Source organism: Flavobacterium alvei, assembly GCF_002920895.1.
Lineage (GTDB): Bacteria > Bacteroidota > Bacteroidia > Flavobacteriales > Flavobacteriaceae > Flavobacterium > Flavobacterium alvei.
The window spans coordinates 1-57671 of the sequence record NZ_PQVG01000009.1 but is presented as its reverse complement, the minus strand read 5'-3'; the positions used below and the strand labels follow the sequence as shown (position 1 = coordinate 57671).

Here is a 57671-nt window from a genome sequence, read left to right as displayed (position 1 = left end):
TGCAACCGATATTGTTTCCACTAATGCAGCCATCAAAAAAACTGCTTTAGGAGAAGGTTATTTCTTGAGAGCTTATAATTATTTAAAACTCAATAGTCAATATGGTGGTGTTCCCTTAAAATTAGATGTTAGTACCACTGTAGAATTAGAATTTAAAAGAGCAACTTCTCAAGAAGTTTTAAATCAAGTAATTGCTGATTTTACTCAAGCCTATAACTTATTAAGCAATACTGGAGGTCCAGGAAAAATCACTAAAGATGCTGCTGCGCACTACTTAGCAAAAGCTTATTTAGCTCGTGCGAGTGAAATCAACGACAGTTGGAACTCGGCCACAAAAACGGCTGATTTGCAACAAGTAGTTACATTAGCAGATCAAGTTATAGCAAACCATCCATTGGCAGCTAATTTTGCCGAATTATGGAATTTTACTGGTGCAGATGGTGCCAATGAAAAACTACCTGAATTAATCTTGTCAGCACAATTTAACTCAAATGTTTTAACTAGTGGAGGAAATCAACAACACTTGTATTTCCTTTCTACTTATGATCAATTACCTTTTATGCAACGTAGCTTGTCAGGAGGAAGACCATTTAGTCGTCTAGGGCCAACATATTATACTTTTGAAGTATTTGATAAAGTAAATGATTCCCGTTTTTGGAAAAGTTTTCAAACTAAGAGCGCTGTCAACAAACAATCAGGAAAATATGTAAATGGTGATTTAGGAATTATGTACATCATCAATAACGCTTCGGACACCCGCTTTGCAAAAACGGTAAATAACGACGATCCAAACATCCTTTACTCAAAAACTGGAAAAACAATTCCAAATGTTTTTGTAGCTTATGCCGCAGACAAAGTAGGCTTAATGGCAATAGCGCCAGGAAGATTTCCAAATATGAGTAAACATAAAGATGCTACTTATACCAATAACACAAAAGGTACACGTGATATGGTTTTAGCACGTTCGGCAGAAACCAATCTAATGGCAGCTGAAGCGAAGGTACGTTTGGCAAAAGCAGGAGTAGGTACTTATGCAGATGCATTACCTTACATCAACAAAGTTCGTACACGTGGTGCATACAAAGCGGGAGAGAATCGTGCTGCTTATGCTGATGGTTCAGCTTCATGGACAGTTGCATTAAATGCAGGTATTCCGAGTTCTTATATTGCTGAAAACTCATATTATGAGTCTAACAATATTGCTACTACAGTTAATACTGCAACTAGCTTAACTATTTCTAGCATTAGCACTTTACCTGCAGAGGATCAAGCAATAATTACAAAACTAGGTTACTCAACTGATTATGACAGAATGTTATGTTTAGTGTTAAACGAGAAAACTAGAGAACTTTGTGGAGAGTTTCACCGTTGGGAAGACCTAAGTAGAACTAAAACATTGGTAGCAAGAGCAAAAGCTTACAACCCTGATGCAGCGCCAAATATTCAAGATTATCACAGTTTGCGTGCTATTCCTCAAACTTTCTTAGATGCAATTTACACGGAAGGTCGTCCATTGACCGCTGCTGAGAAAAAAGCAATGCAAAACCCTGGATACAATTAATTATAACCATAACCAAAATAAACCAATCAAGTGCTATAGCAAACTGCTATAGCACTTTTTTTTTTGCAGGAAAGTACAGGATAGCTAAACAGTTAAATTCCTTTACCTTTAAACTCTTACTATCAAATTAAAACTAATAATGAATTGCACCAAAAAAGTTCTAGTCCTTCTACTTGTTCTAACAACAAATCTAGTAGCAATATCTCAAATCAAATTACCCTCTTTAGTAGGTAATAACATGGTTTTACAACAAAATTCAAAAGTGAATTTATGGGGTTGGGCAGCACCAAACGAAAAAATTAACATCCAATTAGGCTGGCTAAATTCAAAGTTAGAAATCACCGCAAAACCTGATGGAACATGGAAAACAACAGTAGAAACACCTAAAGCAAGCGAAAAACCATACATCATTGTTCTTGAAGCTTCTAATAAAATAGTTCTCAAAAACGTTCTTATTGGCGAAGTTTGGATTTGTTCAGGGCAATCCAATATGTATTTCCCAGTCGGAAAAGAAGATAAAACTTGGAAAACAGGTGTTGTGAATTACGAAGAAGAAATCAAAAACGCCAATTTTCCCAATATCAGACTATTTACCGTTTTAACCAAAGCTTCACCAAAACCATTAGATGATGTTACCGGAATTTGGGCAGAATGTTCCCCAGAAAGCATCAAAAATTTTTCGGCTGTAGCCTATTTTTATGGAAGAGATCTATACCAAAAATTAAACATCCCCATTGGATTAATTTCTTCTTCTTGGGGAGGAACAAAAGCCGAAGCTTGGACTGCACAAAATGTTTTAGAAGAAAATCCAGATTTTTTATCCATTCTTGAAAACGATGCTAAAAACGAAAAAACATACCAAGAGAAACTAGAAAAATACTATTCTGATTTTAAAACAGAACGAATCGCCAACAACAACGATTTGACTAAATCAGAAGTAAAAAAACCTAAAAAAGAGGACAATAAAACTTCCTATGTTTTGTATAATGCCATGTTATATCCTCTAACTAATTATACTATCAAAGGAGCCATCTGGTATCAAGGCGAGAGCAATGCCGAATCAGCCATTTTGTACCGAAGCCTATTTCCAGCAATGGTCAAAAATTGGAGAAACGTATGGAATCAAGGCGATTTTCCATTTTACTATGTTCAAATCGCTCCTCACAAAGGGCAAAATGCATTCATTAGAGAAGCACAATTGTTGTCCTTGAAAACCATCCCCAGTTCAGGAATGGTCGTAACTACCGATGTGGGTGACGCCAACAACATTCATCCAATAGACAAGCAAACTGTGGGACATCGATTGGCATTAATCGCTAGGGCTAAAACCTATAACGAAAATAAATTGGTTTACTCCGGTCCTATTTACAATCAAATGAAAATCAAAAAAGACCGTATCCAACTGTTTTTTGATTATGCCGATTCTGGACTGGTGAAAACTGGAGATGTGCTAAAAGAATTTGAAATTGCAGGTGATGACAAAAAGTTTTTCCCAGCCGATGCCAAAATTGACGGTAAAACCATTATCGTTTCGTCTAAAGAAGTTAAAAATCCAGTAGCCGTTCGTTTTGCTTGGAGAGCCGTACCAGAACCCAATTTATTCAATAAAGAAAACTTACCTGCTTCTCCTTTTAGAACCGACGATTGGGTGATTGAACCAACCAAAAAAGAATAAATCCATTAGCATACCCCCCTTTTTTTAACCAAAAAACATCAAGAAATAATGAAAAATAACACCATCCGAAATGCCTTCAAAATGAAACTAAAACCCGGTTTTGAAGTTGAATATAAAAAACGTCACGACGAAATTTGGCCGGAATTAGCCAGTTTGCTTTCAGAAACAGGAATCCAAGATTACAGCATTTTTCTGGATGAAGAAACCCTAATTCTTTTTGCTGTCCAAAAAATAAGTACCGATTTTGATTTCGATTTTCTACCCAATCACCCTATAGTCAAAAAATGGTGGGCCTATATGGCCGATATTATGGATACTAATCCTGATAATTCTCCTGTAGCCAAACCCCTAACAGAAGTTTTTCACGCCGATTAAATAATTTTTAGTACCTTTAAAAGTTAATCAAATCCTTAATTATGAGTTCTAAAAAACCTGCATTTTTTTCCACATTGCTACTTATTGCGTTTTCTTGTCTCTTTGCCCAAGAACGAACAACAATCGAACTAAATAAAGGATGGAAATTCTCCAAAGGCAACAACGAAAAAGCTTTCGAAAATAATTTTAATGATTCGAAATGGCAAGCTGTTAGCGTTCCGCACGATTGGGCTATTTACGGGCCTTTCGACAAAGAAATTGACAAGCAAGTAACCGCCATTGTTCAAAATGGAGAAAAAGTAGCCACCGAAAAAACGGGGCGAACCGGCGCTTTGCCCTACATTGGCGAAGCTTGGTACAGAAATCAATTTTCGGTTCCCAATTTGGATAAAAACAAGAAAGTAATCCTCCTTTTTGAAGGGGCTATGAGCGAGCCCAAAGTGTTTTTGAATGGCAAAAAAGTAGGCGAATGGAACTATGGTTACAATTATTTTTACTTCGACATCACCGATTTTTTGGTTGCTAAAGAGAAGAACAATTTGGCAGTTCATTTGTCTAATGTTGGTGAATCCTCACGTTGGTATCCCGGAGCAGGCTTGTACCGAAAAGTAAAATTGATTGTAAAAAACAAGGAAAGCATTGACCAATGGGGTACTTTCGTGACCACTCCAATCGTTACGGATGATTTGGCAAAAGTCAATATCAAAACCAAAGTTACTGGCGAAAATCTGCGCATCGTTACCAAAATTAAAGACGCTTCTGGAAATGAAGTAGCCAACAATAAATCGGAAGCTATTTTTGGCAACGAATTCGAACAAAATATTGCGGTAAAAAATCCAAAATTGTGGAGCCCGGAAACGCCATATCTCTACACGGCGGTTTCCCAAATTTATGTTGGCGATGAATTGAAAGACGAAACAACAACACGATTTGGCATTCGAACTATCAAATTCAAACCTAACAAAGGCTTTAGTTTAAATGGAAAAGTACGCAAATTCAAAGGCGTTTGTTTGCACCACGATTTGGGTCCAATTGGTACAGCTATTAACAAAGCCGCATTACGAAGACAGTTGACTATTTTGAAAGATATGGGTTGCGATGCCATTCGCAGTTCCCACAATATGCCGTCATTGGAGCAACTCGAATTGTGTGACGAAATGGGTTTTATGTTCCTAGCCGAAAGTTTTGACGAATGGGCAAAGCCAAAAGTAAAAAACGGCTACAATCGTTTTTTTACTACTGATGCCGAAAAAGACGTGGTCAATTTGATACACGCCACTCGCAACCATCCGTCTATCGTGATGTGGAGTTCAGGAAATGAAGTTCCAGACCAATGGGGAGCAGAAGGAGTAAAACGTGCCAAATGGTTGCAAGAAATCTTCCACCGTGAAGACCCAACTCGTCCCGTAACAGTGGGAATGGATCAAGTAAAAGCCACAATGGAATCGGGTTTTGGCGCCATAATGGATATTCCGGGGTTGAATTATCGTTTGCCTTTGTATGAAGAAGCATTCAAAAAATTTCCGCAAGGATTTATTTTAGGTTCCGAAACAGCTTCAACGGTAAGTTCTCGTGGAGTTTATAAATTTCCAGTTGTAAAAGGTGCTAATAAACAATATCCCGATTTTCAATCGTCTTCTTATGATTTGGAATATTGCAGTTGGTCGAATGTTCCCGATGACGATTTTGTGTTGCAAGACGACAAACCTTGGGTTATTGGCGAATTTGTTTGGACGGGATTTGATTATTTGGGCGAACCAACGCCGTATGACGAAATGTGGCCTTCCAGAAGTTCTTATTTTGGAATGTGCGATTTGGCTGGAATTCCAAAAGACAGATATTTTTTATATAAAAGCCGTTGGAACACGACTGACAAGACCTTACACATTTTGCCACATTGGAATTGGGAAGGTCGTGAAGGACAAACAACGCCTGTTTTTGTGTACACCAATTATGATAGTGCCGAACTTTTTGTCAACGGAAAAAGTATGGGAATCCAGAAAAAAAACAACGCCACGCCACAAAATCGCTACCGTTTGATGTGGATGGATGTCAAATACGAACCCGGAACAATCAAAGTCGTGGCTTTGGATAAAGACGGAAAAGCAGTGGCAGAAGAAAGCATTCACACCGCTGAAAAACCATACCAAATAAAACTCGAAACCGATAGAAGCACGCTCGAAGCCAATGGCGAAGATTTATCATACGTTACTGTTTCTGTGGTTGATAAAAACGGAAATCCGTGTCCAACTGCCACCCAACAATTGAATTTTAGTGTAAGCGGAAAAGGCACTTATCGTGCGGCTTGCAATGGCGATGCCACTTCATTGGAACAATTCCATTTGCCAACGATGAAATTATTCAGTGGTAAATTAGTGGTCTTGGTACAATCAACTGACGAAGCAGGGACAATGGAATTGACCGTAACCGGAAAAGGATTGAAAAGCGGAAAAATAGCTTTGAATTCAAAGTAAATTAAGGAATCGTTCCACTATTAAATGTATATTTTTGAAGTTTTAGAAAGATTTACAAATCATAAACCATTATGAATAAACCCTTTTCAAACCTATTTTTAGTCACCATTTTGCTGCTTTTTGGCACCTCCTCGGTATTGGCCCAAAAAGGAGTACAAATTATTGACATCACAAAATATGGTGCCAAAGGAGACGGAAAAACCTTGGACACAAAAGCCATTCAAGAAGCGATTGATGCTGCTGCAAAATTAGGAAATGGTTCAAAAGTAGTAGTTCCAACAAACCATCAATACCTCATCAGCACGCTTGTTTTAAAAAGCAATATAGAGTTTCATCTGGAAGGGAATGCGCAACTTTTGGTGAGCACAAAACAAGAAGATTATTCGGTTGAAGGTTCTTTGGTAGCCAATGATGTTCAAAATCTAAAAATATCTGGAACAGGAAGTATCAATGGTCGCGCTTTAGAATTTATGACCCATTATGATACAATTAAAGAAATTTGGATGCCCAAAACTTGGCGACCTAAATTGTTTATTCTGACCAAATGTAAAAGTTTGGAAATCAAAAACATTACTATTGAAAAAGCTCCTTCTTGGAGTTTGCATATGCTGGGTTGTGAAAATGTTTTGATAGATGGTGTGAAAATCAAGAACAATATCGACGTTCCCAACTGCGACGGAATTGACCCCGACCATTGCCGAAATGTAGAAATACGCAATTGTGAAATCAGTTGTGGCGATGATGCCATCGTGATAAAAGCCACTCAAGAAGGTATAGGTTACGGGCCTTCTGCCAATATTTGGGTACACGATTGCCAACTAGAAACTCAGGATTCGGGAGTGAAAATAGGAACCGAAACCACACAAGATATTTACAACATTGTTTTCGAACGCTGCGAAATTAAAACCAGTTGCCGCGGATTAACCATTCAATTGCGGGATGAAGGCAATGTGTATAACGTTATTTTCAGAGATATTAATTTTACTTCTCGTTATCATTCTAATCCTTGGTGGGGTCGTGGCGAAGCCATTTCTTTTACGGCCATACCTAGAAATCTAGACACCAAAATCGGAAAAATTCATACCGTTTTAGTCGAAAATGTAAAAGGAATCGCCGAAAACAGCATTCGCATCAACGGCACAAAAGAAAGCCGAATTTCGGATATTCGCTTTCAAAATGTAAATGTTTCTTTTAACCGATGGACAAAATATCCTGGAAATGTATTTGACAATAAGCCCACAAAAGCCTATGAACCCATTGAAAAACACGATACTCCCGGAATCTCGATTCGATACAGTGATCGTGTCCTTATAGAAAATTGCAGCATTGCTTGGGGAAATACGATTCCAGATTATTTTACCAATGCCGTTCAAGCCACAGAATCAACAGGAATTGAACTCGTTAATTTCAAAGGAGATGCAGCAAACCCTGCAAAATACAAGGCAATAGACATTCTTAAATTGTAATATGAAAACGTATAAAAAAATAGTTTTAGCTTTGACGATGCTGCTGTCTTTTGCCACAAACGGTTGGTCACAAGACACCAGAACGTTTAAGGTTTTTCAATTTCCGGCCAATAAAATTCCAACCACTGACGGAGATGCCGACGATTGGAAAATAGTTCCCAAAAGCTATGTCGTGGGTATGGATGAATTGTGGGATGACAGCGGCAAACAACCCAAAGCCGACCCAAAAAATTTGGATGTCAGTGTCAAAGTCGCTTGGGTCAAAGGATTGAATCGCTTGTATTTTTTATATGAAGCCTATGATAATTATTGGGATTTTTCCTTGACGGGTTTGCACAACGACATCTTTGAAATCACGGTTGATGGCGATCAGTCGGGTGGGCCATTTATAGATCGGTTTCATCCCAATAAGGCATTGACCAACACGATGGATGCCTATTTTTCATACCACGGAGTTCACGCCCAAAATTATCATATTTTCACGCCTGCCGAAGGTAAAGATTGGGCTTTGGCTTGGGGAAGTCAGCCTTGGATTAAGGGATTGCCTTATTCTAATTCGGCAATCAATTACAATTTCAAACCTGGAGAATCTGGAAAATTGACTTTGGAATTTTGGATAACGCCTTTTGATTATGCCGGAAATGATCCTGCTAGAGCCGTTGAATCCATCTTGGAAGAAAATAAAAACATTGGTCTTTGTTGGGCAATTATCGACTATGACGATGTTAATAATGAAAAGAACAACGGCTTTTGGAACTTGTCGAAAGAACACACGATGTACGGCAATGCCAGTTATAGTTTGCCTTTTCAATTGATGCCGTTGGAACCCGAATTCAAAAAAGCAATCGATGCCAAATGGACGTTCAAAACAGTGGATATGAACCGAAGAATGGTCGCTTTCATCGATCAATCCGAAGGGGAAATCAAGTCTTGGAACTGGGATTTTGGCGATGGCACAACTTCATCAGAACAAAACCCGATTCATCAATACAAGGACGCTGGAAAATACATCGTGGTTTTGAACATCGAAGGGCCGAAAGGAAAATCCAGAATGGCAAAAGTTTGGGATGTAGCCGTAAAATAAAAATTTAAAAAAAATCTAAAAATGAATCATAAATTATACCTGCCTTTAGCGGCATCAATTATGGCTTTTATGGGAGTAAATGCCCAACAGAAAAAGTCCATTTCGACAATTGTTTTATCGAATGCTTCCGATATTGAATTGATTGACAAACCAATAATTATTAAAAGAAATGTAATTGACAAAGCAGGAACAGCAGTTGGATTTCCCGTTTTGATTTACAAAAATGACACCATTACCAGTCAGGTTAACGATTTGGATGGCGACGGCAAATGGGACGAACTCTTTATATTGGATAACTTTGCTGCCAAGGAAAAGAAAATCGTTCAGCTAAAATGGGTAAACGAAGCGCCTAAATTCCCGATTAGAACCAGCGTACGATTCGGAAAAAGGGAAGCCGAAAACATCCCCTTGCAACCCGCAACATCTGAGTCGGTTAACGCCCATCAAGTGTATAAAGCATTAGGTTTCCAGAAATACCAAACCGATGGCCCGAGTTGGGAAAATGACAAAGTAGGTTTCCGCCATTATCTGGACGGCCGAAATGCCAAAGATGTTTTTGGAAAAAAAATCCCTGCGATTACTCCTGAAAATGTTGGCATTAATAGCGCAGGCGCTGTTGAAGACAATTATCACCAAATGTACGATTGGGGAAGAGATGTTTTTCCAGTGGGAAGTTCCGCAGGATTGGGAGGCTTTGCCTTGCAGGTTGACAACGAAATTACAAGACTCGGAATTCTTGGAGCCGATACCTTGAACAATATCGAAAAAACAAATTTCAAAATTGTTGCCGAAGGTCCCGTAAACTCGGTTTTGAATTATCAATACAACAATTGGAAAGCTTCCGGAAACAACTACCAAGCCACTGAAACCACCTCGATCTGGCCCGGAATGTATGCCTATAAAAATACCGTAAAAATAAAAGGACTTAAAGGAAATGAAACCCTATTAGTGGGACTTTCAAACATCAACAACCAAAACGGTCTCAAGGTAATCGAAGTAGGAAAATGGGTTTGCCTTATCCAACACGACAACCTTACCTACAAACGCGAATGGATTATGGGAACTGCCTTAATTCTTCCAAAAAAAGATTATTTGGGTTATATCGAAGCACCAAAAACAGGACAACTAACAGATTCTTATCTTGCCAAAATGAAAATAGTTGACAACACTTCTGTTCGTTATTATGCCGTAGCAGGATGGGAATTGAGCGCTGACAAGAACTTTAAAACTCCCCAAGATTTTACCAATTATGTAACGCATTTGGCACAACAACTCGCGGTAGAAATTACTGTTGCAGTAAAATAAAAACCAACCAAAAAATATAAAAACTAAAAGCTATGAAACATTTACACATTCCAGTTATGGCCTTGCTCTTTTTGGGCAGTCTAACTTCGGCAACGGCTCAAACCAATGATGCTACAACACCATTGCATTTGATGAAACCCGACTATCCAACTCCTTACGTTGTTCCTCAAAAACAGGAAATCACCGCTGTTTTGGATAGAGTATATAACTTTTTAGATAAAAATTCGGCCTCCAAAATTGTAAATGCCAACACAAAAGCGGTCATTACTGATTACAAAAAAGGCAATGAAGACATTATGTTTGAACCTGGTTCGTTCCGCTTGACCAGTTATGAATGGGGTGTGACTTATGCAGGAATGCTTTTGACGACTAAAGCTACTGGCGACCAAAAATATGCCGATTACACCAACAAAAGATTGCAATTAATAGCCGATGTTGCCGCTAATTACAAAGAAGCCAACATCAAAGACAAAGATATGCTCAAAACGATGCATCCCGAAGCTTTGGATTTTGCAGGAGCGCTTTGTGCCGCCTTTATCAAAGCCAAACAAGACGGCTTGAAAACCAATGCCGATCCGTTAATCAACAATTATATTGATTTTATCAGCAACAAACAGTTTAGATTAACCGACGGAACTTTGGCTCGAAACAGACCTCAAGACAACACGATTTGGCTCGATGATATGTTTATGAGCGTGCCTGCCCTTGCCCAAATGGGAAAATACACGGGTAATGTGAAATATTTTGACGATGCCGTAAAACAAGTCAACCAGTTTTCGGGTCGAATGTTCAACAAAGAAAAAGGAATTTATATGCACGGTTGGGTGCAATCTATGGCCGATCATCCGCAATTTCATTGGGCTAGAGCCAATGGTTGGGCGGTGATGACAATGGTCGAATTGTTGGAAGTTTTGCCAAAAGACCATCCTGGATATGCGGGAGTTTTGGCACAATTGCAAGCCCACATCAAGGGATTGGCAAAATACCAAGATGGAACTGGTTTTTGGCATCAATTATTGGATAGAAATGATACTTATCTAGAAACTTCGGCCACTGCAATTTATACGTATTCTATTGCCAGAGCAATCAACCGTGGTTATGTGGATAAAATGACTTATTCACCAATGGTTTTATTGGGTTGGAATGCCGTAGCTTCTAAAGTGAATGACAAAGGACAAGTAGAAGGCACTTGCGTAGGAACCGGAATGGGATTTGATCCTGCTTTTTATTACTATCGCCCTGTAAATGTTTTTGCGGCTCACGGTTATGGTCCCGTATTATTGGCTGGAGCCGAAGTGATAAACTTGTTAAAAGACAATCAATTCGAAATTAACGATAGTTCCATTCAATTGAAAATTCCTGGAAAAAACAATCAATTGAAATGAGAATTTTAGTAAATACCTTTTTATTATTCTTAACAGCGATAAGTTTTGCCCAAATTGGCACTCGATTTCCATCCGAAAAAAAGATAGTAAAAGACCCTGTTACAGGACAGAAATTAATTTTTTTGACCACCAAATCGGCTGGCGATTCAAAAACCTATCCCACGCATCCACAATGGACTTCCGATGGGAAATGGCTGATATTTCGTTCCAACAGGGTGAAAGGCGAAGCGATGGCTGTCAATGAAAAATCGGGGGTTTTGGTTCAAGTTACCGAAGGCGGTTATGAAGGAACACTCTGTATGGCCCAAAAGTCGATGAAATTGTACTTTATGCGTAAAGGACAAGAAGGCAAAATGCAAATAATGGAAGTCAATCTCCAAGCTGTTTTTGACGACAGTAAATCGGGAAAAATGAAATCGGTTTCGGCTTACGAACGGGTTTGCGGAACTACAAACCCCGAAATGGGCGCTTCCGGTGATATGGCATTGGACGCCAATGAAGATAAAGTATATTTCAGGGTTGGAAAAGAAGAAGCCGCGAAACATTTAGCTGCAGGAGTGATCCTCGAAAAAAGTTTTGGCCCTCGAAATATGGGAGCTGGTCCGGGTGGAATTGGCAGTATGAATATCAAAACGGGCGAGTTAACGCACGTTATTTCGGTTCCTTTTCAAATTGGACACATCCAATCGAATATTTGGAATCCGGGCGAAATTGTTTTTTGTTGGGAAACGGGTGGAAAGTCGCCACAACGCACTTGGACGGTTATGGCTGATGGAACGGGTTTGCGCCCATTGTATCCCGAATCCGATTTTGAATGGGTGACACACGAAGCCGTGATTGGCAAAGACGAAGTGGCTATGGCAATTATGGGACATCGAAAGATTGGTATCGAAAAAGATACTCCAGTTGAAGTAGCCGCTGACGGAAAGATTAGAAATCCTGTCAATCCGGGACAAGAAAGCAATTGGGGAGCCACAGGAACTCGTGAAAAACCAACTGGACTTGCCATTGTCAATTTAAGAACTCGTGGAATGATTATTGCAGGACAAACCAAAAGCGGCAGTGGTTTATGGCATGTTTCTGGTTCGTCTGACGGAAAATGGGCCGCGGGAGATGATTTTTCGAGAAGCCTGTATCTCATTGACCGAAAAACAAATGAAATGATACTACTCACCACAGGTCATAAAGAAACGGCTGCCGACCATTTGCATCCGACTTTTAACAGAGAAGGAACCAAAATTCAAATTCAATCAGCGATGCTTTCTGAAGACAATCGCACTATGAATATTTGTATTGTCAATGTGCCAAAGAAATGGTTGAAACGTAAATAAGATAATACTTAAAATGCTACAAAAGAACAATTCCATTTTTAATCCTTTCATTAAAAAAATAGCTTGCCTAGTTTTTTTAATCAATACCTCTATGGCATTGGCACAACTTCCGGGTAAAATGGATGCCATTTGTTCTGGAACGCCATGGTTAGATCAAAACGGGAAAATCGTGAGTGCTCACGCTGCCAATATTATCAAAGACAACGGAAAGTTCTATCTTTTTGGCGAAGCCCATACGGATGACAGCAATGCATTTGCTGGATTTAATTGTTATTCTTCCAAAGATCTTTACAATTGGAAATTTGAAAGCATCGCACTTCCTATACAAAAATCAGGCAAATTGGGACCAAACAGCGTTGGCGAAAGAGTAAAAGTAATGAAATGCTCTAAAACTAAAGAATATGTGATGTTTATGCACGCTGATTCAATTACTTACAAAAATCAATTTGTAGGATATGCCACTTCAAAAAAAATTACGGGACCCTATCAATTTAAAGGTGCTTTGCTTTTTAATGGCAAACCGATCAAAAAATGGGATATGGGAACTTTTCAAGACACAGATGGTTCGGGTTACATCCTTATTCACGGAGGTGAAATTTATAAATTAAGTGACGATTACCAATCTGTTGTTGAACAATTAAATCCCAATATGACTTCAGGATTTGAATCGCCAACGATGCTAAAAAAAGAGGGGATTTATTTTCTCATTGGCTCACATCTCACCAGTTGGGAACGCAACGACAACTATTATTACACTTCCAATTCCATCAAAGGCCCTTGGATATCCAGAGGACTTATTGCTCCAGAAGGTTCTTTGACTTGGAACTCGCAATCTACTTTTGTTTTGCCCATTCAAGGAACAAAAGACACTACCTTTATGTTTATGGGCGATCGTTGGTCTTTTCCAAAACAAGCATCTTCGGCAACTTATGTTTGGCAACCACTTATAGTTTCTGGAACATCGCTTTCGATGCCAACCTATCAGGAAGCTTGGCAAATTAATATTGGAACAGGAATTGCAACTGAAATAAAAACCGCTGATAAAATTATAGAAAATACAGATATTCAAATTCAATACACTGGAAACTGGCAACATTCAAACAATGAAAAACCAGGTTCAGAAAGTAAATCTGACGAAAAAGACGCTTCGTTTTCTATCCAATTTAGCGGACAACAAATCGCTTTGTACAGCTATGTGGGTGCCGAAAACGGCTATGCAAAAATGGTGCTTTCCGACAAAAAAGGAAAAATAATAACAACTTCCTTGATTGATATGTACAGTAAATCACCTTTGTCGACACCTGTATTCCGATCGCCCATTTTGAAAAAAGACGATTATAAATTGACCATTTATGTAACAGGCGAAAGATCAAATTGGTCTGACAAAAGAAAATCAAATTACGGCAGTACAGGAAACTTTGTTTCTTTGGATAAAATAATAATAAACTAGAAAAGAGTATTAAATAAATAAAATAAAAACACAATGAAGAACATTTTAAGATTGCTAATTTGCCTTATCGGATTTTCGCAAGTAACATTTTCGCAGGATTATAGTAAGGACAATTTTCCAGATGGAACGGAAATTCCCAAATGGTTTAAAGACTATTCAAAAATTGAATTGAAAAATTTAGGCAAACAATATACCATTACCAAATATGGCGTTAAAAACGACAGTACAAAAATTCAAACTGTCGCCATACAAAAAGTTATTGACAAAGCAGCTGCAAATGGTGGTGGTGTAATCGTAATTCCTAAAGGAGTTTATTTGACCGGTGCGTTGTTTTTTAAACCAAAAACCCATTTATATGTTTCAGAAGGTGGCGTTCTTAAAGGTTCTGATGATATTGCGAACTTTCCCATTATGGCTTCAAGAATGGAAGGTCAAAACCTAGATTATTTCCCAGCAGTGGTCAATGCCTATGGTGTAGATGGTTTTACAATTACAGGAAAAGGTACTATCAACGGAAATGGTTTTAAATATTATGAAGCTTTTTGGGCTAGACGCAAAGTCAATCCAAAATGCACCAATCTTGAAGTTTCAAGACCTCGATTGGTCTTTGTTTGGAATTCGAATAATGTACAATTTCAAGACGTAAAACTGATTAATTCGGGTTTTTGGACGAATCATTTTTATAAATGCAATAATGTGAAATTACTTGATTTGCATATTTCATCTCCACATATTGAAGTGAAAGCACCGAGTACAGACGCCATCGATATTGATATTTGTACCAATGTTTTGGTTAAAGGCTGTTATATGTCGGTAAACGATGATGCTATTGCATTAAAAGGAGGTAAAGGCCCGTTTGCTGATACTGATAAAAATAATGGTCCCAATATCAATATTATTATCGAAGATTGTCATTTTGGATTTTGTCATTCGGCTTTAACCAATGGTAGCGAAGCTATTCACAACAAAAATGTGATTATGCGCAACTGCCAAATTGATGGTGCAACCAGAATGTTATGGCTCAAAATGAGACCAGACACCCCACAATTATACGAATATATTAGAGTGGAAGACATCAAAGGTGAGGCCAAAAACTGTTTGGTTGTTTTGGCTTGGAAACAATTTTTCGACTTAAAAGGACGTCCAGATGTACCACGCTCTTATGGCAATCAGGTTACGCTAAAAAACATCAACATGAAATGTGATACATTTTTTAATGTTGAAAAAGACCAAAATGTTAGTTTGTCTAATTTTATTTTCGAAAATTTGAATATCGAAGCCAAAAAGACGGACATCGACAAAAGCATTATAGACGGCATCACTCTCAAAAATGTATCTATCAACAAGCAATTAGTAGAATAATTACCATCCAAAATGGGATATAACAAACCCGTTGGATGCAATTATTCTTTGAAGATTGCACCCAACGGGTTTCTAATTAATAGTAATTTATGAACAAAGGTTTTAATCTAAAAGTAGCGTCAACAATCGCATTATTGTTTTGTTTTTGGGTTTCCTTTAGCCAAAAAAAGGCAATAGAAAAACCCAATATCATTTTAATTATTGCCGATGATGCTGGATGGAATGATGTAGGTTTTAATGGATCAGAAATACAAACGCCCAATATTGATAAATTAGCCAAAAACGGTGTGATTTTGAACCGCTTTTATGTGAGTCCAACTTGTTCTCCATCGAGAGCCAGTTTATTAACAGGAAGACCTTCGAGCCGTATGGGAATTGTGGCACCAATTAGTGACAAGAGTACCTTAAAACTACCCGACTCCATCCCTACTCTACCCCAATTATTACATCAAAATAATTACGAAACGGCACTTTTTGGAAAATGGCATTTGGGTTTGCAACCTAGTAGCGGCCCAAAGGCCTATGGATTTGATTATTCCTATGGATTTTTGCACGGACAAATCGATCAATATACCCATAAATATAAAAACGGAGATAAAAGTTGGTACAGAAACGGCGAATTTATTCAGGAAGAAGGACACACAACAGATTTAATCACAAAGGAAGCCCTTCAATGGCTTTCGAAAAAAAGGGATGTCAAGAAGAAATTTTTTTTGCAACTAGCCTATAGTGCGCCCCATTTTCCTTTGCAAGAAGAACAGAAATGGAAAGACCCTTATATGAATTCCATTAAAAACAGTTCTCGAAGAGATTATGCTGCTGCTATGAGCCATTTGGACAGCAGTATCGGGATAATTCTCGAAAAATTGAAACAAGAAAATCTGGATAAAAACACCCTAATCGTTTTTATGAGCGACAATGGTGCTATGGAGGATTGGGATTCCAAAAATGAATACAATGGAGTTCATCCTTCAAATGATAGACTTGGCGACAACACACCTCTCAGGGATTGGAAAACTTCCAATTATGAAGGTGCAATCAGAGTGCCTTGCGTATTTTATTGGAAAGGACAGCTTGTCCATTATAAAAATGAAGGTTACATTTCGATTATAGACATATTGCCAACCTTTTTGTTTTTGGCTGGAGATAAAAAACTTCCTAAAACCGTTGAGGGAAAAAATGCTTGGTCTATTATTTCTGAACATGATCCCGATAGCTATAAGGACTTAGAAATTCCCAATCAAGAAATTTATGTAAGAGGTCATTTGCAGGAATCTTTGATACAAAAACCTTGGAAAATAATTCGAACTCGACACCTTGCCATTCCTGCCGATTATGAATTGTATAATATCGAAAAGGATCCAAGTGAGAAAAACAACGTGATTTTGCAAAATCAAGTTTTAGCCGAAAAAATGAAAATTGCCCTTGAAAATCAATTTAAAAAGGATGCTAAAGAAGTGAATCTGAATGGGATTAAATAATAACATTTTAAATAATGACCAATATTGAAATAGCAAAAGTTACGCTAAACGACATTGACCAATTGCAAAAAATTGGCAGGCAAACTTTTGAAGAAACATTTTCAAAGTCCAACTCCGAAGAGAATATGAAAACCTATTTGGAGGAAGGGTTTTCCATTCAAAAATTAACCACAGAACTAAATGACAAAAACTCCGAATTCTATTTTGCGACATTTGAAAATGAAGTTATTGGGTATTTGAAAATCAACTTTGGAGCATCGCAAACGGAATTAAAGGACAGCAAATCTCTTGAAATTGAACGAATATATGTGTCGAAAGAATTTCACGGAAAAAGCGTAGGACAATTACTTTACGACAAAGCCATTCAAATAGCAAAACAAAAAAATGTGGATTATGTTTGGTTGGGCGTTTGGGAAGAAAATCCAAGAGCCATAAGTTTTTACAAGAAAAACGGTTTCGTTGAATTTGATAAACATATTTTCAAATTAGGAAATGACGAGCAAACAGACATAATGATGAAACTCAAATTGACAAATTAAAAAAAGGTTTGATGAATTCAATTTCATCAAACCTTTTTTATTCAACTTTAATAAGAAGTCATCAAGCCACTGACCTATTCTTTTATAACTTTAAAAGTCACTCCTGTAGTTCCAATTTTTGCAAAGTAAACTCCGTTAGCTTGATTTTCTATATTTAATTGCACTTTCCCATTAACTGGAGTATATGCCTTTTTGGAAATCAATTGCATATTCATCGTATATAATTCGATAGTGGTTTCTTGAATTGAAAGCGGCAAGGCAATTTCAAAAATTCCTTTTGTAGGATTAGGATACATTCTGAAATCAGCTACGTCCACCCCTTTTGAATTGATGCCCAAGGTGGTTAGATCCCCTTCTAAACTGATATAATCATACATCACGTGATTGCCTCCACTTGATGTAGATGGCATTTGCAATTTGAGGGTGTTTTTTCCCGATTTTAATTTACTATATGGAATGTCAAAAGTGGCTAATCCATATTTTGCGTGATTGGATTGTCTTAAAAATGCATTTCCTCCGCCATTAGGTGGATAATATCCAGAAGATGGTGTAACGCGACTTCCGTTGATAAAAATCCAATTTTGAGCGTGGTCTGAACTGGCATAGGCAATTGTTAATTTTGCATTTCCTGTGGTAGGGATGGTCCCAGTCAAATTAAAATTTACATTCCAATCCCAAACAGATCTTGTCCCATCGGCATTGAAATAGGCTGAATGAACATAAGAAAGTGCTGTGGGCCAATTTTTATCTTCGACATTGTATTCGATTGGATTAGTAAAAGTTGCTGCAAATTTGTTTTCTACAAAACCTTCGCAATAGTCGAAATCGCCAAATTTGTATTCCTCGGCAGTTCGATTAGGAACTCCAATTTCAAAAACTAAATTTCCATTGGTGCGAGGAATAGTCCAATTTATGTTTCCAAGATTAGTGGTTGCTGCTGCGGTAACAACAACTGTTTCTTGTCGATATTCTCCAGTAGTACCATTTTTGTAGGCAAATAAAGTATAGGTTCCTGGGCGTACATTTTTAATATCAAAATTTCCAGAAGCATCTGTTTGAACCCAATATTGATAATTTTTTTCTTCGAATTGCCAATTTCCACCAGCATCTGGACTTAATTGAGTAACTCCTATCCAAGCTTCGTTTCCATTGACATTGGTTTTAGAAGGATCAGTGATGTTAAAATTTCCAATGATATTTCCTCTTCCCGCAGCTAGGGGATAATCAGGAGTATTGGTTAACCAACTAAATGGCCATTCCGTTTTATCAACTGCCGCTCTTGCTTTTGCTTCATCCCAATTGGCAGTTGCTGTTGCGTTTTGATTAGCATAAATCAAATAAGGACCATAAATTTTTGACCATTCTTCGCCAAGCGGCACTTGAAATCCAGTTGAATTATAATGTACCCCATTCATTAATATATGAATAATTCCTGATGCTGAATTTAAATCATGACTGGTTGGTCCTCCACTAAAATATTCGTGATTTCCAGTAACTGCCCAAATACCTAAATTATTTGTATCAGATGAATGTCCATAAGCTTTTAAACTATATAATGGCTCACTAAATTGGTATTTACCATCATATTTTCCAGCACGCACTCCAGATTCAATTTTAATTATTTCGGCAATAGATGTAGGAGACCATGCATCGCCAGGTTGCGGCATCTCCCATGTTTTTAATTCATTTACACATATTTTATTTGTAACACTACTATTTATCCATAATACTTGTCTCCAAGATCCTAAATCAAAATTGGGGTAAGTGGCTTTATGTTTTAAAATAGAGTAGGTATAAAGTCCTTTATCGGCTTTTTTTAACACATAATGAATGTCTGCATCACATGGAGTCACATTATTTCCTGGAGAATAGGGTCTGGAGAATGAAACATCAATATAATCTGCAGTTTCTTCTTTTACACTAAATGTTGCTCCAAATATGGTTTCAAATCCATAAGAAGTAGTAAAATCATAATAACCACCCGTTCTGGAAGTAGAAGTAGTTACATATAAAGTTTCAACACCATTAATTTTCATCGAAACAAGGTTGCTGGTGTTTTTGTCAATTTTTGCTTCGATAATTCCGTTTTTAAGTATAATGTAGGAGGGATATTCCGTAAGCATACTACTTGGATTTTGTCCAATATTTACAACTGTTCTGGTTCCATTGTAAACAACATCTAAAGTTTTTCCTGCAGTACACGTAATTTTTCCGTTAGCAATGTGGGTTTCAAGTGCTGTTTTTTTATCTCCAGTTACTATTAATTGCCCTAGACCACTAATATAAATATGACCATTTGTTCCAATGTTAATACCTGTTTTGACATCGACTGTACCTCCAGTAATATTTAAGTTTCCAGTAGGATTTCCCGTTCCAGTTCCTACTTCTAATGACGCATTAGCATAAAGTGTCCCTCCATTTATATTGGCTGTACCATTTCCTCCTGTACCATTTCCAATATATAGATTGAAATTACTGTTTATACTTCCTGAATTTACATTTAAAGTTCCACCAGCCCCTTTACCTAAATATACATATCTTCTACCATTAAAATTAGCGGATCCATTTAATGTAATTGTTCCGTTTAAATTGGCATCATTATAGGGGTAAAAAGTACCGGTAATTATAATGTTTGCACCAACATTTACAGTAACGACACCGGGTCTTTTTGCGATTACATCAGCACCTGAATGTCCTACATTAATTGGGTCATAAGGTGTTCCAGCATTAAAAATTAAAGTAGCCGAGTTTAAAGCAGCAAAATCAATGGCAGTATTATCCCAATTATTTACATTATAAAAATTAGTATCCACTCCTCCAACCCAAGTATAAGTTTGGGCAAATGAAGTGTTGATAATACTGAAAAATAAAAGGGTAACAATGCAAATGGATAGTCTTGTTTTGGGTAAAATTTTATTCATAGTAATTATTTTTAAACGCCATTTTTTGATAAAGGCATAAAAATTAAGTGTTTTTTTACGCTTATATTTTTTTACTAAAATATAATTATATGTATTGGTTGGCATCCTGTTGTGTCCTGTAAACAAAAACCAACTCTAATTCTTCACCGTTTCTGGTAAAATCGAATAAGGAACTGGATTGTTTTTATCCAAATTGAGGTAAAAATAATCCAATGCCACGCCTGGGTCGATCTTATGTATTTTTAAAATGTTTTTTCCTTTATTAAAAGATTTCAGGGCTATTTTTTTGGTTGCTTTATTAGACAGAACGTTTTGTTTCCATTCTTCGCTTCTTCCAACAGTTGCAAAATCAACTATCTGCATAGGTTCATTATTCCATTGCACGCCTACACGAACTCCGTTTTTGTCTGTTAGAGGAAGGGTTGGAATGGCATATAAAAACAATTCTGCATCTAAACTATTCAAATTATCTAAATGAATATGATATTCTAAGTAAGAAGAAGAATCAGTCTGAAAAAGTGTAGTTGGCGGATAAGCTTGCATCGCCGCTTTGCTATAACCCAACCCATCTATTTTCTTCCATTCATAGGCTCCTTGATTTTTTATGTTAGTGAAGTTTTGCGCATAAATCACTACTTTATTGTCAATTGCTACAAAAGAGTTTTTAGCAACAGCTGCATTATTGGAATCAATTTCAAGAGTGATGACTTTCTTTTTTTCGCCATAAACGATGCTGAATTGCGCTTTTTCAATTGGATTTTTCTTCCATTGATTCCAATCAATACTGATTTGGATTCGTTCCGAATTGTTTGTTGCAGCATTCAAAATTCCAGTTTTTTTATTGGCAATAATCCAATCCGGAAGGTTTTGCAATTGCCACGAAACCACCGCATCTTTCTTTAGAAATAAGTCAACAAAATGGGAAGTATTCGAATCTTGAGAATATGTCAGTTTACTTTCATTTGGACTAGAATCGGTTTCGTTTTCTACCAAAATCCCTGCTGAATCAACGCCATCAGTTTGCAATGGAATTTCAATATTTGCCTTATCAAAAACGGGCAATTTTCGTGGACTCATATCCATAATGAAGTTCCATTTTCCGTTCCCGATTTGATTGTATTCTTGGGTAATGGCTTTAATTTCGTTGAACGCATTTTCCGATTTCAAGGCAAAATCCTTCGCATTTAGTCTCCCTTGTTTGCCATAAATGTTGGCTTTGTCGGCATACAAAAACTTTTTGTTCATCAACGAAGCCGCTTTTGTTGGATAATAGATTAACTGGAAATAAGCGTCTTGAAGTTCTTTCGGCAATTTGCTTTTGATGGCATCGGCCTGATTTTCCAAATTTTGGTATTGGTCAATTCTTCTCTGGTTTTCATCCCCAAAAAAGAACGGATTATAGGCCGTTTGTTTAGTTTTGGTAGTCGGTTCGGTTTGACTCCAGCCCATAAATTCGGGTTTTCTTTCGAAAGCCAAATCAAAATAGTTCCATTTTGAGTTCGCAATCATATTTCCGTAAGTTTTTCCAAAAATCGACGAATAAAATTGACTCATATGCTTTTTGACATTGGATGCATCCTCAAAAGAATTTGCATTATAAGCCATATCCAAAAAAAGCGTGGTCGAATATTCAATCGATTTCAAATCGCCCACATTCAGAATCCAGATTTCTTTGCAATTAGATGCATAAGCCTTCATCATTTCTTCCCTCAACAAGGCAGGATGAACCGAATCAACCCAAAGATAATCGTGCGGTCTTCCCCAATAGGAAGCGTGGTAATACACGCCGCCACCGCCGGAACGCTTTTGTTCTTGCTCGTTGCTCAACCTTCGGATGTAGCCGTAATTATCGTCTGTCCAGACCAAAGTCACGTCATCCGGAACCTGTAAACCTTCATCGTATAAGTCCAAAACTTCTTTGTAAACCGTGAAGGCTTGCGGAACCTTCGTCGCATCAGGATTGATGTGGGTTTCAAACAACTTTCGTTGGTCTTTTATGATCTGTTTTAATAATTCCGCTCCTTCTTTGTTGGTTTTTACGCCTTCCATTTTGCTGTCGTGAACGCCACGCATTCCGATGGTGTAAATGGCATCGACATTTTTGCTTTCTTTTACTCGGTCTTCCCAGTATTTAAGGACATTATCTCTATTGGAAACATAATTAAAATGCCCCATTTCCTTTTCTTTCCATTCATCGACATTGTTGCGCAACATCGGTTCGGCGTGCGAGGTTCCCACCACAATTTGATAATCTTCGGCTATTTTGGCATTGCCTGGGACTTTAAAAAAACCTGTCGTTCCTTCGTGCATTGCCGGCCAAATCGTGTTGGCTTTCAAGCGCAACAACAATTCGAATATTTTAGCATAGGTTTTAGGTCCAATGTTGCCCACTTCAGGTTCAAAAGTTTTGGCTGCCCAAAGTCGCAATCCCCAATCTTCATCGTTCAGGAATATTCCCCTGAATTTGACCGATGGCGCTTTGGATTGAAATGAATTTTGGGTTAAAATCAATTCTTTTTGTTTTGCAACAGGCACGTCAGCCCACCAATACCAAGGTGAAACGCCCATTTTTTGGCTTAAATCAAAAACTCCGAAAGCCGTTCCTCTAGGGTCGGTTCCGGCAATAATAAAGGCTTTGGTGATTTTAGAATTGGGATTTAGAATTATTTTGTAGCCATAACTTTCCCATTGTTTTTCGAAATTTTTGAAATCATTTTTTTTATCCAAAAAAGATTGCACCAATTTCGATTGAATCCGTCCAATGACGATGACATTGCCCGATACAGCAGCCTTGTTTTGGGTAACCAAGGGTTTGAAACCGCTAACTTTGAAAATATCTTCCGCCAAGGAATAAGCCAAAATCGAATCCAATGTTATGGCTTTGTCGTATAAAATGCTTGCTTTTTGGTCTTTGGTAAACACTTCAAATTTTGATGCGGAATCATTTTGAGCTACACTTTTTGGAAGGAAAAACAGAATGAACAAAAAGGTCAGGATGGTACTTTTCATATTTAGCTTCAATTAATTTTCTTCGACAACTTGAACGCCCCAAGGTTCTAAATCTAATTTTCCACCTTTTTTGACTTTACGGTCGGAAGTTAACTCTTTTCCGTCTGGATAATCATAACTTACAGAATCCGCTTTCGAGGAATAATTATAATAGAAATGGACTTTTTTACCAAAATCATTCGTCCCTTGTTTGGTTATTAAAGGCCAATGGATGTTTTGGTCACTGGTTTTAATGCCAGCACGTTCCATCGCTGCCATCACTATTTTTTCTTGCAATATATCGGAAGGGCGGCAACCCTCATAAACCAAAGTTCCTTTACCAAATTTATTACTCGTAATCGCAGGATATTTTCCATAGAATGGGTGGTCGTAATAAGCCAATGGTTGGGCTGTTTCCGGGATAATCAATTCAGCCCAGTCCGAAACGGTATTTTCTTTATCGGCAACATTAAACGGATTGTCTTTTAGCTTCAGATTTTCGATGTTGGCAAACTCTTGATAGTAGAATCCACAAGCTTTGCGAAGTGGTCCTGGTGCCACTTCTGTTCGTACCATCGAGTTTTGATCAGTGAATCCACTTTTGAACATCATAATTACTTGACCACCTTCTTTTACATAATCGGAAATCGCTGTCAAGACAGCATCGGAAGCCACATATAAAGGCGGAACAATTACCAGTTTATACTCTTTTAAATTTAGATTCGGTCTTTCAGCAAAAATATAGTCCACTGCCACGCTGTTGTTGTACAAAGCGCGGTGCAACTGGTCGGTTTGTGTGCGATACGCATTGCTACCATCCTTATATGGCATAATGTTTAAGGCGTGATTGGAATCATAACTAAAAAGGATGGCTACTTGTGGTTTGATTTTTAAGTTAACGAGATGAGAACCAAATTTTTTAAGTTCTTGTGCCGTTTTTTTCATTTCGTTATACACTCGGTTGGGTTCCAAATCGTGTGACAGGATTCCTTTCCAATAGGTCTCTTGTCCATAATGAAGAGAGCTCCAATGCCAATACGCCACCATATTGGCACCCGAACCAATATTCGAATACATATTCAAGCGCAATTGTCCATCATAGGGTGGATGTTGGTCTTTAGAATCCCATCCTGTGGTTTGTCCTGTGGTTTCGGTAACGAGATAATTGGATTTTTTCACAGAGCGGATATAATCTCCTGCCATTGCATATTCGGCTCCGGTACATTTATCCTGTGCTGGAGGATATTTGTTCAATCCCAAAATATCCATAAACTCGCTTGTTTGGGGCTTGTCTATTTCGGGAGTCGTCATAAAACAATGCGTAACAAATTGATCGGGACGCTTGTATTCATCAACAATTTTGGTCTGCCAAGTCAGAAAATCTGCAATCACTTTCATTTTATAGCGTTCCCATTCCAATTTATGCGCCGTATTTGTAACATCGTCTCGTACAGGAAATTCACTCCAATCGTTCAAGGCCATACCCCAATAGTTCAAACCCCATATTTTGTTTAATGTTTGAACGGTTCCAAATTTATCTTTCAAATAATTGACAAAACCTACCTGAAAATCGTGATTATTGACACCACGGGTAAGCGTTTCGTTGTCCACCTGAAAACCAATCACGGCAGGATGTTTCGCATAACGTTCGGCAATTTTTCGGATAATGCGTTCGGAATAAAACAAATAGGAAGCATTCGTTAAATCAACATTTTGACGAATACCATAACCGGCTTTCCGACCGCCGGCATATTCAATAAGCATTTCGGGATATTTGTGCGCCAACCACGCAGGAATAGAATAAGTAGGGGTACCAACTATTACTTTTATCCCCGCTTTGTGCAAACGGTCGATAATTCGATCCATCCAAGCAAATTCGAATTTGCCTTCCTGTGGTTCAAAACCACTCCAAGAAGATTCGGCTAGACGAACCACAGAGACTCCAGCTTCCTGCATCATTTGTACATCTTTTTCGAGACGTTCGGTAGGCATATATTCGTGATAATAGGATGCGCCATAGAGAATGTTGTCAAATTTGATTTGAGCAAAAGAAAGATTCGTTAAAGCAAGCATTGCCACTAAAAAGAGCAGTTTTATGCTTCCTGAAAACCTTTTTGCAAAAGAAATATAAGTATGTTTCATCTTGTTGAAATATAAATCATTAAATTAATTTTTGATGGAAATAAGTTTTACCGGTCCCAATAGTCCCGATTGCTGCAAGGAACTTTTAGCATTCAAATCGGCATTTTCTGAGTGTACAATCTTGTCTTTTTCGGGTAAGGAATAATCGCCAATCAATCGGTTTTTCCATGTATTGACTACGGTAATTTCTATCTTGTTTTGTCCCTTGTGAAGTTTTCCTGTGACATTGACGCGATAAGGAACTGTCCAAACTCCTCCCACATAGACCCCATTAATCTTCACTTTCGCCATAGCGGAGAGTTCTCCAAGGTCAAGATAGAGATTTTCGTCCTTGTTTCCTTTTTCTAAATTCAAAGTCGTGGTGTAAATCGCTGTTCCCGAAAAATAACGAATGCGCTCATCGCTATTTTGTGACCAATCAGTCAATTGCTCGAAGACTACTGGTTTTGATGGTCCTCGTTTTACCGAATCGTTTTCAAATTGTACTTCCCATTTATTGTTTAAAATTTTTAGTACCAGTGGCTCTTGAAAATTGGAGTTTATTACTTTTGAAGGGGACTGTCCCGGATTTCTAAATACAATAAAAGCACTTCCGACTGCTACCAATTGCAACCGTATTGCAGTTACATTCCCAGATGTTTCGTAATTTGCCAAAACACGAGTTTCCCCTGTCAAAGGATCCCATAATTCGGGCTGCAAACCTTTCACTCGAAAAGTGGCTTGAAAGTCGATAGTTTTAGTACTCGAATTGGCTAAGAAATAAATCTCTTTGTTGCCTACTGAGCGATGTTTATAGTGAATGTCTTTATTGTCGGAGAAAAAATCGGGTGTTGCTTTAAGCAAGGCCAATGCTTCGGATAAGTTTATGTTATTCAAGACCATCCCTTTTTCGTACTGCTGTTGTTTAGTTGGACTATTTCCCCATAATTTTTGTGCCAATTGTTGTACTTCTAAATCTGCATTTGGATATCCTTGTAAACTCGGTGATTTGCTTGGTGCCGAACCCAAAATTACTGCTCCTTGGGCAACCAATTCCTCGATTTTTTTTAATAATTCCGGTCGCATAGTTTGTTTTTTAGGCAGAACCAATATTCGATAGGAAGTACCGTGTGGCAATACAAGCTGACCGTCTTTAACAGACAAATCACGTAAAATGACTTCGGCATTTATAAAATCATAATCATAACCCGTAGGCAATGCAGGGCTTACCACACCTGACATTTGGGGCACGTCTTCGCCTGTAAAATAAGCCACGTCTGCTTTATTTAAACCCTGTTGCAACATATAATTGCAACGTTTGTGATAGGTTGTAAACAAGTCCATTTGTCTGAACCAAGTATTTTTTCTGTTGAATTCGGTACCGAACCACGCATCCACACCGGGATATTTATCTTCATAAGGTTGTTGAATGTAAACGTGTAACAGTGTGCTGTTAATTCCTTCAATAAATGCCCAGTCGCCAACTCTTTTAAGATCGGCGGGATAAGCACTAAAAGCATAATTTTCTGTCCAAGAACCACTGGTAAAAGATTCTGCCCAAACCTTATTTTTACCATAAATATGAGCTGCCGAAGCGGCGATACGGGATTCAAACTTACCATCCGTTTTCCCTGGTGACCACCAATATTCTCCTGCAACCTCGTCAGATTGTCCTCCATATTGCAGCGATTCTCCCGCAAAACCAGAATGTCCATAGTTTTCTAGCCAAGTTGTCAATCCATATTTATGACTGACATCCCGCAATCCACCAACGTATTTATAAGAGATATCATCTGCAACCAGACGGCGTAAATCCCAAAGAAAACGCTCGGAAATATCAGTATTCCCTATAATATGTCCATCATATACCGGCAGAAAAGGCGTAGCGTCATACCCGTATTGTTGTTTGAACTCCTCCAAAAAACCGTCGGTAAAATTCTGTCCGCCACGTTCATAACTGTCAATAACAGTTGTCTTGAATGTTTTTCGGTCTTCCGGCGGCACTCTTTTCATAATATCGCCAATGAAAGCATCAAAATGTTCGGCAATATGTGCCGCACTCATTTTGTCCACTTCCAACCCTTCGGCTTCAAAAGAGGCTGGGCCATTCTTGACATCAATATATCGCATTCCCATTCGCATAATCAACCAATTACCGGCAGGGACATTCCAGTTTAAAACACCATCTGCCGACATATATTTGGAAATATCTAATACTTCTTGTGTCTGGGGGAATTTCAAATCTTTCGTTTGGTCTTTCGCTGCTCCCCAATTGGCTACCCTTGCCAATGATTTTTCAATATAATTATTCAAAACTGGAGTTTGATCCAAACTGATTTTACTGATTTTACTTTGTTTTGTTCCTCTTGGATGAAAGACAATTCGGAATTTCTTTCCTTGAATTTCCCCTAAAGCCAAATCAAAACGGGCATCAGGTTTGAATACCTTTGCCAGATTTTCCACGTTTTTTGTTTGAAAGACTTCAAATTTTTTGACACTTTTAAAATCTGCATCCACTTTTACAAAGAGTTCTGCCGTGGCATCCAAATGACCTGCTGAGTATAACGACAGCGTGCGAACCGTTGTTTGTTTTGGAAGAATAATATCTAATGTGGGTTCGTTACCCGAAAGTACATATTTGGCACTATCTTGTTTTGCCGAAGGAATTAATTGCAATTGAGAAGGAACAAGTTTTATATCTGAATTATCCTGAAGATCTTGCCCATAACCGGCAGTTACCGGAAAAGCAAGTACTTTCACATCCTGGAAAAATGAATCAGGTTTGGCCAATAATTTTGAAATTTTTGTTGACCCTTTAACGTATAATTCTGAAGAAGCCAAATAGCGCATTGCTTGCTCTGGCTTGATCCAAGGCCCGCCGGACTGGCTCCAACCAGGACAATTAAACAAGCCAACTTCAATATCCAGTTCAGTGGCCGTTTTCAAAGCAGTATGCAAAACTTCATACCATTCTTCCGTGAAAACTTTGGCTTTTCCAAAAGACTGACCGGTTAAATCTCTTGACCAACTTGTCCGATTGCGAATATTGGTGGCAATAAAAACACGGTTAATCCCGGCCTCTTTCATCGCGTGTAAATCCTTCACTACGCCTTCTTTGGAGATATGATCGTTTAACCAATAATAATAAGCCGCTGTTTTAACACTGTAAGGTGGCGTAGCAAAGTCTTTTTCGATATCATTAAAATTGTCATTCGGCTTTTCTTGGGCGAATGTTGCAGCTGATACTAATAGCGTTAATATAATTAGGATGCTTTTTTTCATAGAAATAGTATTATTGAATCGTAATCAATTTACTGTTTCTTTGAAAGTCATCGCTTTTAATCACCAAAATATAATTGCCAGATGCTAATCCGTCTCTCTTTAATGCAATCGTGTTTTCTCCTTTGGAATATGTTTTTTCAGGGATATCCATAACTTTCATACCCGCCAAATTGTATAACGAGAGGGTAATTTTAGAGTTGGAATCATTATAAAAAACGACATTGGTTTCCGTGGAAAACGGATTTGGATAATTGTATATTCCTTTCTTTTCGGTAAAATCTTTCAAGCCCAATGAACTATCAAATTCAAAACAACCCAAATCAGGTGCTGCTCCTTTGAACGTAAAACCAATATCCGTTCCGGCATTAATGATGTCGCTTCCTGCTTTTAATTTTAGGAAATCATTTTTAGGCAAACTGCCGTCGGCTTCTCTTGGAGCCGTTAAAAGCGTTTCATCAGTACTTAAAAAATCGGAACTATTAACCGTTACCGACATATCAAAATAATTAGAAGTTAAGAAGCAACGTGGTTTATCTATATTTTCCAATTCGGCCGTGGTAGCGGCAAAACCTAAATTATTTGCCAAGGTATGATTCCATCCAGGGCCATCAGTGGCAAAATCGGTTGCATTTAATGCTACGCAATTCAACATATTGTAGTTTCTTTTGTTAACATAGGCCGTGTTGTTGTACCAATAATTGCCGTCTAAATGGTGGTTGGCATAAAAACCGCTTTGTTTGTTTCTGACCGCCAGACAAAATCGAATAGTGTTTTTTGGAATGGGCGTGTAACTGGATTGAATAGTGGTATAAGGAGTTCCGCCAGCACCATATCCACCGGCTTTGAAACCATTTCCGTCGCCACGACTTACAAATTTATTGGTTCCACTAATGGAATAGCCATTATTAAAAGCCCAACAGTTTTCAATTAAAACAGGCTCCGCATTATTGATTAAATCATAACCATCGTCGCTATTGTACCAAGCACGACATCCTCTAATCACATTATTGACACTTCCTTTTTTTAAGTGAAAACCAAAACCATCCGTATTTCCGCCTACTCCACTTTCGGAAACAGAATCATAATTATTATAGGCATCACAGTTTAGAATCAAGTTATTGGAGCCTTTTGTCATATAGACTCCAATAGCCATACCATCGTGCATTTTTACTTGTTCAAGCGTGATATTGCTTCCTTGAATATCAAAACATTCGGATTGGGTATGGGTCAATATCGTTACTTGAACACCAACTACTTCAATCCCTTTAATATGAATATTACTTCCTGTAATGAAAAAGGCAAATATGCGATAATCAGCAGGTTTAATATTTTTATAATCAAAAATTGGAGTTTCATTGGGATAAGCCAAATAACTGATGCCATTTTTATTAAGTTCTGTTACATAAGCCCAAATACTATTATAACGAGCAATTTGGTCTTCCCTCATAGAATAAAGTCCGCCTCTTATATAAACCGTATCCCCTGAACTAGCCAATGCTTGTGCTTTTTGAATTGTTTCAACGGGATTGTTTAGGTCTCCAGCATTGGTATCGACACCATTTGGAGCGACGTAAAAAGTTGCTCCGAAAGAATACAAACTACTTAAAAATAGGGTGATGATTAAAATACTATTTTTCATATTCTGAAATTTTACATAAAAGTATTGAAACAATTTGATGGCAATTATTTTAAAAATCTTAATGTTCTAATGACTAGCATCGGATTCAAAACAACCCAAATCGGGAGCTTTACCTTGAAATGGAAATCCAATATTAGTTCCTGCATTGATTAATTTACTGGAAGGAGCTAATTTTAAAAAGTCTGTTTTAGGCAGACTTCCATCAGCTTGTCTTGGCTCTGTTAGAAAACTTTCGTCAAGGCTTAGAAAATCCGATGAAGAAACATTTAAATCAAAATAATTCGTTTTCAACACACAACGTGATTTGTCAATATTTCCTAATTCTTTTGCTTTAGCAGCAAAACCTAAGTTGTTGACCATTTCGTGATTCCAACCTGGGCCATCAGAACCAAAATCGGTTGGATTTAGGGCTAAACAATTTAACATATCGTAGTTTACTCGGTTTTTATAAGCGGTGTTGTTGTACCAATAATTTCCTTCTAAATGATGATTGGCATAAAAACCACCTTGTTTGTTTCCGACAGCCAAACAAAAACGGATGGTGTTTTTGGGAATTGGGGTGAAATTCTCCACGACATCATTATAAGGCCTTCTACCTTTGGCATAACCTCCAACTTTAAACCCATTGCCATCACCACGACTCACAAAATCGGATGTTAAACCATTATAAAAAGCCCAGCAATTTTCTATTAAAACGGGTTCTGCATTGTTGATTAAATCGAATCCATCATCGCTGTTAAACCAAGCTCGGCACCCCCTGAAAATGTTATTGACACTTCCTTTTTTGAGATGTGCGCCATAACCATCAGTATTTCCTCCTTTTGCTCCTTCTGAAACAGAATCCCAGTTGTTGTAGGCATCACAATTTAAGATGAGATTATTGGAACCCGAAAGCATATAAACTCCTATAGCCATTCCGTCGTGCATTTTCAGTTGTTCCAATGTGTTGTTGCTGCCTTGAACCTCAAAACATTCGGATTGAGTATGCCCTGTTATGGTTACTTGAACACCAATAACTTCAATGCCTTTAACGTGAATATGATCTCCTTTGACAAAAAAAGCGACAACACGTTTATTTGTAGGTTTAACGTTTTTATAATCAAATACTGGAATTTCGTTAGCATAAGCCAAATAACTGATGCCGTTTTTGTCTAGTTGTGTGACATAAGCATAAGCTCGTTGATAGCTCGCTATTTGATCTTCCCTCATCGAATAAAGTCCACCCCTGATGTAAACAGTATCTCCCGAACTGGCTAATTCTTGTGCTCTTTTTATGGTCTCAACAGGCTGGTCTTTACTACCAATATTGGAATCATTCCCATTTGGTGCAACATAATAATCTTTTCCATAGGAAAAAATACTAGTTAAAAAGAGTGCAATAATTATAGAGATATCTTTCATCATTTGGTGAATGTACTTTTTATTTGGATTCTTGCTTAGTATTGTCTTTAGGAATTTCGATATACTCTTTCAAGCCACATTCTTTTATTTTTTTGAGGCTTTCCGCTGCGGTTAGTGCATTGAGATTGGCTCCTTCAACACCGGTATGGGTGTGGTCTTTTGGGAAAAATGCTTTTACGGTTTCTTTGCCCAAAGCTTCGTATTTCAAGGCAACAAGTTCGTTCAAATCGATAAAAAAAGCACCAGTATTTGCTGCCGCAATTTTCGACCATCCTCCGTAAGTATCGGCTCTGCGTTCTACTTTATCATTTGGCCATTCGTTTCTTGGAGTTTGACTCAAAACAATTGGAATAGCTCCTTTTTCTTTCGCTTCTTTGACAAATTTTTCCATATACCAGCCAAAAGTTTGCACGGTTTCGGTCAGACTGTCGCGAACCACCACTTGGGTTTCATTGCCGTTTCCTTTGAGTGATCCCCTGAATTTTTCTTTGTCAATTGCTCCGGCATCGTTATGACCAAATTGTATCATAATAAAATCGCCTGGTTTCAATTGATTTTTTACAGCATCCCAAAGTCCTTCTTTTAGAAAAGTACGAGTGCTTCTTCCGCCACGGGCTTTGTTGATGACTTCAATTCTAGTGGTATCGCAATATTTAGGAAATTCAACTCCCCAGCCCACGGCATTGGGATTGTTGCCATTATTCGCCATTGTCGAATCGCCAATCAAATAAACTTTTTTCTTGGCTGGAAGTACAATTTTTGGATTCGCCAAAATATATTTTTTCAAGGAATTATCGCTTTTTTTCAATTCATTGATAATTACCGAAGCCGAAAGTACCGCTCCTTTTGCCGATGTATGGGTGTGATCGCGTTTGTAGAAATAGGTTCCCGTTACTTTTGCTTCGCCCAATTTTTCCATTTCGATGGCCATATTATCGTTCAATTCGATAAAAGTCACTTTCTCTTGTTCGGCAATTTGTTTGGCCCATAACCCGTAAGATTTGTTGTTTCGAGGCACTTTTCCTTCTTTCCAATCGTTTCTTGGAATAGGAGAACACACAATCGGAATGGCTCCTTTTGATTTGGCTTCGCGAACCACTTTCTGGATGTACCAACCATAAGAATGCACCACTTCGTGTTTCTTGGTCAACATATTATCAATCTCTTGGGTTTCTTCGCCAATTCCTTTGATGGTTCCTCTGGCTCTGGAATCATCATTTAATGGACCATCGTCATTATGACCAAATTGAATCATCACGTAATCGCCTTTTTTAAGTTTTTTATACACTGCTTCCCACAACCCTTTTTGCTGAAAAGTTCGGCTGCTGGTGCCACCCAAAGCGTGGTTTTCGAGATTAACTTTTGTAATATCCAAAAACTGGCCGATATAATCGCCCCAGCCCCAAAGTCCGCCATCGCCTTTTCCAGCTCCATTTTTTACGGTTGAATCGCCTACGGTATAAATAGTGGGTTTGTCTTGTTCTTTGGTTGTAAAATTGAAAAACAAGAATGCTAAACAAAGGATGGAAAGTAGTTTAATCAGTTTCATAGTATAAGATGTATATTTTTTATTTTTCAGTTAATGTTCTAAAATCGAACCAAAGATTCATTGAAATCCCGTCATCTCCTTTTTTGATGCGAATATTCGTTGGCTGACTTTCTGGCCCTTGGTGCTCCAATGGTTTGAAATCACGCATCGCCGGAATTTCATACATAAAGGAAATATCTCCTTCCGGAAAAGCCGGTTGCGGATTGCTGCCCGGAAATCCGTTTTTAGGCAAATCGGGAGTGAAAACTCGTAGAAACAAATTCTCTGATTCGCTAAATACTTTGAATGAGTTTGTGCCAGCTTTCAAATTAGCTCCGATGACATTGGCGTGATAGCCTTTGAATTCGGGATACACCAAATTTTCGAAACTTTCGCCTGTTATGGTTGTGTTGTACGCTTTTTCCCAAACACCGTAAGTCGTTCCTTTGAGTCTGTTTTTCCAAACGTGATAAGGCCCTTTTCCGAACCATTTCATTCCCGTAACTCCTTTTTCGGGAAAGCTGAACGTGATTCCGAACGCACTGATTTTGTCTTCAAAATAAGCTCCGTCAAAACCACCGGCGTTTTCGGCATTTTTCAAGGCTACTAATTCCATTTTGAATCTTCCGTCAGGTTCCATAATCCATTTAATGGAAGTTAAACCTCCTGTGTAGGTCACAGTACAAGTTGCTTTGTCTCCTTCTTGTGCCACGAGAACTTCCTTCAATTTGGCTTTCATTCCAATAGGACGAGGCCCATTTGTCAACGGAATTACTGAAGTCGCATTTTTGATAGTCAAGATTTCTCCCGTTGTTTTGTCCAAAGTTACGCTGATGTCGCTTCCTTTTAATGTAACTTCGTTGGCCGTTTGAACAGCAGTTGCTTTTGCTTTCGTTGCTTTGGAAACTAAAAACTTGGATGCAAAAAACTGTGCTTTGTGAATAGGCCAAGTCCAAGTATAAATTTCCTTTCCGTGAATGTCATTCGCCGTGATGGATAAAACATCGCCTTCGAAAAAGTTGGCTGGAAGTGCGAATTTGATCTTGCGAGCTTCTCCGGGTTCAATGCTTGGAATTTCGATAGTTCCGGTGCTAATTGTTTTCGAAACGGCATCGGTATAAAGAATATTCGCATCGGATTTTAGTACTTTGTATTCCATTTTGCAGGAATTCAAATTACTGAAAAGATAGTCGTTGGTAATCAAAAACGAACCATCAAAAGCATCGGTTACTTGTTTGTTTGCAAACTGGATGGGTGCCCAAATTTCTTTTACGGTATAATAACTGCCTTCTTTTTCACGATGAGGTCCCAAAATTCCGTCGGCTGCAAGCGAACCTTTGGAGTCGAATTTGGTTTCTCCTTTCCAATCCGAACGAAAAACGGCTTCGTCGATCATTGCCCACATAAATCCGCCGGCAAACAACGGACTTTGTTTGTAGCGTGTCCAGAAATCTTCCAAAGCGGCTCCCATTCCGTTGTCGTAGGTTCCGTGCATAAATTCGGTTGGAAAAAACACATTTTCGCCATTGTTGAAACGGTGCATTCCTGTTAAATATGTTGGATAATGGTGTGTATCCCAACCATTAAAATCAGCCCAAGGGTGAATGACGATTCGTTTTTGGGGATCATTTTCGGCAAAAACTTTGTCCACATCGTAGTTCCAACCGCCTTCGTTTCCATTGTCCCAAATAATCACCGAAGGATGATTGACATCGCGAACAACGGTTTCGGTTACCAATTTGGTACCTGTTTTGGTATCGTATGAATTTTGCCAACCCGCCAATTCATTCAACACAAAAAGCCCCAAGGAATCGCAAACTTCCAAGAAATGGTCATCCGGCGGATAATGACCACGCACGGCATTCATATTCATATCCTTTAATAATTGTACGTCCAAAAGACTGATTCTCTTGCTGGTACTGCGACCACCTTCCGACCAAAAAGAGTGGCGATTGATGCCTTTCATTACAATCTTGGTGCCGTTCACATAGATTCCGTCTTTCTTTTTGAATTCCAAAGTTCGGAAACCAATTCGTTTTTCGACTTTATGAATCAGAGTTCCGTTTTGTTTTAAAACCAATTCCAAGTTGTATAAATTCGGAGTTTCGGTATTCCACGGTTTTACATTTTTCCATTGGGCTGCGATGGTTTCTTTGGTGCTTTTGACTTTGATTGGAAAAGAAAAAGTATCGAATTTTTCGCCGTCCAAGCCTTTCAAAGTCGCTTCGACAATGGCATTTTTTGCAATATTTTTAAGGTTCATATCGACAGTGATGGAACCGTCCATTTTTGGATTTACAGCAATATGTTGGATTTGCGTTTTAGGTGAAACTTCTAACCAAACCGGGCGATAAATTCCGCCAAACAACCACCAATCGGCTCTGCGTTCGGCAGCATTTACGGATGGATTGGCCGAATGTTTCCAAACATGCACTTCCAGAATATTTTTGCTTCCAAAGTTCAAAAGCGGCGTAATATCGTATTTAAATTCATAAAAACCACCTTGATGAATTTCGCCGGCCAATTTTCCGTTGACTTTTACTTCGGTATCGGTCATTGCGCCTCCAAAAGCGATTAGAATATCTTTCTCTTTGTAATCGGCAGGCACTTCGAATTCATATTTGTACAAACCTTCTTCTTTGCTCGGTTCTTTTTCATTCAATTCTTTGTACCATCTTCCGTAGGTATAAGTTCCAAAACCTTGTAATTCCCATTGCGAAGGCACATTTATTTTAGACCAAGCCTTGCTGTTGTTGCCATCGGTGCAATAAAAATCCCATTGCACGGGATGTTCAAAATCTTTTCCGGACAGGAACACTTTGTCGGTTTGTTGGGCGAAACTATGTAGCGCAGAAAAAGTTGTCAGCGCAGCAATAGCAATGAATTGAAGGTTTTTTTTAAGTAACATAATTGGTTTTTTCAATAGCGATTTAATTTCCATCAGGTTTAACAATTTCGAAACGGGCACTCATTGGCAAAGTCCAATTCGAAAAGGAATTGGGTTTTGTCGGGTCGTAAGCAGGTGTTTCCTTGGTGATGTTATTTTTCAAGGGAAGTCCCAATTCTCGAATGCCCTTGATTACGCAAAGGGCAATTTCGTTAGCTCCAAAACTGTTGAAATGGGTGTTGTCTTCCAATGCTTTTAGCTGTCCCGGAAAAGTATTTGCTGGATATTGCACAAAGGCTTTTCTGGAAGGTCCGTCTCCCCATTTTTCATACAATTGGGTCGTCATTTGAGTAACGTCAATCAATGGAACATTCATTTTTTTGGCAACGGCTCGCATTGCATCGGGAAAATCGCCGTGGGTTGGTTTCAAAGTTCCGTCTGGGTTGAAAGCTCTGCGTTGGGTTGGTGTTACTAAAATTGGAAATGCTCCTTTACTTCTTGCCATTTCGACATATTCTTCTAAATATTTGGAATAGGATTCCCAAGCCGTGTTTTCAGGGCCTTTTAGTTTTTCGTCGTTATGGGCAAATTCAATAAACAAATAATCGCCCGGTTTGATTAGTGAATTTATTTTTTTCAAACGGTTGCTGGCCTTAAAAGAACTCAAAGCCGAACCTGAAACGGCATAATTGGCCACCACGACTTTATCGTCAAAATAGTTGGTGATAAATTGTCCCCAAGAAGCCCAAGGTTCCACATCTTGGTCGGTTACGGTAGAATCCCCTGCCAAATAAATCACGGGAATAGTTGTTACAGGTGTTATTTTAATACTTTGGATGTTGGCAACCCCCAAAAATTCGAGAGTGAGTTTGTCGTCCCAATTGAAAACGCTTAAATCTCTGTCTTTTAGGCTGATTTTGGAAGTAGCGTCAATTTGGGGAAATCTTAAATTTACATTGAAAGTCTTGGTGATTTGGCTTCCTTTTTTTACTGAAAATTGATTGAGCATCAATCGTCTGGATTCCGCTTTAATGGTAACATTGGATGCTTTTTCTTTGCTGCCGATAGTTACTTCCACTTTATAATTCCCTTCAGGAAGTTTAACCGAAAAATAGGTTGGTTTTTCTATTGAAAAAGTATTAGAGTCCATTTTCACATTCGCAGCCGTTTCAAAATCAAAGCCATAACCGGTGTTCGAATTGTAAACCAATGAATTGGAAATGCCAATTACTTTTGAAGAAGATTTTTTAGTCCCAAAATGAAACGTTTGAGATTTTGAACCATTCATCATCTGTGAACTACTATTTGTTTCAGAAGCCAAACTTTTGAATGGCAGAAAAAAGCAAACAATTAATGCTAAAAGCGGGTAAATTTTATTCAATTTTATCAAATTTAAATTCAACAATAATTCAAAAATAAATGTTCCATATTAATATACTGTCCTGTACTATTAGGTTATACTACCAAAAAAAATGAAATCGACAATTATTTAAAAAAAATCAGGTAAGAACAGGATAGATTAAACAATAATAATAGTGAAATTGCTTAATTATTACTAAATTTCTATCTAAGATTTAATTATTTTTCAATCAAAAATCATGCAATTGTTTAAAATAAAACTAAAACTAACTTTTTTTTGGATATTTGTTTTATTACTCAGTTTTCCATTAGCGTCTCTGAGCCAAGAAAAAAACTTGCCATCGGAACGTAAAATTCATTATGCTCCAGAGGGAAATAGTTTTGTCTTGAAAAATGGGAGTCGAAAATTCAACAGAGCACTTTACGGAACCAACACCGCTTTTCGAGTAGAAACTGGCGATTTGCCCGAATTTGCATTGTATTTGCCGGGAATGGGTGGAAATTTTAAATTGGGAATTCAAAAAGGAGACCAAAGTAAATGGATTACCGAAGCCACGAAAATCGACGCTCGATACACTTTGGGAATGATGTACTACAAAATCCAAGACCCAATTTTAGGAAACGGAGAACTACTTTTGGAAGTAATCGCCTTAAAAAACACCGAAGGTTTAGGACTAAAAGTTACAGGAAATAATATATCAAATGACATTTCTTTGATTTGGGCTTTTGGCGGAGCAAGTGGCAAAAAATTCAGTCGTGATGGTGATATTGGTGCCGATCCAGAATCGGTTTTTTATATGCAGCCTAATTATTGTACCAACAATAAATATACAGTTCAAAAAGAATCTTTTGTTTTAGAATATGGTTCTGAAGTCAATAAAGAAAAAACGGGAAACACCAAAAGTTTGATTGGTTTTTATCCTAATTCCGAAATTCATTTGGCGAATGCCAATCAGCAAAAATCGCCTTTGGAATTGTTTGGTTCCGCACCAGAATCCTTGACTGTTATCACTGGAAAAATAGCAACTATTTCCAAAAACCCTTTGTTTTGGATGATAGAAACCGATGCTAAAACCCAATTGAAAAACCAAAAAGAATTGGCCACAATTTTTGAGAATTCTGTTCAAGAAACCCAACTTTTGGCCAATCGTATCAAAGTTGTTACACCTAATCCTTACATCAATACTTTGGGTTCTGCCTTGGCGATTGCTGCTGACGGAATTTGGGAAAGTCCCGCTTATTTGCACGGTGCCATCGCTTGGAGAATGTACCTCAATGCCTGGCGAGGCGCTTATACTGCTGATCCTTTGGGCTGGCACGACCGAGCCAAATCGCATTTTTCAAGTTACAGCAAATCGCAAGTTACCGAACCTTTGAGTGGTCCTGTTACACCAGACGTTAGCCGAAATTTAGCCCGAGAAACCGAAAAAATGGGAACTACATTGTTTACCAGCGGTTACATCAGCAGGCGACCAAATAACAACACCATTGCGCATCATTATGATATGAATTTGGTTTTTTTCGACCAGATGTTGCGTCATTTTAAATGGACAGGAGATGTTACTTTTATGAAAGAAATGTGGCCTGTGATTCAAAGACATTTGGCTTGGGAAAAAAGAAATTTCGACACCAATAACGATGGCTTGTATGATGCTTATGCTGCCATTTGGGCAAGTGATGCCTTGCAATACAGCGGCGGAGCGGTAACGCATTCGTCGGCTTACAATTATTATTCGAACAAAGAAGTAGCAGCTGTCGCCAAATATTTAAAACAAGACAATTCCGTTTTTTTGAACGAATCCAAAAAGATTTTCGATGCAACCAATTCCCAACTTTGGATGCCCAAAAAAGGAATTTTTGCCGAATACAAAGATGCGTTAGGCAATCAATTAGTACACGATTCGCCTGGAGTTTGGAGTATTTATCACACCATCGATTCGGAATTATCTAATCCGTTTCAGAGTTATCAGATGTTGCGTTATGTGGATGCTAAAATTCCGCATATTCCAATGACTGCCGAAGGATTGGACAAAAAAGATTTATACGCCATCAGCACGACCAATTGGCAACCCTATGATTGGTCGCTCAACAATGTGGCATTGGCGGAACAATTGCACACTTCATTGGCTTTTTGGCAAGGCGGACAATCGGAAAAGGCTTTCAAAATGTGGGAAAGTGCCTTGATCGGAAGTATGTATTTGGGTGCTTCGCCGGGCGGATTCGAACAACTTTCATTCTATGATGCCATGCGTGGCGAATTGTACCGTGATTTTGCCGACCCGATTGGAATGACGTCTCGAACCTTGGTCGAAGGACTTTTTGGAATTCAACCCAATGCGCTGGAAAATAGGTTAACTATTCAACCCGGATTTCCCGTCGAATGGAATTCTGCAAGTATTGAAATTCCTGATGCTTCGATTGCTTTTACTAGAGAAAAAAACACGGATTCTTATGAAATTAAAACTCATTTTACAACAAAAATGGATTTGAAATTCGTGGCAAAAATTCCTTATGAAAACATAAAATCGGTAACTATCAATGGCGAAAAAGCAACTTGGAAAACCATTTCTGATGCGGTTGGAAATCCACAATTGATTGTCGAAAATCCGTATAATGAAAGTTATAAAGTATCTATTACTTGGGAAGGCGAAAAGTTAGAAGAACCGCAACTAGATAAAGTATATTGCATTGGCGAAAGCATTAAATTGCAAACTAAAAAAGCCAAAATCATCCATATTTATGACCCACAAACGGCTTTAAGCGAAATTTCGAAAACCAATTCTGAACTAAAAGCCAATTTAAAAACCAAAGAAGACGCTACTTTTTTTGTAAAACTACAACAAGGAAACACAACTTGGTGGAATCCGATTAATCTGACTGTAAAACCAGAAATCGAAGTAAAATCGACTCGAATTGAAAACAACAATTTGCTTTTTGCTATAAAAAACAACAGTCAAAAAGCGATTGACGGGAATTTGATTTTCACTCCTTTTGGAAAGGAAATTTCACAGAAAGTAAGTTTAAATAAAGATTCTGAAACCACTATTTCCATTCCGTTCGAAAATTTGATTTCAGGTACGAATGCTGTAGAATTAAAAACCAATGAAGGCAAAACAACTTCACTTTCTTTCACCAATTGGGATATTGTTTTACCAAAAGAAACAAAATTAGAAACAATTTCACTTTCTGATAAATTCAATTCGAAAGTGACCGATATTTTCAAACAAGAATATTTATCGCCAAGACCAACATCACCTACTTTGCAATTGCCCAAACAAGGAATCGGAAATTGGTGTTATCCAAATTTAGACGTAAAAATTGATGATTCTGGCTTGCGTCAAAATGCAAAAAACAGCAATCAAATCACGAGTCCACAAGGGGTTTTATTTCAAACGCCTTCTGATACCGATTCTAAAAATATTGCGTTTACGTCAATGTGGGATAATTTTCCAGATAGCATTTCCATTCCCCTTTCGGGAAAAGCTTCGCACGTATATTTGATGATGGCGGGAACAACCAATCCAATGCAAAGTAGATTTGTAAATGGAGAGTTAACCGTAAATTACACTGATGGAACTTCAGAAATCCTTCAGCTTAAAAATCCAGAAAATTGGTGGCCTATTGAGCAGGATTATTTCATAGATGGATTGGCTTTTACCACCGATGCCCCAAAACCACCAAGAATGTATCTAAAATCGGGAATTATTTCACGCACTTTCGATGATTTTACATCCATAAAAGGATTCAGTAATTATGCAGTAGATGGCGGTGCGGCAACCATTTTAGATTTACCATTAAATAAAAATAAAACATTGAAAAATATTACTTTAAAATCTATTGCCAATGATGTTGTGATTGGTTTGATGAGTGCAACATTGGTTCGATAAAACAAAACTTAAACCGCAAATTCGCAAATTAAATTCATCTCCATTCAATAAATAATTTGCTGTAAATAATTACAAAGAAAAACTATTAAACCATGAAAAAAAACCTGCTACTTATAGCTTTCCTATTTTCGATCACAATGATAGGACAGCAAAAAATTGACCGAAAAGCATTGGTCACACGCCATAATGTAAAAGTAACGGCAATCGATACTTTGGCTTCTTTATCCGTGGGTAATGGAACTTTTGCCTTTACCGTTGATGCTACGGGATTGCAAACTTTTCCAGAAAAATATCAAAAAGGAGTACCGTTGGGAACCCAATCGGAATGGGGTTGGGACAGTTATAAAAATGTGAATAACTATAAATTTTCGGAAACTTTAAAAGACTACGACCAATACGGCAGAAAAATTAGTTATAGTGTTCAAGAAAAAGCAACACCAAGAAAAAACGAAGCGGTAAACTGGTTTCGCCAAAATTCGCATTTGTTGCAATTAGGGAATTTGGGTTTTGAAATCACCAAGAAAGACGGGAGTTTGGCACAACCGAAAGACATTGAATCCATTTCTCAAACCTTAAATCTTTGGACGGGCGAGATTGAAAGTTCATTTAAAGTAGAAGGGATTCCTGTAAAAGTAATCACCCTTTCGCATCAAGAAAAAGATGCCATAGGTGTAAAAGTAGAATCGGATTTAGTAGAACAAGGACGTTTGAAAATTCGTTTGCGAATTCCTTATCCAACAGGACTATGGGGTGATATGGGGACAAAATGGGAAGAAAAACAGGATGTAACTATTTCAGCAGTTGCAATTGCTGGGACTGATATGGGAAAAAAATGGGGCGGAAATCAAGATTATATAAGCAATCTGAAAATCAAAAATAAATCAGAAGCTACAATTACACACATAATGGACAGTATTTCGTATGATATTAATTTGAAATGGAAAGGTACTGCATCAATTAAAGAAAAAGCAAAACATTATTTTGTTGTAGAACCTTCAAAAAGTAATACAATCGAATTGAGCTGTTCGTTCATTCAAACAGATAAAAACAAATCTGTAATCCCTTCTTTTGAAGCGATTGAAAAAAGCAGTATCGCTGGTTGGGAATCCTTTTGGGAAAGCGGTGCAGCTGTTGACTTTTCAGGAAGTACTGATACAAGAGCCAACGAATTGGAACGTAGAGTTATTCTTTCGCAATACCTTACCAAGGTTCAATGCACAGGTTCAATGCCTCCACAAGAAACAGGTTTAACGTACAACAGTTGGTACGGAAAACCACACTTGGAAATGCATTGGTGGCACGGGGTTCATTTTGCACTTTGGGGAAGACCTGAATTGTTGGAAAAAAGTATGCCTTGGTACCAAAATGCTTTTGATAAAGCCAAAAAACTAGCCGAAAGACAAGGTTTTAAAGGAGCAAGATGGCAAAAAATGACCGATCCTGATGGGAATGAAAGTCCTTCTTCGGTAGGTGCACTTTTGATTTGGCAACAGCCGCATTTTATCACTTATGCCGAATTGTTGTATCGCAATTCTCCTAGTCCAGCAACATTAGAAAAATACAAAGAACGTGTTTTTGCCACCGCCGATTTTATGGCTTCGTTCGCTCATTATGATGCAGAAAAAAAGAGATACTTTTTAGGCCCTGGTGTGATTCCAGCACAAGAGCGTTTCAAAGCAATGGAAACTTTTAATCCAACTTATGAATTGGCGTATTGGAATTGGGCATTAAATACAGCTTTGGATTGGAAAAAAAGGTTGAACGAACCTGCTCCAAAAGAATGGCAAGATGTTTTGGATAAACTATCGCCTTTGCCAGTTGCTGATAATGTCTATTTGGCGACCGAAAGTGCTACGGATTCATACACTAATCCTGAATTCAAAACCGATCACCCATCCGTTTTGGGAACTTATGGAATGTTGCCGGAAACAACTCTTTTGGACAAAAAAATAATGAGAAACACATTCGATTTGGTTTGGGACACTTGGTCTTGGAACAAAACTTGGGGTTGGGATTTTCCGATGACAGCAATGAGTGCCGCTCGTTTAAATATGCCTGAAAAAGCCATCGATGCTTTGTTTATGAATGTAGTGACCAATACTTATCTAAAAAACGGACACAATTACCAATCCGAAAGACTGACTTTGTACTTGCCAGGAAATGGCGGAATTTTGACTACAGTGGCAATGATGTGCGCTGGTTGGGATGGAAGTACAGGAAATAATCCAGGATTTCCAAAAGATGGCAGTTGGAATGTAAAATGGGAAGGTTTTAAACCAATGCCGTAAATCAGATTTATTTTAGTTTTTAAAACGGGTTAGAGTGACAATTCTAACTCGTTTTTTTGTAAAAATCTATTGGAATATGAACCAAAAGAATTTCTATACGAACGTGAATTATTCATATCTTAGCATGTAATAAAGTTTGGCGATTGTCAGACTTATTTAAGAGTTAGCAGTAATAAAACCAGAGCTCGCGTCCTAAAAAGGCTGATTAAAAGTAAAATATTGATTATGAAAGAAAATGAATTTGATTTCCTAAAAGGGAATAAAGGAAGTAATGGCGAAATCACTCCTTTCTTTATTAGAAAAATTGAATTAACTAATGAAGTAACCGAAAATGAAAAATTTCTACAATGCTTAAATTTATATTTGACTCAAGATTTATCCAATCATAATTCTCAAATTTCTATTGAATTCTATAACATCAATAATAAAGATATTCTAAACCTCGGTTTACCACAACTAACAGGACTTCAAATCGACAATATTACGAATAGACAAATGGAAAATTGCAATTTTCACGTTTTTGATTATGAAGACGGAAAATATGATTTCTATTGCGAAAAAATAAATATCAAATAGCATCACTTTACTACTGCTAACAGCCACTACAACGGATTTGGGCATTGGGCTTAATGGAAAAATGGTTTTGTATTTGGGATGATTTGGCAAATCCGAAAATAGGGCTTAATTTAATCCCAAACCCGCTGTAGTGCCAGAACGTTGATAATGGAATGACGACACAGAACAACAAAAAATGACAAAAAACAAATACTTCCTTTTAACATTATTAACTGTCTGTTTGACGACAATTTCCTATGGACAAACAAAGACTTACACTTCTCATTATATTGAAAAGAATAGAATTGTTAAAGACACATTGATAGACAAATCTTTAGGTTATAAATTCATAATAGACAAAAATCGAATTGTAATTAGTGCCATTGACAAGAAAGGTAAATTAATTTGGAAAACAAACCCATCAGTTGACAACAAGCTTGGAGAATACAAAGTTAAGATACCGAAAATTGTTTATTTTGCCTTTGACTCCGATAGTTCAAAGAAAAAAAGTGAAGTTATTTGGATAGCCTATAATAATAGTCAATTTGGATTTCTTGACAAAAAAACGGGAAAATTCACATTTGAAGGACAAGACTAATTTGACAAAAAGAATAACAACTGCTACTAACCGGCTTTTGGACAAAAATTACATTCCCTTGCCATCACACACAACTAGGATTTACTTTTTCAATATCTTATCAATTTCCTTTGCCAAAGCAAAATCCTTATCGGTTATTCCATCAGCATCGTGAGTGCTCAAGGCAATAGTTACTTTGTTGTAAACATTTCTCCAATTCGGATGATGCGCTGCTTTTTCAGCAATTAAGGCAACTGATGTCATAAATGAAAAGGCTTCCATAAAATTTTTAAAAAGAATCTCCCGATGAATAAATTTTCCTTTTACAATCCAAGAAGCATCAATGGTAGATAGCTTTGCTTGGATTTCTTGGTTGCTTAGTTTTTCCATTTTGATTGGTTTTTGGTTATAATATATTCTACAACTCCAAAAAAATATTCTTTATTATTTCAGCAGCATATTTACTGGAAATCTTTTTTATAAAGGAAGGAAAATCAATATGCGATTGCGCATCTGCCCCATCCGAAATGGTTCTTATAATACTAAAAGGAATTTCATATTCATAACAAACCTGAGCAACCGCCGCACCTTCCATTTCAACACACAAAACGGCTGGCAATTGGGCATTCAAATTGTTTTTTTGTTCGTTACTCGAAAAAAACTGATCTCCGCTGGCAATATCACCCATAAATAATCGAGGTTCCGAAATAGAAAATGCCTTCAAATCTTCTTCAGTAAAAATAGTGTGCAACCTTTTATTCTCAAATACGATTTCTATTGCTTTTTGGGCTGTTGCCAAATGGGTCGCATCGCTTTCTAAATACGTTTTAGAAAGCAAAGGAATTTCAAATTGTTTCATCAGCGGTCTGGCATCCATATCGTGTTGAATCAACCTTTTGCCTAAGACAATATCCCCAATTTTCAAATCTAGACTAATGGCTCCGGCAACTCCTGTAAACAACAATTCGGTTATTTTAAATTCGTGAATCAAAGTTGTAACCGTAGTTGCCGCTGCCACTTTTCCCCATCTCGAAAACACCACCACGGCATCTATTCCGTTGATTTGTCCCGTAAAATAAGAGCGTTGTCCCATCGATCTAACTTCACAATTACTGAGCAAACCCACTACTCCTTCTATTTCTTCGGGCATTGCCCCCATTATGCCTATCATTCTTTTTTTCATACTAAAGCTCTTGACTTTTTGATTTAGACTAGAGTAAATGTAAGTATTTTTAATGCTATATTTGAAATACTATTACAATCTGTTTGATGATAAAATATTCCTTTCCACCTATTTCAAATCCAAAGGCAAAAATTCTAATATTGGGGACAATGCCCGGTGCGCAATCATTGGCTTTAAGCCAATATTATGGCCATCAAAGAAATGCTTTTTGGAAAATTATGTTCAGCCTTTTTGACAGACCTTTTTCTATGGATTATGAGCAGCGGAAAAGTCTTTTATTAGAAAATCATATCGCCGTTTGGGATGTTTTAGAAACCTGTATTCGGGAAGGAAGTTTGGACAGTGCCATTGAACAGGAAGTGCCCAACGATTTTAATTCATTTTTGAAAACACATCCCAACATCAAACACATCTTTTTCAACGGACAAAAAGCGGCTGCTTATTTCAAACAATACATAAAACTGGACAAAGACTATTCTTTGACCACTTTACCCTCAACAAGTCCCGCCAATACAGGAAAATCTTTTGAATCGAAATTAAGCGATTGGAGTGTTATTAAAATACGGTAGTTGAAATTCTAGTTTATCCCTTTTTTATTGATTTGTCAAAATACTAATCTAAAATTTTGGCATTACAAAATTTTATCTGCTTAAAAATGTGTAATCGATTGCAATTTTATTATTTTTGTGATTCGACTAATAAAAATATTTCAATTATTAACCCCTATTTCAATGAATAAACTTAAAATAATTATAGCCTTTGTTGGCTTTCTATTTCTATCAGCTTGCAGTAGCGATAAAGATGCTGTTGACACTCAAGTAAAATCTATTGCAATTAACAATGCGACAGCCATTACAGATGGACTTGCCAAACAATTATCAACCACCATACTTCCAAGCACTGCTGCAAACAAAGCTGTTACTTGGACAGTTTCGGATGCCACGATAGCAGTAATTTCAGAAACGGGGGTTTTGACTCCCATAAAAAATGGAACTATAACCGTAACCGCCACAGCAAAAGATGGTTCTGGCATTTCGAAACAAGTTACCATAACCATTACAGGAATAGCAGTACCAGTTATTCTTGCCACAAGTGTAACAGTGGGTGGCGTAAATAGCACCGATGGTCAAACACAGCAACTTACTTTAGACGTGCAACCTGCTAATACTACTAACAAAACAGTTACTTGGTCAACTAATTCAGGCATTGCAACGGTTTCTGCAACAGGACTTTTGACTCCAAAATCTAACGGAACAGTTATCATTTATGCTACAGCAAATGATGGTAGCGGAAAAGTAGGACAACTTACCCTTACCATTTCTAACATCGCTTTTACCACCATCCTAAAAGCAGAAAATATGTTGTTATGGCAAAGAAACAATGGAGGTTGGCCTAAAGAACCTTACAATGATTTTACAGGATACGACCGTGCGCAGACCAGCACAGAAGTGACAACCGCCAATAACACCAAAGGCAATACCGACACTACTATTGACAACAATCACACCGTTGGAGAATTAAGATATTTGCTTGCCGCCTATAAATCATCTAAAAACACCAATTATTTGACGGCAGCCGAAAAAGGAATTGATTTCTTGTTCACAGCACAATATGCCAATGGTGGATGGCCACAATATTATCCAGACAAAAGCGGATACCGACACCAAATCACATACAATGACAATGCCATGGGTAATGTGATGAACCTAATGTGGGACATTTCTAAAAGTCTAAAAGATACAGAAGTAGTTAATCCTAAATACAAAGCAATGGCAGTTACTGCTTTCGAGAAAGGAATTGATGTTATTTTGAAAACACAAATTACTTCACCTGCGGGTAAAAAAACAGCTTGGTGCGCCCAACACGACGAAGTAACTTTGTTGCCCGCAACAGCAAGAGCTTATGAATTGCCTTCTGTTAGCGGTTCTGAATCAGTAGGAATTACAAGAATATTGATGATGGTAGAAAGTCCGTCACCTGCAGTAAAACAAGCTGTAAAAGACGCTGTAGATTGGTTTAACAGTGCTAAACTTTATGACATTAAAACCCAAGCTACTACAAACCCAACGGATGTTATTGTAGTTGCCTCTCCTGGTGCAATTTTATGGGCTCGTTTTTATGATTTGAATACAGGTTTGCCGTTTTTCTGTGGAAGAGATGGAATCAAAAAAGCCACACTAGCCGAAATCGAAGTCGAAAGAAGAACAGGATATTCTTGGTATGGCAACTGGCCTTCAACTTTAATTTCTACAGAATATACTAATTGGAAAGCCAAAAATGGATTGTAATATCTAAAGTTATCCATAATAGAAACAGCTCGAAGCATACCGTTTCGGGCTGTTTTTTTAGGTCAAATGGATAAAAAATCATTCAAAACAAATTCAACGAATTATCACGGATTAATTCGTTATTTTGCCAAAATGATTTCAATTTCTCCAAAAACAAAACAGTCCCTTTTATTCATCATCAAAATTGTGATTGTTGGTGGTGCATTTTATTTTATTTACAATCAGCTCGCTCATAACGACAAGCTCGATTGGCAAAAATTCCTCCTTTTGTTCCAGAAAAATTATTCGATTACTGGAATTGCCTTCCTCCTACTTTTAAGTGTTCTGAATCGTTTTTTCGAAATTTTGAAATGGCAGAATTTGGTTTCCTATCTTCACAAAATATCTTTAGCAGAAGCCACCAAACAAGTTTTAGGAGCATTAACAGCAGGGTTATTCACTCCAAACGGAATTGGGGAATACGCAGGAAAAGCATTGTTTTTCGAAAAATCGAAAGCCAAAACAATTGTCTTTCTAAACCTGATTTGCAACGGAATCCAAATGATTTTGTCGGTGTTTTTCGGAATATTTGGGTTGTTGTATTTGAATGCAGATTACAACATCATTACTTCAAAAACAGTTTTAATTCTATTTGGAATTTGCCTATTTCTTTTTGGAATTTTATTTTTTTTGAAGAAAATAAACATTAAAGGCTATTCTATCGAAAAGTTGATTCACAAAATCAATGAAATTCCAAAATCCATTCATCAGAAAAATATTTTCTTGGCAATTTGTCGTTACTTGGTTTTTTCGCACCAATATTATTTTTTGTTCTTGGCTTTTGATGTGGATTTACCTTATTTTACAATGATTGCAACCATTGCAGCGGTTTATTTTTTGGCTTCCTCTCTGCCTACATTTCAGTTTTTGGACTTTGCCGTAAAAGGAAGTGTTGCCGTTTATTTCTTCGGAATTCTGGGTGTCAACGAATGGATTGTAGTTTTCATCAGCACCTTGATGTGGTTTTTGAACGTGGTTTTGCCCGTGGTTATTGGCAGTTATTATGTGATGAATTTCAAAATTAAAACTGAACAATGATTTGGGCTTTATATACAATCCTATTCATTTATTGCTTGACAATACTGACTTTGATTTATGGTTTTACCAAAGTAAATTCCTTTGAATATCTTGGATTAGAACCCAAAACCAAATTCTCGATTGTGGTTCCTTTCAGAAATGAAGCTGAAAATTTACCAAAGCTTTTAGATAGTCTTTCAAAATTAGAGTATCCTACAGATTTGTTTGAAGCAATTCTGGTGGATGATTTTTCCAGTGAGGCGTTTCAAGTTTCAAGTTTCAAGTTTCAAGTTTTGGTTGTAAATAACATTCGGGTTTCTAATTCTCCGAAGAAAGATGCTATTTCAACAGCAATGAAAATAGCAAAAAATGATTGGATTATCACTACCGATGCGGATTGTGTCGTTAATAAAAACTGGTTGTCGGCATTAGATAATTATATTCAATTACACAAAGTTTCGATGATTGCTGGAGCAGTTACTTATGATTGCGAAAATATCTTTTTACATCATTTTCAACAATTGGATTTGGCCAGTTTGCAAGGTGCAACAATGGGAAGTTTTGGAATCCGAAAAGGATTTATGTGCAATGGAGCTAATTTTGCCTACACCAAATCTTTTTTTCAAGATTTAAATGGGTTTGATGGAAATGATGGAATTGCCAGTGGTGACGATGTTTTTTTGTTGCAAAAAGGAATTGCCCAATTTCCGGAAAAAGTACATTATTTAAAATCTGAAAACAATATCGTCATCACAAAACCGGTTGACAACTGGAAATCCTTGTTTCATCAAAGAGTGCGTTGGGCTTCAAAAACGGGTTCGTATCAAAGTCGTTTTGGAATTGGTTTAGGATTGATTGTTTTTGGAGGAAATGCAGGTTGGTTATTGGTTGTTGGTTGTTGGTTGTTGGGAAAAGACAACTTTTATGTATTGATTTCTTTACTGTTAGCGAAAATGACTGTTGATTTTGTTTTAATAAATAAAACAAACCAATTCCTGAAAAACAAAACACTTTATTATTTTATAAGTAGTTTGCTGTATCCTTTTTTTAGTGTAAGTGTAGCTTTGTATTCTTTGTTTGGCAAGTATGAATGGAAAGGAAGGCGGTTTTCTAAATAACTTCATTGTTCTTGAAATTACCAGCAAAAGTCATTGCTAAAATTATTGAAGAAATTAGACTTACCACTACATTTCCAATTTGGTTAAACGACAATCCAAAACCCAATCGAATCGACATAAAAACAAAAGTCAAAACGAAAACCAGAGTCCAATATTTCCAATATTGCTTTAATATTGTATTTTTTTCAACTGGAAGTTTATGGACATAATAGAAAATAAACAGCATTCCTATTAATGAACTTAAATGCTGTAATATTTTATATAAAGAAATATTGTTTATTTGATGGGATAAAAAAGGCATTTTTTGTACAAACCATCCTGATTGGTGAGTGAATGCATCCCATAAAATATGAGAAATCGTCCCAATTAAAATTGAAATTAAAACATAAAATAAATTCATTTTTAAATAATCTACCCATTTCGTGTTCTTCAATGTTGCCAATTTATTTTGAAAAAAAGGAGGGAGATTTTCAATTAAATTCTTTTTTATTATTTGGTGAAACAACAAAGCAACTAAAAATCCGATGGGAAGATCAAAAAATAGTAAACCAATAAATGTGTGACTGATATTGCTTTCAACTTTCATTCTAATAAAATATTCAAAATCAGGAGACATTGAACCTATTATCAATCCAGTTGCGGAAAGATTTTTATTTCTTAAAAGAGGCAAAACAATTGCTGGATGCGAAAATGTAAATGGCATTAATTACTCAACTTTTAGAATAACCGGAAGAATAAATTGAGTTTTCACTGGAATTCCACGTTTAATTGCGGGATTTACTTTTGGAAAACCAACCAAACGGGCTTTGAGAATACTATCAATTTTTATTTTATCATAAGCCACCGAATCTTTGGGAAATAAGGGTTCAAATATAATTCTTGAGTTAGGATAAACAGTTACTTTTACTTCTATGGTGTCCAGTTCTGGATAAAGAATCGATAGGGTGTCAACACTCAATCTTTGTTGTATTAGTTGAGTCATATACTCGAAAAAGCATTGTTGGCGCAGGGTTTTATTTTCTATTTTTTCACATCCAGCGACTGATGGAAATTCATCGACTTCTTTCCAGTTGATGGCTTTTAATTCCTTTTGCAACAATTCCTTTTCTGAAGGCACTTGCTTATCGAAGTACTGACAGGAACTAAAAAGTTGTGACAAAAAAAATAATATTAGAATAAATTTCCTCATATTCGTTAACAAAACAAAAGCAGCTTTAATTTTTTTTAAAAGTACTGCTTTAATTTTCAAAAATACTAAAAAAATATTTTATGGATTTACTACTTCTGATAATTGGCTTAGCATTAATGGTTTTAGGAGTTTTTGGAAGCTTTCTACCAGTTTTACCAGGTCCAAGTCTAAGTTGGATTGGTTTGGTTTTACTCTATTTTACCAATGCTGTTCCTGTTAATTATTGGATTCTTGCAATTACGTTTTTGATTACTGTTTTAATATCAGTACTGGATTATGTGATTCCTGCCAAAGGAACCAAAAAATTTGGAGGAAGCTCCTATGGCATTTGGGGAACCAATATCGGATTGATTGTGGGAATTTTTGCGCCCATTCCTTTCGGTTTTATTATTGGCCCTTTTGTTGGTGCTTTTATCGGCGAGCTCATTTATGATTATAAAGATCACGGCCGAGCTTTTAAAGCAGCTACAGGTTCTTTTATTGGGTTTCTGGCTAGCAGTTTTATGAAGTTTGTGATTTGTATGATGTATTTAGGACTTTTTGTTTGGATTGTTTGGGATAATAAATCAGGATTGTTTTGAAACTTTAAGTGACCAAAAGTTAGCATTAGAATTAGCCTAAAAATCAAAAAAGCTGTCCACAAAAGTGGAAAGCTTTTCATTGGTCTAACTACTAAACCGTGCTACGAGTTACAAAGTCGTAGCGAAACAACACAACTATTTTAGATGCTTTTATTGGGCAAAAAAGCGATTCATTTCTGAATCGCTTCTTACCCAATTTAGCGGTCTGGACGGGACTCGAACCCGCGACCCCATGCGTGACAGGCATGTATTCTAACCAACTGAACTACCAAACCTCTGCTTTATTGCGGTGGCAAAGATACTATAGAATTTCGTTTCTACAAGCATTTCTGCGAAAAACATTCAATATTTTTTTGTTTTTTATCCAAAGTTTTGTTTTTCAACTAAATATGTAGTCAATATTTTTTCGAAATTATTGCCCACACCAACCGGAATGTACTTAATTTTGTTTTGAGAACAGGTCAAAGCTAGTTTCTTAAAGTAACTATTCACACCTTTTTCGTATTCTACCTTCACATTTTCGGCAAAAAGGTTTACCTCATCACCAGTTTCTAGGTCAATAAATTTTCTTGGAGCGTTGTCAAAATCAAAATTCAATTCGGTTTTATTATCAATTACGTGAAATAAAACCACTTTATGTTTGTTGTGTTTCAAATGTTGTAAGGCTGTAAACAAGGCTTCTTCGTTACCCGATTGAAACATATCAGTAAAAAGAATAATCATCGAACGGCGATGAATTTTCTCAGCAATTTGATGCAAGAATTTGATCGTATTGGTGCTTTTTTGAGCTTTAGGTTTCTCTAAGAGATTTTCGAGTGCATTCAAAATCATTCGGTGATGACGATCGCTACCTTTTTCGGGCGAATAATATTCATAGGAGTCCGAAAAGACGCTTAAACCCACCGCATCACGCTGTTTCTTGAGAATATTCATCAAAACTGCCGAAGCTAAAACCGAAAATCCAATCTTATTTTCATAAAAATTTGCGGGATTTTCAAGTTTTGGATAGTGCATCGATGATGAATTATCGATAATAATGTGACATCGCAAATTGGTGTCTTCCTCGAATTTTTTGGTGTACAATCTATCGGTTTTGGCAAACAATTTCCAGTCGATGTGTTTGGTGCTTTCGCCAACATTATACACTTTATGCTCAGCAAATTCAGCCGAAAAACCGTGAAAAGGACTTTTATGCATCCCTGAAATGAATCCTTCCACAATTTGATTGGCCAACATTTCGAGATGCTGGAAACTTGCAATTTTTTCTATTTGAGATTCAATCTTCATTCTTCAAATGTATTAAAAAAGAAAAGAGAAACAAGAAAAAAGAATACAGACATTAATGGTTTAAACCAAAAAAGGTTTGACTTTCGCCAAACCTTTAATATAATAAAATTGTATGATTACAACAAAGCGTCTAAGCTATCGGCATAGGTTTGCTTTGGAGCAACTCCTACTTGTTTTCCTACTACTTCACCGTTATGGAATACCAATACTGTTGGGATGTTTCTCACTCCGTATTTTGCAGCAAATTCTTGATTTGCATCAACATCTACTTTTCCTACTACAACTTTACCTTCATATTCTTCTCCAAGTTGATCAATGATTGGTCCAACCATTCTACAAGGTCCACACCAAGCTGCCCAAAAATCTACCATAACTGGTTTGTCTGATTTCAAAACTACTTCGTCAAAAGTAGCGTCTGTTATTGCTAATGCCATATTTATATTTTGTTTATTGTTTAAATCTTGAATTTTTACGATTTTAAAACTAGACTACAAATTTAGAAATTAAAAACAAACCAAACACTATTTGTAAATTAGTTTTAGTTATGAAAGTATTGCCAATAGTTATTTTAAATTGAGTTACTATACTTGTGCTAATAATCTCATCTGCTGCACTGGGTATTCTTAGTTATTAATAAGGATAAAATAACAATCTCATTTCCATTCAGACTAGTCAAGCAAAATGATTTTATCAAAGATATTGTAAGCGATAAAATTTTATTGGCTAAAATTTATTGGATCTTGTATTTATTCTAAAGATTCCACTTCTTTTTTCGCTAAAAACGGAATATACATTGAAAATCTTAACTAAATTCATAATCTATCTAGTCATTAACCATAAGCAATTACTTTCTTAAAATACATTTTTTAAAAATTTATAGGTTGTTTTTTTTAACCTATTAATCATTAAATATGTTTATAAACCACCTCTAAATATATTTGAACTCATTTTTTTTAACAAAAACTAATGAATAAACTAATAAATTTTCTATTTTATGAAATTAAGTAAAAAAACTCAAATAATTTCACATTGTCTCAAAAAATCATTGCAAACATTTGGTTTTTATTTGACCTCTTTGTTAATGCTCGGCGTACTTCTTTTTTCAAGTGAGATAAAAGCTCAAGGAGTTAGCCTTACCTTTTCCAGTGGCTATTTAGGCACACAAAAATCTGCTACTCAAAATACAAGTAGTATTAAAAATCTTTCCAGTGTTGGTATCGCCAGGGTTAGTTTCAGACAACCTCAATCAACAGGGCAATTTGGCGGAACGCAAGGAAATGACTTAAGTGGAATTTTAGATGTTATAATGCAAGATGGTACTAAATACTCTTTAGCTGGTGCGCTTAACTTTCGAGAAACTACAGGTTCAAAAGTTGAAGTATTTGGATTTATTTTTGATGTTAATGTTAATCAAACTTTATATAATAATAGTATAGCCAAATACACAATAATAGGTGGATCTGTCGGTAATACAAGTACTTCTTTAGGGCTTAAGGCATATGCATCTACTTTTACATTCTCAGATGGTACAGATAGAAGTGGAAATGCAGCAACCAATGGTCTGCTAGATGCTTTAAATGCAGAATTAGCAAATTCTCCGCAACCATCATCAATAGCTGTGAACTCAGCAAATGTCATTGAAGGGAATCCAATTGTGTACACAGTTAATTTGACAAGTCCTACAACTACAGGAAATCCCCAAACTTTTTCTTTTTCGTATGATGGAACTTCGACCAATGGTTTAGATTACAATAGTCTTTTAGTTTTTTCAAATGGAGTCATTAATAATGGTGATGGGACAATAACTATTCCTGGAGGTATTGGATCTTTTACAGTAACAGTATCTACAATTGATGATAGTAATATTGAGAATGTAGAAACACTTACATTGTATATTGGTAGCAAATCAGCTATAGTTAATCTACTTGATAATGACAATACTGCTTTAGACGCAGCAATGTCTAAAACTGATGTAACTTGTTTTGGAGGTTCTAATGGTACAGCTTCAGTTACAGCTTCTGGCGGAACACCAAGTTATACATATTCTTGGTCTCCTTCTGGTGGGACTAATGCTATAGCAACAGGACTTGCCGCAGGTTCTTATACTGTAACAATTACTGATGCTAATTCTTCATCAATTTTAAAAACATTTACAATAACTCAACCGTCAGTAGCTGTTTCTGGAACATCTGTTGTAACTAATGTTTCTTGTAACGGAGGATCAAATGGGGCAATCAACTTAACACCTACGGGTGGAGTTGGTCCTTATACATTCAACTGGGGAGGGGGTATCACTACAGAAGACCGTACAGGTCTAACTGCAGGTTCATATACTTGTACTATTACTGACGCAAACGGATGTACTGGTACAGTTAATGTTAATGTAACTCAACCATCAGCTTTATCATTAACTATATCATCTCAAACTAATATTGCTTGTTTTGGAGGATCTACCGGTAGTGCTACTATTAGTGCAACGGGCGGAACAGCTACTTATACGTATTCTTGGTCGCCCTCAGGAGGTTCAGCAGCTACGGCTACAGGATTGGCTGCAAATACTTATACGGTAACAGTTACAGATGCAAATACATGTGTGGCTACTAAAATGGTTACGATTACTCAACCAACTGCTTCTTTAGTACTTGCTACTTCTTCAAAAATTGAAGCTTCATGCTCAAGTAATACTGGATCAGTAACAGCTGGCACAGTAACTAACTCGGTTGGTACACTAACTTATTCTTGGAAAAATGCGTCTAATATTGTAGTAGGAACTACAGCTACGGTTTCTAATCTTCTTGCCGGAACATATACGGTAACTGTAACGGATAATTGTTCTTCTCAATCGAATTCGGTTACTCTAACTGTCAATTGGAATGATTTAGATTGTGATGGTGATGGGGTAACTAATGGAAAAGAAGTAACTGACAGCACTGATCCAAACGATTTGTGTTCTTTCAAATTGGCAAGTCAAACTTTAGCACCAAGTTCTGCTTGGAATTCAGCCGATTGTGATGGAGATGGAGTATCCAATGCACAAGAAAAGCTAGATGGCACTAATCCATTAAACCCAGACACTGATGGAGATGGCGTAACCGATGGAAAAGAAAAATCAGATGGCACAAACGCATTAGACCCATGTAAATTTATTTTAGCAAGTCAAACTTTAGCACCAAGTTCTGCTTGGAATTCAGCCGATTGTGATGGAGATGGAGTATCCAATGCACAAGAAAAGCTAGATGGCACTAATCCATTAAACCCAGACACTGATGGAGATGGCGTAACCGATGGAAAAGAAAAATCAGATGGTACAAACGCATTAGACCCTTGTAAATTTATTTTAGCAAGTCAAACTTTAACTCCAAGTTCTGCTTGGAATACTGCCGATTGTGATGGAGATGGAGTAACCAATGCACAAGAAAAGCTAGATGGCACTAATCCATTAAACCCAGACACTGATGGAGATGGCGTAACCGATGGAAAAGAAAAATCAGATGGTACAAACGCATTAGACCCTTGTAAATTTATTTTAGCAAGTCAAACTTTAACTCCAAGTTCTGCTTGGAATACTGCCGATTGTGATGGAGATGGAGTAACCAATGCACAAGAAAAGCTAGATGGCACTAATCCATTAAACCCAGACACTGATGGAGATGGCGTAACCGATGGAAAAGAAAAATCAGATGGTACAAACGCATTAGACCCTTGTAAATTTATTTTAGCAAGTCAAACTTTAACTCCAAGTTCTGCTTGGAATACTGCCGATTGTGATGGAGATGGAGTAACCAATGCACAAGAAAAGCTAGATGGCACTAATCCATTAAACCCAGACACTGATGGAGATGGCGTAACCGATGGAAAAGAAAAATCAGATGGTACCGATCCAAAAGACCCGTGTAAATTTGTTTTAGCAAGTCAAACTTTAGCACCAAGTTCTGCTTGGAATACTGCCGATTGTGATGGAGATGGAGTAACCAATGCACAAGAAAAGCTAGATGGCACTAATCCATTAAACCCAGACACTGATGGAGATGGCGTAACCGATGGAAAA

37 protein-coding genes, 1 tRNA gene and 1 pseudogene (1 of these 39 running past the window's edge) are annotated in these 57671 nt (G+C 37.2%); 23 read left to right on the top strand and 16 right to left on the bottom strand.

All coding sequences use genetic code 11. The features are described 5' to 3' along the window. From C3L50_RS14595 to C3L50_RS14535, 13 genes are all read left to right on the top strand, one after another. Nucleotides 1-1561, top strand: partial view of a RagB/SusD family nutrient uptake outer membrane protein gene (locus C3L50_RS14595; RefSeq protein WP_103806922.1) — the 3' portion only. It extends 392 nt beyond the left edge of the window; the window shows 1561 of its 1953 coding nt (coding positions 393-1953); its start codon lies off the left edge, out of view; it ends in the stop codon at nucleotides 1559-1561. A 238-nt stretch (nucleotides 1562-1799) separates the two neighbouring features. Beyond that, a complete protein-coding gene (locus C3L50_RS14590) occupies nucleotides 1800-3236 on the top strand; it encodes a sialate O-acetylesterase (protein ID WP_243400393.1) in 1437 nt (478 codons plus the stop codon). A gap of 48 nt (nucleotides 3237-3284) precedes the next feature. After that, nucleotides 3285-3611 (top strand): L-rhamnose mutarotase, encoded by a 327-nt coding sequence (rhaM, locus tag C3L50_RS14585; protein ID WP_103806920.1) that lies wholly within the window; start codon nucleotides 3285-3287, stop codon nucleotides 3609-3611. Nucleotides 3612-3652: 41 nt separating this feature from the next. Next, nucleotides 3653-6085: a DUF4982 domain-containing protein gene (locus C3L50_RS14580; RefSeq protein WP_103806919.1), complete on the top strand. Its 2433-nt coding sequence runs from the start codon at nucleotides 3653-3655 to the stop codon at nucleotides 6083-6085. A 71-nt stretch (nucleotides 6086-6156) separates the two neighbouring features. After that, nucleotides 6157-7551: a glycoside hydrolase family 28 protein gene (locus C3L50_RS14575; RefSeq protein ID WP_103806918.1), complete on the top strand. Its 1395-nt coding sequence runs from the start codon at nucleotides 6157-6159 to the stop codon at nucleotides 7549-7551. 1 nt (nucleotide 7552) lies between these two features. Next, the gene (locus tag C3L50_RS14570; RefSeq protein ID WP_103806917.1) at nucleotides 7553-8635 is read left to right on the top strand and encodes a PKD domain-containing protein; all 1083 of its coding nucleotides are present in this window, start codon (nucleotides 7553-7555) and stop codon (nucleotides 8633-8635) included. Between the two features lie 21 nt (nucleotides 8636-8656). Beyond that, complete coding sequence (locus C3L50_RS14565; protein WP_103806916.1) at nucleotides 8657-9940, top strand: DUF4861 domain-containing protein; 1284 nt, start codon at nucleotides 8657-8659, stop codon at nucleotides 9938-9940. Nucleotides 9941-9972: 32 nt separating this feature from the next. Continuing rightward, entirely contained in the window at nucleotides 9973-11325 is a 1353-nt protein-coding gene (locus C3L50_RS14560) for a glycoside hydrolase family 88/105 protein (protein ID WP_103806915.1), read from the top strand. Continuing rightward, nucleotides 11322-12656, top strand: a complete 1335-nt coding sequence (locus C3L50_RS14555; protein ID WP_103806914.1) for a TolB-like translocation protein — start codon at nucleotides 11322-11324, stop codon at nucleotides 12654-12656. The genes C3L50_RS14560 and C3L50_RS14555 overlap by 4 nt, the downstream gene beginning before the upstream one ends. Before the next feature lie 13 nt (nucleotides 12657-12669). Next, nucleotides 12670-14106, top strand: a complete 1437-nt coding sequence (locus C3L50_RS14550; RefSeq protein WP_103806913.1) for a family 43 glycosylhydrolase — start codon at nucleotides 12670-12672, stop codon at nucleotides 14104-14106. 33 nt (nucleotides 14107-14139) lie between these two features. Next, nucleotides 14140-15468 carry a rhamnogalacturonidase gene (locus tag C3L50_RS14545; protein WP_103806912.1) on the top strand — a complete coding sequence of 443 codons (1329 nt, stop codon included), beginning with the start codon at nucleotides 14140-14142 and terminating at the stop codon, nucleotides 15466-15468. A gap of 89 nt (nucleotides 15469-15557) precedes the next feature. After that, the gene (locus tag C3L50_RS14540; RefSeq protein ID WP_103806911.1) at nucleotides 15558-16949 is read left to right on the top strand and encodes a sulfatase-like hydrolase/transferase; all 1392 of its coding nucleotides are present in this window, start codon (nucleotides 15558-15560) and stop codon (nucleotides 16947-16949) included. Nucleotides 16950-16963: 14 nt separating this feature from the next. Further along, nucleotides 16964-17488: a GNAT family N-acetyltransferase gene (locus C3L50_RS14535; protein WP_103806910.1), complete on the top strand. Its 525-nt coding sequence runs from the start codon at nucleotides 16964-16966 to the stop codon at nucleotides 17486-17488. A gap of 74 nt (nucleotides 17489-17562) precedes the next feature. Here C3L50_RS14535 and C3L50_RS14530 read toward each other — a convergent pair whose 3' ends face one another. The 9 genes from C3L50_RS14530 to C3L50_RS14490 all read right to left on the bottom strand — a co-directional run bounded on the left by C3L50_RS14530 (nucleotide 17563) and on the right by C3L50_RS14490 (nucleotide 37636). Beyond that, complete coding sequence (locus C3L50_RS14530; RefSeq protein ID WP_165784023.1) at nucleotides 17563-20409, bottom strand: polysaccharide lyase family protein; 2847 nt, start codon at nucleotides 20407-20409, stop codon at nucleotides 17563-17565. A gap of 135 nt (nucleotides 20410-20544) precedes the next feature. Continuing rightward, nucleotides 20545-23418, bottom strand: coding sequence for a glycosyl hydrolase 115 family protein (locus C3L50_RS14525; protein ID WP_103806908.1), 2874 nt, complete (start codon nucleotides 23416-23418; stop codon nucleotides 20545-20547). A 12-nt stretch (nucleotides 23419-23430) separates the two neighbouring features. Further along, nucleotides 23431-25539 carry a beta-galactosidase gene (locus C3L50_RS14520; protein ID WP_103806907.1) on the bottom strand — a complete coding sequence of 703 codons (2109 nt, stop codon included), beginning with the start codon at nucleotides 25537-25539 and terminating at the stop codon, nucleotides 23431-23433. 24 nt (nucleotides 25540-25563) lie between these two features. Beyond that, nucleotides 25564-28800 carry a glycosyl hydrolase gene (locus C3L50_RS14515; protein WP_103806906.1) on the bottom strand — a complete coding sequence of 1079 codons (3237 nt, stop codon included), beginning with the start codon at nucleotides 28798-28800 and terminating at the stop codon, nucleotides 25564-25566. Nucleotides 28801-28810: 10 nt separating this feature from the next. Beyond that, a complete protein-coding gene (locus tag C3L50_RS14510) occupies nucleotides 28811-30439 on the bottom strand; it encodes a right-handed parallel beta-helix repeat-containing protein (protein WP_165784022.1) in 1629 nt (542 codons plus the stop codon). 66 nt (nucleotides 30440-30505) lie between these two features. Further along, nucleotides 30506-31843 (bottom strand): right-handed parallel beta-helix repeat-containing protein, encoded by a 1338-nt coding sequence (locus C3L50_RS14505; RefSeq protein WP_243400392.1) that lies wholly within the window; start codon nucleotides 31841-31843, stop codon nucleotides 30506-30508. Between the two features lie 16 nt (nucleotides 31844-31859). After that, a complete protein-coding gene (locus C3L50_RS14500; RefSeq protein WP_103806904.1) occupies nucleotides 31860-33389 on the bottom strand; it encodes a rhamnogalacturonan acetylesterase in 1530 nt (509 codons plus the stop codon). A 19-nt stretch (nucleotides 33390-33408) separates the two neighbouring features. After that, nucleotides 33409-36276 (bottom strand): glycoside hydrolase family 2 protein, encoded by a 2868-nt coding sequence (locus tag C3L50_RS14495; protein WP_103806953.1) that lies wholly within the window; start codon nucleotides 36274-36276, stop codon nucleotides 33409-33411. Between the two features lie 22 nt (nucleotides 36277-36298). Beyond that, nucleotides 36299-37636 (bottom strand): rhamnogalacturonan acetylesterase, encoded by a 1338-nt coding sequence (locus C3L50_RS14490; protein ID WP_103806952.1) that lies wholly within the window; start codon nucleotides 37634-37636, stop codon nucleotides 36299-36301. 223 nt (nucleotides 37637-37859) lie between these two features. Here C3L50_RS14490 and C3L50_RS14485 point away from each other — a divergent pair, with 223 nt between their 5' ends. The 4 genes from C3L50_RS14485 to C3L50_RS14470 all read left to right on the top strand — a co-directional run bounded on the left by C3L50_RS14485 (nucleotide 37860) and on the right by C3L50_RS14470 (nucleotide 44942). Further along, a complete protein-coding gene (locus C3L50_RS14485; RefSeq protein ID WP_449528506.1) occupies nucleotides 37860-41501 on the top strand; it encodes a DUF4450 domain-containing protein in 3642 nt (1213 codons plus the stop codon). Nucleotides 41502-41593: 92 nt separating this feature from the next. Beyond that, entirely contained in the window at nucleotides 41594-43789 is a 2196-nt protein-coding gene (locus C3L50_RS14480) for a hypothetical protein (protein ID WP_103806902.1), read from the top strand. A gap of 225 nt (nucleotides 43790-44014) precedes the next feature. After that, nucleotides 44015-44365: a hypothetical protein gene (locus C3L50_RS14475; protein ID WP_103806901.1), complete on the top strand. Its 351-nt coding sequence runs from the start codon at nucleotides 44015-44017 to the stop codon at nucleotides 44363-44365. Between the two features lie 175 nt (nucleotides 44366-44540). Further along, the gene (locus C3L50_RS14470) at nucleotides 44541-44942 is read left to right on the top strand and encodes a hypothetical protein (RefSeq protein ID WP_133158896.1); all 402 of its coding nucleotides are present in this window, start codon (nucleotides 44541-44543) and stop codon (nucleotides 44940-44942) included. Nucleotides 44943-45023: 81 nt separating this feature from the next. Here the strand turns inward: C3L50_RS14470 and C3L50_RS14465 are convergent, their stop codons facing one another. Further along, nucleotides 45024-45311 (bottom strand): 4a-hydroxytetrahydrobiopterin dehydratase, encoded by a 288-nt coding sequence (locus C3L50_RS14465; protein ID WP_103806899.1) that lies wholly within the window; start codon nucleotides 45309-45311, stop codon nucleotides 45024-45026. A 28-nt stretch (nucleotides 45312-45339) separates the two neighbouring features. Continuing rightward, complete coding sequence (locus tag C3L50_RS14460; protein WP_103806898.1) at nucleotides 45340-46104, bottom strand: 5'-methylthioadenosine/adenosylhomocysteine nucleosidase; 765 nt, start codon at nucleotides 46102-46104, stop codon at nucleotides 45340-45342. Between the two features lie 86 nt (nucleotides 46105-46190). On the opposite strand from C3L50_RS14460, the gene C3L50_RS14455 reads away from it, so the two are divergent. The 4 genes from C3L50_RS14455 to C3L50_RS14440 all read left to right on the top strand — a co-directional run bounded on the left by C3L50_RS14455 (nucleotide 46191) and on the right by C3L50_RS14440 (nucleotide 50566). Then, nucleotides 46191-46673, top strand: a complete 483-nt coding sequence (locus tag C3L50_RS14455) for a DNA-deoxyinosine glycosylase (RefSeq protein WP_103806897.1) — start codon at nucleotides 46191-46193, stop codon at nucleotides 46671-46673. Nucleotides 46674-46835: 162 nt separating this feature from the next. Further along, on the top strand, nucleotides 46836-48392 hold the full coding sequence (gene pelA / locus C3L50_RS14450; protein WP_103806896.1) for a pectate lyase: 1557 nt from the start codon (nucleotides 46836-46838) through the stop codon (nucleotides 48390-48392). A gap of 132 nt (nucleotides 48393-48524) precedes the next feature. Next, entirely contained in the window at nucleotides 48525-49469 is a 945-nt protein-coding gene (locus tag C3L50_RS14445) for a hypothetical protein (RefSeq protein WP_103806951.1), read from the top strand. After that, nucleotides 49466-50566, top strand: coding sequence for a glycosyltransferase family 2 protein (locus C3L50_RS14440; protein WP_103806895.1), 1101 nt, complete (start codon nucleotides 49466-49468; stop codon nucleotides 50564-50566). The genes C3L50_RS14445 and C3L50_RS14440 overlap by 4 nt, the downstream gene beginning before the upstream one ends. Here the strand turns inward: C3L50_RS14440 and C3L50_RS14435 are convergent. After that, nucleotides 50559-51269, bottom strand: coding sequence for a DUF4184 family protein (locus C3L50_RS14435; RefSeq protein ID WP_103806894.1), 711 nt, complete (start codon nucleotides 51267-51269; stop codon nucleotides 50559-50561). The genes C3L50_RS14440 and C3L50_RS14435 overlap by 8 nt on opposite strands. 3 nt (nucleotides 51270-51272) lie before the next feature. Beyond that, the gene (locus tag C3L50_RS14430) at nucleotides 51273-51755 is read right to left on the bottom strand and encodes a hypothetical protein (protein WP_103806950.1); all 483 of its coding nucleotides are present in this window, start codon (nucleotides 51753-51755) and stop codon (nucleotides 51273-51275) included. An 80-nt stretch (nucleotides 51756-51835) separates the two neighbouring features. Here C3L50_RS14430 and C3L50_RS14425 point away from each other — a divergent pair, with 80 nt between their 5' ends. Further along, nucleotides 51836-52336, top strand: a complete 501-nt coding sequence (locus C3L50_RS14425) for a DUF456 domain-containing protein (protein WP_103806893.1) — start codon at nucleotides 51836-51838, stop codon at nucleotides 52334-52336. Between the two features lie 201 nt (nucleotides 52337-52537). Here C3L50_RS14425 and C3L50_RS14420 read toward each other — a convergent pair. The 3 genes from C3L50_RS14420 to trxA all read right to left on the bottom strand — a co-directional run bounded on the left by C3L50_RS14420 (nucleotide 52538) and on the right by trxA (nucleotide 54063). Next, a tRNA-Asp gene (locus C3L50_RS14420) sits at nucleotides 52538-52611 on the bottom strand. 85 nt (nucleotides 52612-52696) lie between these two features. Beyond that, the gene (locus C3L50_RS14415) at nucleotides 52697-53623 is read right to left on the bottom strand and encodes a DUF58 domain-containing protein (RefSeq protein ID WP_103806892.1); all 927 of its coding nucleotides are present in this window, start codon (nucleotides 53621-53623) and stop codon (nucleotides 52697-52699) included. A gap of 116 nt (nucleotides 53624-53739) precedes the next feature. Next, the gene (gene trxA, locus C3L50_RS14410; RefSeq protein WP_394338033.1) at nucleotides 53740-54063 is read right to left on the bottom strand and encodes a thioredoxin; all 324 of its coding nucleotides are present in this window, start codon (nucleotides 54061-54063) and stop codon (nucleotides 53740-53742) included. Between the two features lie 554 nt (nucleotides 54064-54617). Between trxA and C3L50_RS14405 the strand changes: the two are divergent. After that, nucleotides 54618-57671: pseudogene (locus tag C3L50_RS14405) on the top strand (hypothetical protein); the annotation flags it as partial.

Excerpts from the sequence above, each read along its gene's own strand:
- C3L50_RS14590 (WP_243400393.1), top strand. The coding sequence starts at position 1,800 with ATGGTTTTACAACAAAATTCAAAAGTGAATTTATGGGGTTGGGCAGCA.
- rhaM (WP_103806920.1), top strand. The coding sequence starts at position 3,285 with ATGAAAAATAACACCATCCGAAATGCCTTCAAAATGAAACTAAAACCC.
- C3L50_RS14580 (WP_103806919.1), top strand. The coding sequence starts at position 3,653 with ATGAGTTCTAAAAAACCTGCATTTTTTTCCACATTGCTACTTATTGCG.
- C3L50_RS14575 (WP_103806918.1), top strand. The coding sequence starts at position 6,157 with ATGAATAAACCCTTTTCAAACCTATTTTTAGTCACCATTTTGCTGCTT.
- C3L50_RS14570 (WP_103806917.1), top strand. The coding sequence starts at position 7,553 with ATGAAAACGTATAAAAAAATAGTTTTAGCTTTGACGATGCTGCTGTCT.
- C3L50_RS14565 (WP_103806916.1), top strand. The coding sequence starts at position 8,657 with ATGAATCATAAATTATACCTGCCTTTAGCGGCATCAATTATGGCTTTT.
- C3L50_RS14560 (WP_103806915.1), top strand. The coding sequence starts at position 9,973 with ATGAAACATTTACACATTCCAGTTATGGCCTTGCTCTTTTTGGGCAGT.
- C3L50_RS14555 (WP_103806914.1), top strand. The coding sequence starts at position 11,322 with ATGAGAATTTTAGTAAATACCTTTTTATTATTCTTAACAGCGATAAGT.
- C3L50_RS14550 (WP_103806913.1), top strand. The coding sequence starts at position 12,670 with ATGCTACAAAAGAACAATTCCATTTTTAATCCTTTCATTAAAAAAATA.
- C3L50_RS14545 (WP_103806912.1), top strand. The coding sequence starts at position 14,140 with ATGAAGAACATTTTAAGATTGCTAATTTGCCTTATCGGATTTTCGCAA.
- C3L50_RS14540 (WP_103806911.1), top strand. The coding sequence starts at position 15,558 with ATGAACAAAGGTTTTAATCTAAAAGTAGCGTCAACAATCGCATTATTG.
- C3L50_RS14535 (WP_103806910.1), top strand. The coding sequence starts at position 16,964 with ATGACCAATATTGAAATAGCAAAAGTTACGCTAAACGACATTGACCAA.
- C3L50_RS14530 (WP_165784023.1), bottom strand. The coding sequence starts at position 20,409 with ATGAATAAAATTTTACCCAAAACAAGACTATCCATTTGCATTGTTACC.
- C3L50_RS14525 (WP_103806908.1), bottom strand. The coding sequence starts at position 23,418 with ATGAAAAGTACCATCCTGACCTTTTTGTTCATTCTGTTTTTCCTTCCA.
- C3L50_RS14520 (WP_103806907.1), bottom strand. The coding sequence starts at position 25,539 with ATGAAACATACTTATATTTCTTTTGCAAAAAGGTTTTCAGGAAGCATA.
- C3L50_RS14515 (WP_103806906.1), bottom strand. The coding sequence starts at position 28,800 with ATGAAAAAAAGCATCCTAATTATATTAACGCTATTAGTATCAGCTGCA.
- C3L50_RS14510 (WP_165784022.1), bottom strand. The coding sequence starts at position 30,439 with ATGAAAAATAGTATTTTAATCATCACCCTATTTTTAAGTAGTTTGTAT.
- C3L50_RS14505 (WP_243400392.1), bottom strand. The coding sequence starts at position 31,843 with ATGATGAAAGATATCTCTATAATTATTGCACTCTTTTTAACTAGTATT.
- C3L50_RS14500 (WP_103806904.1), bottom strand. The coding sequence starts at position 33,389 with ATGAAACTGATTAAACTACTTTCCATCCTTTGTTTAGCATTCTTGTTT.
- C3L50_RS14495 (WP_103806953.1), bottom strand. The coding sequence starts at position 36,276 with ATGTTACTTAAAAAAAACCTTCAATTCATTGCTATTGCTGCGCTGACA.
- C3L50_RS14480 (WP_103806902.1), top strand. The coding sequence starts at position 41,594 with ATGAAAAAAAACCTGCTACTTATAGCTTTCCTATTTTCGATCACAATG.
- C3L50_RS14475 (WP_103806901.1), top strand. The coding sequence starts at position 44,015 with ATGAAAGAAAATGAATTTGATTTCCTAAAAGGGAATAAAGGAAGTAAT.
- C3L50_RS14470 (WP_133158896.1), top strand. The coding sequence starts at position 44,541 with ATGACAAAAAACAAATACTTCCTTTTAACATTATTAACTGTCTGTTTG.
- C3L50_RS14465 (WP_103806899.1), bottom strand. The coding sequence starts at position 45,311 with ATGGAAAAACTAAGCAACCAAGAAATCCAAGCAAAGCTATCTACCATT.
- C3L50_RS14460 (WP_103806898.1), bottom strand. The coding sequence starts at position 46,104 with ATGAAAAAAAGAATGATAGGCATAATGGGGGCAATGCCCGAAGAAATA.
- C3L50_RS14455 (WP_103806897.1), top strand. The coding sequence starts at position 46,191 with ATGATAAAATATTCCTTTCCACCTATTTCAAATCCAAAGGCAAAAATT.
- pelA (WP_103806896.1), top strand. The coding sequence starts at position 46,836 with ATGAATAAACTTAAAATAATTATAGCCTTTGTTGGCTTTCTATTTCTA.
- C3L50_RS14445 (WP_103806951.1), top strand. The coding sequence starts at position 48,525 with ATGATTTCAATTTCTCCAAAAACAAAACAGTCCCTTTTATTCATCATC.
- C3L50_RS14440 (WP_103806895.1), top strand. The coding sequence starts at position 49,466 with ATGATTTGGGCTTTATATACAATCCTATTCATTTATTGCTTGACAATA.
- C3L50_RS14435 (WP_103806894.1), bottom strand. The coding sequence starts at position 51,269 with ATGCCATTTACATTTTCGCATCCAGCAATTGTTTTGCCTCTTTTAAGA.
- C3L50_RS14430 (WP_103806950.1), bottom strand. The coding sequence starts at position 51,755 with ATGAGGAAATTTATTCTAATATTATTTTTTTTGTCACAACTTTTTAGT.
- C3L50_RS14425 (WP_103806893.1), top strand. The coding sequence starts at position 51,836 with ATGGATTTACTACTTCTGATAATTGGCTTAGCATTAATGGTTTTAGGA.
- C3L50_RS14415 (WP_103806892.1), bottom strand. The coding sequence starts at position 53,623 with ATGAAGATTGAATCTCAAATAGAAAAAATTGCAAGTTTCCAGCATCTC.